We start from the raw sequence: 51,132 nt of genomic DNA, 5'->3' as shown, positions 1-51,132 counted from the left end.
TGAGCCAGGATCAAACTCTCCAATAAAGTATTGAAAAGAGCGATTAGCTCATTTTGAATCTGACGAGATTAAAAATCTCAATTTTGATCTTGCAAGCAAGATCGTTACTCACTCGTTGTTCAGTTTTCAAAGATCAAACTTCGTTTGCATCCGAGTGTTGTTCTCTTCAGCAACTTTTATATCTTATCACGTCCGAACCAATTTAGCAAGCACTTTTTTTAAGTTTCTTTCGAAGCTTATTTGGTTTGCTTACCGCACCGTGTTTCTCGTGTTTTCTTGGCCGGAATTAGAATATACCATGTACAGATTTTTTATGCAAGTCTTTTTTCGAAAAAGATTTTAATCCTTCAAACTTATAAACGCCTTGCCACATGAATATATGATCCCCCCTCTAGCTTCCTGCAATATCTCACATGCAGCTCATTAAAAAGAGCCATTCCCATCGGAATGACCCTACCTCTATAATAACTATTTGTTTAGTTAGCCTATAACTTCCTGAATATGAAGCTGCCGCTGCTGCATGAGATTAATTATCGTTCCTTCCACAGAAACCATTGGGCGTGTCGGGTGGTCCCGATCGGAGAAAATGATCTCCCCAATCTGGTTGTTGCTTAGTTTAACTCGAATTCCATTATGGATTTGTGTTGAACGCTGTATAAATACATTTACGATAGCAGGATCCAATTTGCCAAATGCCTCGCTTTTGATTTGCTCAAGAACCAGATATGGAGACTGTGCCTTCCGATAAATTTTCTTTAGGGTCATGGCATGGAAGATATCTGCAATTGCAACGATTTTGGCATAGATATGAATCTGTGTCCCGCTCAGCTGCAGTGGGTAACCTGAACCGTCGACTTTCTCATGATGCTGCAAAGCTGCAAGTCTTGCTCCTTCATTAATGGCCTTGGCCTGTTTCAGCACCTGATAGCCATACTTGGTATGCTGCCTAATCTCCTCTTGCTCAGATGGAGTCAATGTAGATGGTTTATGGAGAATCTGCGGGTCAACCTTGCTGTTGCCGATATCATGGAATAGTCCTGCAAAAGCCACCTGCATCCAGTCCTTGGAGGGTAAATCCATCCATTGAGCCAACTGATACGAGGTCATCGCACTAAGTACTGCATGGTGATAGACATAATCATGCTCCTGCATCACGCGCGGACTGAAAGTTAGCACATTATATTGTTTAAGATGTACAAATAAGGCTTCAAGCTGAGTACGAAGCTCATATACAGGCAATTCAGCTGCCAGAGAGGACAGAAAAGCACTTTTGGTTAATCCCACCATCTTCTCATACTCTTCATGGAGGGAAGGCACTGCAGGGGCTAAGACGGCACTACTGCCTTTACCCGTTCGATCCCCGTTCTTCTCACTACCTGATGCAGCTGCAGCCTTTGTGCCTGCCCCATTCGCTCCGATTCTTTCCTGTTCTATATCGACCTCATGAATCATAAAAGCTCTTAGGACTTCCACATCCTTGGGCAAAATGACTTTGCCTTTCTGAAATAACACGTTGCCGCGCAAAGTATGTACGTCATTCCCCAGTTTAAGGCCAGGTTTGACTTCAGACAGGGTAATTAATCCCATGTTTATTCTCCTCACTCTTCGTTCTTCTATAATGGTAAACAAGACCATAGTCCCGGTTTTCACGATATTTCCCATTATATTACTCATAAATCAGGCTGTACATCCTATATTCCTATATTTTTATATCAGAACGATACAATCGAAAAAAGGAGCTCCCAAATGGGAACCCCTTATTTCTATATACTCTTATATCAACCACTTCATACAATTGATAAAGCTATAAACCATTTTATGCTTCAGAATCAGAATCGTCGCCCTCGGTTTCTACATCCGTACCTGTATCTTCACTCGGGCTCACCAGGGAACCTTCCAAACCTTCCGCATCTCCTGCTTCCAGTCCTTCCAGCAATTCTTCATCTGGTTCATCTTCATTTTTGTCAATCCTGCTGACTGTGGCTACGGCATCCTCATCACGAATATGAATCAGTTTCACACCTTGTGTGTATCGACCCATAGTGGATATGCCTTCCATACTCATGCGGATCAATGTACCACTGGACGTGATAATCATCAGATCCTCTTCCGTTTTAACCATTTTGAGACTGACTACTGCACCATTCTTCTCCGTGACGTTAATGGTTTTAATCCCTTTACCACCACGAGTCTGCATGCGGTAATCGCTGACAGGGGTACGTTTACCATAACCTTTGGCCGTAACAATCAGAACATCAAGCTCTTGATCGACTACGTCCATGCCAATGACAACATCCCCTTCATCCAGTGTAATCCCCTTCACGCCGGTTGCACTCCGTCCCATGGAACGAACATTACCTTCCGAGAAGCGGATAGACATTCCGTGCGAAGTACCCATAATGATCTCTTGCTGGCCATCCGTCAGCTTAACCTCTATGAGAGCATCGTCATCACGCAAGGAGATCCCGATCAGACCGCCTTTGCGAATATTGGTGTAATCCTCAAGTGGTGTCTTCTTCACAACACCCTGGCGGGTAGCGAAGAACAGATACTTGTCACTCTCGAACTCCTGCACCGGAATTACGGCGTTAACCGACTCTCCCTGCTCAATCTGAATCAGGTTGATAATCGGTGTCCCCCGGGCTGTACGTCCAAGCTCTGGAATTTCGTAAGCTTTCAGACGATACACTTTACCCTTATCGGTAAAGAACATGAGGTAGTTGTGAGAGTTGGTTACGAATAGATGCTCGACAAAGTCGGTATCCTTCGTGTCCATGCCCACAACTCCACGTCCGCCCCGCTTCTGACTGCGATAGGTTGACACCGGGAGACGCTTCACGTAGCCCGTGTGCGTAATAGTGATAATCACCTCTTCACGCGGGATCAGATCCTCATCTAGAATGCTCTCTTCCCCAATGGTGATCTCTGTGCGGCGTTCGTCGCCGAAGCGCTCACGAACTTCTTGCAGTTCTTCACTGATAATATCGAGTACCAGATGCTCGTTGGCCAGAATTTCACGGTATTCCGCAATTTTGACCATGAGTTCGTTATATTCGTTCTCAATGCGTTCCCGTTCCAGACCTGTCAGGCGCTGCAAACGCATGTCCAAAATTGCTTGAGCTTGATCATGACTAAGTGAGAAACGCTCAATCAAACCTTCTCTAGCTGCGTCAGTATTGCTCGAGGAACGAATCAATGCAATAATCTCATCGATATGATCCAGGGCAATACGCAACCCTTCCAGAATGTGTGCACGGGCTTCTGCTTTTTTCAGCTCGAATTGTGTACGTCTGCGAATAACTTCAATCTGGTGCTGCAGGTAGTGATACAACACTTCGCGCAGGTTCAGAATTTTCGGTTCCTTATTCACAATTGCCAGCATATTGATACCAAACGTCGACTGCATTGACGTATGCTTGTACAAATTGTTCAGTACAACACCCGGGTTCACATCTCTGCGAAGCTCAATGACAATGCGCATCCCGTTACGGTCAGATTCATCGCGAAGGTCTGTAATACCATCAATTTTCTTGTCGCGAACCAGTTCGGCAATTTTCTCCACCAGTCTTGCCTTGTTGACCTGGTAAGGAATCTCGGTAACAACAATACGTGCCTTGTTGTTATTTTCCTCAATATTGGTTTTGGCCCGCATCGTAACTGAACCGCGGCCTGTCTGGTAAGCCTGGCGAATACCGGAGCGTCCCAGAATATAACCAGCCGTAGGGAAGTCTGGCCCATGAATATAATCCATCAATTCCATGGAGGTAATGTCCGGATTTTTGATCATGGCCTGAACGCCGTCAATCACCTCACCCAAATTATGAGGAGGGATATTCGTAGCCATACCTACTGCGATCCCGCCGACACCATTGACAAGCAAGTTAGGGAAACGAGCTGGCAGAACTACAGGCTCGCTCTCTTCACCGTCATAGTTAGGCTGGAAATCAATCGTATCTTTGTTGATATCTCTGAGCATTTCCATAGCAATCTTGGACAAACGTGCCTCCGTGTAACGCATCGCAGCTGCCATATCGCCATCCACGGATCCAAAGTTACCATGGCCATCAACGTGCATGTAACGCAGGGAGAAATCCTGAGCCATCCTTACCATCGTTTCGTATACGGCAGAGTCACCATGCGGGTGATACTTACCGATAACTTCGCCGACGATTCTGGCTGATTTTTTATGTGGTTTATCGGGTGTCATGCCTAGCTCAGACATTGCGTATAAAATACGCCGGTGAACCGGCTTCAATCCGTCACGCACGTCAGGCAGTGCACGGCTAACAATGATGCTCATCGCATAATCCATAAACGATTCACGCATCTCAACGCCTATATCCCGATCTTTAATCTGCGAGTTCATTTCTTCCGCCATGCTGGACCTCCTTCTTGTCCTTCAACAAACAGTTCCATCAGTCATTAAAAATAGTGTATGTGAAAAGCCTAACAAGGCTAAAACCGCGCAAGAACGTTACTCTTTATTATATTACTTTCACAAAAGTTACACAATTAAACGTCCGCTGGGCAATAGCCTTTCTTCCGGGAACTTTGGAGAGCCTGGGGATTAGCCCTGCCTTCCTCTCCGTTTATACATACAATGCTAGAAAAGCGGCACATGTACTGCGTGTATTAAGGCTGATGCCGTTCCCGTTCTACGATCAAACTACCATTTGTGCAGCAAAACGCACAAAACGTCATATTTCTCTATTATACCACTGATATCGTCTCTTGTCCTTTGATTTCTCCGTACTGCTGCTGTCCAGAAAACTCTCGAATAAAACATGAAAGGACTGGTGGCTTCTTGAGTATCCAGCGCGTCTCTAGCAAATGGACCAAAACGGTTGTGTTGCAGCGCAGCCGTACTGTGAACGAATATATACCTGTTACAAGGCAATATAATCGCCAAACCCTTGAACGGATGACCGAACTGTTCGAGCTCAATTATATTAAACCAGATCACGGAACCTACGGTAATGGGGTGATGCGAGTAAAAACAATTCACACCTTCAGTCCATCGTCCCCTGGTTCCGATACGGAGGAGAAGGGAACTGAGGATATAGACCATCTGCTCTCAGCCTCTTCCCTCCCCGAATCCAGCAATCAAGATAGTGGGATTTCTTCAATCGGAGTTACATCATATCAGCTCCAATATGGCACCAAACAGGAGCTGTATCCTTCTCTGGATGAACTGCATAAAGCCCTGGAAGGGCGTATTCAGGGACACACTTACCTTATTCAGCAAGGTATTCCTCTCCTCAAACATGAAGGACTGCCGTTCGACTTACGAGTGCTTACACAAAAGAATCTGAAGAACAATTGGGAAACGACGGGGATTCTGGGCAGAATCGCAGCACCGGGAAAAATTATAACCAATATTCATGGCGGAGGAAGGCTGGCCACATTCGAAGAGCTGGTAATGCCCCATCTCCACACATCCAGATTCCAGAAGCTTCGCAGCGAGCTATACCGGCTCGGTATTCATACCGCCGTTCAGTTGCAGAAGTCATTTCCAAGACTTAAAGAGATCGGTATCGATATTGCCCTGGATGAAACTGGCCGACCCTGGATTCTGGAGGTCAACACACTGCCTGGAATCTACGCCTTTGGCTTGTTGCCTGACAAAGAGGCTTATCGCAAGATTAAGCGGTATGCCATTGCTTACGGCAGATTACCCTCTAAAAAAAAGAAACCAGCACGCCATACCACCAAATCACAAGCATCCTCTTCCACAGCTAAAAGTCGAGCCCGATAACACCTATATAACTTGTTCCGTTCATCTCATGAAAGTAAAAAGGCGCCCAGCAGGCGCCTATTCTTATATCGTCAAATATCGAGGTTTTTCACATATTTAGCATTTTCCTGAATAAAGTCACGACGAGGTTCAACGTTATCCCCCATCAGGGTATCAAACATGGCATCCGCCAGCATGGCATCGCTGATGGATACTTGCAGCATCGTCCGGCTTTCAGGGTCCATTGTGGTTTCCCACAGCTGTCCGGCATTCATCTCGCCAAGACCTTTGTAACGCTGGACATTGAACTTCGCATTTTCGCCGAGACTCGCGATAATTTCATCGCGTTCCTTCTCGGAACCGGCATAACGAATAACTTTATTGCGCTCAATCTTGAACAGTGGCGGTTGGGCAATGTAAACATAACCTGCCTCAATGATTTTGCGCATATAACGATACAGGAATGTCAACAACAGAGTCCGGATATGGGCTCCATCGACATCGGCATCGGTCATCAAAATAATTTTGTGGTAACGCGCTTTGGAAATATCAAAGTCATCGCCAATCCCTGTACCCATTGCGGTGATGATTGCTCTAATCTCCGCATTGCCAAGAATCCGGTCAAGGCGAGCCTTTTCGACGTTCAGAATTTTACCGCGCAGCGGCAAAATCGCCTGGAAATGACGGTCCCGACCCTGTTTCGCAGAACCACCGGCAGAGTCACCTTCGACGATGTACAGTTCGCTGATCGAGGCATCCTTGGAGGAACAGTCGGCCAGTTTACCTGGCAAAGAGCTCACTTCAAGCGCACCCTTACGGCGAGTCAATTCCCGTGCCTTACGTGCAGCTTCACGCGCACGAGCCGCTTGCAGTCCTTTTTCCAGAATGCGGCGGGATACCGAAGGGTTTTCTTCCAGGAACTCCTGAAGCTTCTCGGCAAACAGGGATTCGACAATACCGCGCACTTCACTGTTACCCAGCTTCGTCTTGGTCTGTCCCTCAAACTGCGGCTCAGGAATTTTGACCGAGATAATGGCCGTCAAACCTTCACGCACATCATCCCCGGACAAATTGCCTGTACTGTCCTTGATTACACCCGCTTTGCGGGCATAGTCGTTAATGATCCGGGTCAGTGCACTCTTGAAGCCCGATTCATGCGTTCCGCCCTCGTGCGTATTGATGTTATTGGCAAAAGAATAAATATTCTCGGTGTAGTTGTCATTGTACTGCAGGGCAACTTCCACCTGGATATTATCTCTGGAGCCTTCAACGTAAATCGGATTCTCGTGCAGCACTTCACGCTTCTGATTCAGGAAGGAGACGTACTCGATAATCCCGCCTTCATACAGGAACGAGTTGGTGGCACCTGTGCGCTCATCCGTCAACGTAAGACCGATACCCTTGTTCAGGAACGCCAGCTCACGAATACGGGTAAGCAAAGTATCGTAGTCGTACACCAACGTCTCAGTGAAAATTTCCGGATCCGGATGGAACGTAACCGTTGTTCCCGTTTCGTCAGTTGTCCCGATTGTTTTCAAGTCATACTGCGGAGCACCACGACGGTATTCCTGTTGATAAACATGGCCGTCAACCTTAACGGTGACAACAACTTTTGCTGATAGAGCATTGACGACGGATACACCGACACCATGTAGTCCGCCGGATACTTTGTACCCACCGCCACCAAACTTACCTCCTGCATGGAGAACGGTCATAACGACCTCAAGTGCAGGACGTTTCATTTTGGCATGTTCGCCTACGGGAATTCCACGTCCATTATCGACTACAGTGATGCTGTTATCTTCATGGATAGTAACTTCGATATGATCGCAGTAACCTGCGAGTGCTTCATCGATACTGTTGTCCACTACTTCCCAGACCAGATGATGCAGACCTTTGGCACTGGTGGAACCAATATACATCCCTGGACGTTTACGAACGGCTTCCAGTCCTTCAAGAACCTGAATTTCATCTGCACCATATGACGGTTGATTCATAGACATGCTTCCACCTACTTCTATAGATTCAATATCGTAAATATGCGTTAACTAAGAATGCATGCTGAAAATGGACATCTGCCCTTAACTTCAACAAGCAGTTCAAATAAAGACAAGCAGCAGAAGGCATACTTATACCCTGACTTATAAAGATCTAAAGATCAGGGAAAATGTGGGCGCGCTTCTTAAGGGTGGCTGAGGAAATAGGTGAATAGTACACAATGTTCTTGGTCACAACAATAGACTTGGCTTCCTCTTCACCGATCCGTTCCACTGTTTTTTCCTGCTCGGCATGCGTGACATACTGCTTGGAGATTTTAGAGGATTTTTCAATCGATATATCAAAAATAGCGACCAATTCGGAAGAACGGATAATTTTCTCGCCGCCCAGATGAATGTACATGTCCCCTCACTCCTTAGCGTTCAACCTGTCCGGCATGAACGTGATAAATACTGGCATCTTTGAGCTTGTCAACGTTCAGGCTCTCGATTCCAGTAGCTGTAATAAAGGTTTGCACCTTGCTCTGGAACGTTTCGATCAGCTGCGTCTGACGGAAAGGATCCAGTTCAGACAATACATCGTCAAGCAGCAGGACCGGATATTCACCGATTTCTTCATGGATCAGTTCAATTTCCGCAAGTTTAAGGGACAACGCCGTTGTGCGCTGCTGCCCCTGCGAACCATACGTTTGTACTTCCCGGTCGTTAATGAAAAAGGACAGGTCATCCCGGTGCGGCCCACTAAGGGTTGTGCCCCGGCGAATCTCCTGCTCTTTCATTTGTGATAATTTTATCATAAATTGGTCCATTAAAACAGCTTCATCTTCCTCAGCGGCTTCGCTGAAGGACGGAAGGTAGGCCAGACGCAGTACTTCTCCACCTCCGGTAATCCCCTGATGAATCGTTTCGGCCCACTTTTGCAGTTTCTTTATGAATTGTTTCCTTTTTTTGACGATTTTAACACCGTGCTCAGCCAGCTGTTCATTCCAGATCTCAAGCATCGTCTGGGCAGACGCGTCCTTGCCCCATAACTGTTTGAGCAGATTGTTTCGCTGAACGAGCACTTTCTGGTACTGCTGAAGATGGTAAAGGTAACCCGGGGCTACCTGTCCGATCTCCATGTCAAGAAACCGGCGGCGAACCCCCGGTGTGCCTTTGACAATCTCCAGATCTTCCGGTGCAAACATGACCACATTGAGTGCGCCGACAAAATCGCTTAACTTTCGCTGCTCTAGCCCATTGATCTTGGCTTTCTTCCCTTGTTGCGACAAAGACAGCTCCAGATTGACGGTTCCATACTTTTTGTCGACTTCCGCCGCAAGCCTGGCACGTTCCTCACCGAAACGGATCAGCTCCTTGTCGCGGGATGTACGGTGGCTCTTGGTGAGTGCAAGCACGAAGATGGCCTCTGCAAGATTGGTCTTCCCCTGGGCATTCTGCCCGATTAGCAGATTCACTGGACCAAAAGACTCCAGTTTCAGATGTTCATAATTGCGGAATTGCTGCAGATCAATGCTATTGACAAACACGTGGTAACCTCCCTTTTATCCCGTCCGTCAGGAGGCAGCAGGATCGAACCAGTTTATTCTGCGGCAACTTCGAACGCGCCTTCTCCGTCCACCTCAACGATATCCCCAGGGTATAACTTGCGTCCCCGGCGTTCCTCTGGCTCTTTATTCACACGTACAAGTCCTTCTTGAAGCAGGGCTTTGGCCATGCCTCCGGTTGGAATGCAATCTGCCAGTTTCAAAAATTGGTCAAGCTTAATATATTCCGTTCGAATCGTTACTCGGTTCACTGGAATCTTCCTTTCGTTAGTTGGTCGTCCGGTAAGGCAAGATGACGTAAAGGCTGTGACTGTCGTCCAGCGGTTTCAAGATGATCGGACTCATGACGCCAGTAAAGGCAATCATCAGCTGTTCGCTTTCGACCACTTTCAGCACATCCAGCATATATTTGGAGTTGAACGAGATTTTTAGCGGATCGCCTGTAAACTCGGCAGGCTCAATTTCTTCTCTTACTTTTCCCAGCTCGGAGGAGCTTGATGAAATTTCGATCGTGCCGGATTCCATTGTTTGCATGCGCACAATGTTGGTCTTTTCTTCACGCGACAGCAAATAAGCCCGGTCAATCGACTCACTTAATTTTTTTGTATCCAAAACAAGTTCTGTTTTGTACGAAGTTGGAATAATTCTAGAAGTATCCGGATATGTTCCGTCCAAAATACGGGAATAGAACAGGACACGGTCAATTTTGAACAGGACCTGGTTGTCGGCTACAACGATATCCACAAGTGTATTTTGATCCGGCACAATTTTGCTGAGTTCGTTGAGCGTCTTACCCGAGATGACAACATTGTTGAAACGTACTCCCTCTGCATTATCCAGCATTGCAGAACGAGTAGCAAGACGGTGGCGGTCGGTTGCCACAAATTTCAACTCATTATCCCCAAGGCTCCAGAGTACACCCGTCAGGATTGGGGTCGTTTCGTGGGTAGAGATGGAGAATACCGTTTGCTTAACCATGTTCTTAAGCAGATCTCCAGGAATGGAGACCGTTTGGTTCTCTTCGATGCTTGGCAGTACCGGGAATTCTTCCGGATCCAGACCAACCAGTTGAATTTCGGTAGCACCTGCCGAGATGAAGGTGTTGAAATTGTCTTTGACCTCCATGTGGATTTCCTGAGACGGCAGTTTTTTGATGATTTCGACAAAGAACTTCGCTGGCAGTACAACGCTGCCGGGTTGTTCTACCTGAACTACGCTCTTATCTCCTTCTTCAAGCGGGATAAAGGATTGAATCGAGATATCCGTGTCGCTTGCTGTCAACGTAACCCCTTGATGATTCACGTCGAATTTGATCCCGCTCAAGATGGGGATGGTTGTGCGGCTAGAGATCGCTTTGGATACATGCTGGATGGATTCGTTCAGATAGCTTTTCATTATGCTGATTTTCATGGTTTCACTCCTAGCGGATTTTTTGGGTGTTTGGGTATTGAAAGGTGTTCATCAAAAGGCCGGAGGCCGAGCTTCAAACGGCGTATTTGGAGATGATATCTTTTAGATCTTTTTAGTAATAATAGTAATAGGGGCACTGAATATGTGGATAAGTGGGTATAAACCCATAAAATTAAGCCTATCCACATGTGTACACGTTGTGCATAGGCTTGGGACTTGTTCAGGTTGGATTCTTTATTTTTTCGGTTAAGTTGTTGATAACTTTATAGAGCTCCTGATCGACTTTGATCGATTGGGAGATTTTTTCGTGCGCATGAATGACTGTCGTATGATCTCGTCCTCCGAATGCTTCCCCAATTTTGGGCAGGGAAAAGTCAGTCAGTTCACGTGAAAGATACATGGCAATCTGTCTTGGAAAAGCAACGGCTTTGGTCCGCTTCCGGGCTTTGAAATCTTCAAGCTTGAGGCTATAATACTCGCCGACCTTTTGTTGGATGTCTTGAATAGTGATCATTTTAGGACGGCTGGAAGGAATGATATCCTTCAATGCTTCTGCAGCCAGATGAGTGGTTACATCTTGATTCGTCAGGGAAGAGTAGGCAACTACCCGGATAAGTGCGCCTTCCAGCTCGCGGATGTTGGTGTCAATCTGGTTGGCGATATACATCATGGCTTCGTTAGGAATATCCAGGTTTTCTGCACGGGCCTTCTTACGCAAAATGGCGATCCGTGTCTCCAGATCCGGAGGCTGGATGTCCGTGATTAATCCCCATTCGAAGCGGGAACGAAGCCGCTCTTCCAGAGTCGGAATTTCCTTCGGTGGTCTGTCGCTGGAGATGATAATCTGTTTCCGTTCCTCATGCAGCGCATTAAACGTATGGAAAAATTCCTCTTGTGTCGATTCTTTTCCCGCCAGGAACTGAATATCATCAATAAGCAGGATATCGACATTCCGATATTTATTGCGGAAACTTTCCCCGCGGTTGTCACGGATCGAGTTAATAAATTCGTTCGTGAATTTCTCAGATGACAAATAAACAACCTTGCTCCCCGGATCATGCTCCAAAACATAATGGCCGATTGCATGCATCAAGTGGGTTTTGCCGAGTCCAACGCCTCCGTACAGAAACAAAGGATTGTATGCTTTGGCGGGCGCTTCAGCGACCGCCAGCGATGCGGCATGGGCAAAACGGTTGCCTGGTCCAATGACAAATGTATCGAACGTATATTTTGGATTCAGCATGCTGAGCACCGCTTCTTCCTGAACCACCGTAGGCGTTGGCGCCGGCAGCTGCGGGTCCGGTTCAGCAGGCTTGTTCTCTTCGATGACAAATTTCACATCGACTTGTTTGCCTAACAGTTCATATACTGTCGAGCCAACCAATTTGGTGTAGCGGCTCTCCAGCCATTCGACGGCAAACGTAGTCGGCGCGGAAATGACAATTGAACTGTCATTCAGCTTCGTTGCTTTGGTTGCTTTGAACCAGGTATCGAAGCTGGGTTTGCTGAGCTTGTTTTGTATGATTGATAAAATTTGCTGCCATAAATCAGAAGTATGGCTGTCCACAGACTGTCACTCCTTTTACATGTTCCAAGTGTGGCTTAAGCCATGATGCAGTGTCGAAATACGAGATATATTGTTGAATTTATCCCCAAACCCCCGCAGGTCGAAAACAAAAAAAGAATGAACAACGGAAAATTGTTCACAACTTTATCCACAGGCTGTTGATAATATTATGGGTCAGATCACATATTCACATCCAAAAGTAATACAATCATAGCAAAAGAAGCCCCGCATTTCAACGTATGGCGAGATTTTATCCACAAATTCAATAACTTGTGTATAATTTTTAATCACAACACAATATATTGTTTATAAATTGTTTAATTTTCGACAGGATGAACCAAAAAGCCAAAATGTTTTATACACAGGTTATACGTCAAATATTGCTGAATTGTGTGTAAATTGATTCGAAAATTGTGAATAACCTATCTGTGGATAACCGCTAATTCAAAATTGAACCTGAGGAAGTGGATTGGTTTGATCTCTTTAACCTCATTCTTGGTTGTGGTGATAAAGGGCTATTCTGGAGGAGTAAAGAGATAGGAAGCAGGCAGCAGCTGCTTGGTCATTTTAGAGGCAGAATGGGAGGCATGGATGGACAAACGAAGACAGTGAATTTGGGCATGAGCGAGGTGAATCAGGACGATATACGGACGTAAAAAAGAGATTGCTCCCTTAAGACCAGTGTGTGGTCTAAGTGAACAACCTCTTTTTTTGTTTCTATAGAAGTAAACCGTTAATCGGTGCTCAAAGACAATTTGCGCTGAAATTCAGCAATGTCGGCATACTCCTCCTCGAGTTTGCGTGAGATGCGAATGAAAATGGGAAGCAGTTCCCGATAGATCGCTGCATTTTCTCTAATAGGGGTATGTCTGTGGGTTGTACCAACCATGGAAGAGACAGCATGAAGTGACTTGATTCGCCCTGTAGCGTACAGACCGAGTACAACAGCCCCCAGACAAGAGCTTTCGAAGCTCTCAGGAACAACAACCTCCTGGTTGAAAATATCGGACATCATCTGCCGCCAGAGAGGGGAACGTGCAAAACCGCCAGTAGCCTGAATGGAGGTCGGTTGCCCGATCTGTTCTTCCATCGCCAGCAAGACGGTGTACAGGTTAAAAATAACCCCTTCCAGGACAGCCCGGATCATGTGCTCTTTCTGATGATGGAGGGTCAAACCAAAGAAGGAACCACGGGCATCCGGATTCCATAAGGGGGCACGCTCTCCTGACAGGTAAGGGTGGAACAGAAGTCCTTCAGAGCCCGCACTAACACGTTCAGCAATTTTGGTTAGGACATCATACGAATTGATGCCAAGCCGTTTGGCCGTTTCCACTTCAGATGCAGCGAATTCGTCACGGACCCAGCGGAACAGCATACCACCGTTATTGACAGGTCCGCCGATGACCCACAGATCCTCTGTGAGGGCATAACAGAAGGTCCGTCCCTTCGGATCGGTAACCGGGCGATCAACAACAGTACGAATGGCACCGCTGGTGCCAATGGTGGCTGCAACTACTCCAGGTTCGATGGCGTTTACGCCGAGATTGGATAGAACCCCGTCACTTGCCCCGATAACAAAGGGAGTAGAGGGGGAAAGGCCCATTTTTTCTGCACACTCGCTGTCCATTCCTTCTATAGTATGTGTAGTTGGCACGAGCTCCGAGAGATGATTAGGTGTTATCCCTGCAACCTCTAGTGCTTCAGCATCCCAGTCCAATTGTTCCAGATTGAGCAGGCCGGTACAGGAGGCGATGGAATGATCGACTACATATTGTCCGAATAAGCGGAAGAACAAATATTCTTTAATCGAGATAAATTTGGCTGCACGCTGGAAAAGTTCAGGTTCGTCGTGACGCAGCCACATGAGTTTGGTTAGTGGAGACATGGGATGAATGGGGGTACCTGTGCGCAAATAAATGCGATGACCCTGTCCATTCTCCTGCAATTTGGCGGACCAGGCTGCACTTCGGTTATCGGCCCAAGTGATGCAGCGAGTGAGCGGTTTATGGTCTGATCCCATGGCGATTAAACTATGCATGGCGGAACTGCAGGACAAAAACATGATTTGTCCCGCAGTTACACCGCTCTGATCCATGACACCACGTACGGAGTTAATGGCTGCTTGTACAATTTCCTCCGGATCCTGCTCAGCTACATCGGGGGCAGGTGTATATAGAGGATATTCGTGAGTTGAAGTGCTGACAACCTCGCCTTGCTCCGTAAATAATACGGATTTGGTACTGGTTGTGCCGATATCCATACCAATCATATATTTTTTCATTGGGTGTAATCCTTCTTTCCATTGAAACGATAAAATTTTCTCTTCTCATTGATTCAATTTGTCTTATATCACAGCGCTCAGCAGCAAAATAAAGATCAGTCCGACCACGGATAATAGTGTTTCCATAACGGTCCACGTTTTGAGCGTCTGGGAGACACTCATATTAAAGAATTCTTTGATCATCCAGAAACCTGCGTCATTTACATGGGACAGGACAAGTGAGCCTGCACCTGTAGCAAGCACAACCAGTTCGATATTGGCCCCTGGCGTCAGTGCCAGAACCGGAGCAACAATACCCGCTGCTGTTGTCATGGCAACCGTTGCTGAGCCGGTGGCTACCCGAATCAGTGCAGCAACCAGCCATGCAAACAGAATGACATTGATATTGGCATGTGTAGCGACCTCTGCGATCGCATTTCCGACGCCACTATTGATCAACACCTGCTTAAACGCGCCGCCCCCACCAATAATGAGAATGATGGTCGCCGTAGGCGCCAGACATTCACTGGTAAACCGGGAAATATCGTGTTTCGTGAATCCGCGTGCGAAGCCAAGTGAAAAGAGGGCGAATACCACGGATATCAACAGCGCAATGATCTCATGCCCAATAAACTCACAGAAGACCGTGAATGCACTTGTGGCATTCGGGTCTACGATGTTGGCAATGGAGCCGATCAGCATGAGAATGACTGGCAGCAAGATCGTAAACAGGGTAATTCCGAACCCTGGAAGATTGGTACTTTTTTTCGTAGCGAATTGCTCGGCCAGCTCAGCTGGCGGTTCGGTGTGTATTCTTTTGCCGATAAACTTACCGAACAAGGGACCCGCAATAATAGCTGTTGGAATACCAACAATCAGAGAGTACAAAATGGTTTTCCCCAAATCCGCATTGAATGCATCAATGGCGATCATAGGAGCTGGATGGGGAGGAACAAGACCATGTACAGTCGACAGTCCCGCCAGAATCGGAATCCCGATCTGCAGCAGCGACATATTCGTTTTACGCGCAACGGTGAATATGATCGGAATCAGCAGAATGACACCAACTTCGAAGAAAACAGGAATACCGACAATAAAACCAACGATCATCATCGCCCAGTGCACACGTTTAACACCGAAGCGATCCACGAGTGTCGTCGCAATGCGTTCGGCACCGCCGGATTCTGCCATCATTTTACCGAGCATCGTACCAAGCCCGATAACAATCGCTATCGTTCCAAGCGTACCGCCAAGCCCGCCTGTTATGGAAGTAATCACATCGGCAGGTTTCATACCTGCAAGCAGACCAAGCATTAATGCGGATAACAAAAGGGTAATGAAGGGATTCCATTTATATTTGGAAATCAACACGATCAGAAATACGATCGCAATTAATGTCCACACCAATAATGTTGCATTATGGGACAGGCCAAAAAGAGTGCTCATGATGTATGCTCCTTTGTTTTGAATATAAACGCTTACAAGGGAAATCGTCGTCGGGGAAGGGTTACTCCCTTTAATATGCCCAAAAATTGAAACAAAATCGCATTTTGTATACTTGTCGACAAGTTGGACGGCAATCTATCCTTCTGGATATGATTGCGGGCGTCTGGCAGTATTTAAACCAACGCCATAAAAATTAAACTCCGTACATTGTTGGTCAGGAGTCAAAGCTTTCGTGCAATGTTTTACCGGAATCCTGAAAGTACGTACGTACTCCGGCCTGAATCGATGTTTTGTCACCTGACTCAAGTGCTTCGATTAACAGACGATGTTTATGAATTACAGCGCTTACTTTTGGGTCACCCTGAACAAACACCCTGCGGGTTGTAAGCAGCATGACTGTCATGACCACATAACGGATGCTTCTCCATAAATGTGAAATACGGGAGTGCTCCGCCGCTTCGATAATGGTCTCATGGAAGGTCAGATCTTGATAAGCAAATTCGACCGCATCCTGATGCCGCCCTGCCAGTTCCATCTTGTCCAGTATGTTGCGAAGCTGGGTAATCAATTGCGCAGGAACAGACCCGGCAAGCCGCTGCTGAACAAAGCTCTCAATCAGAAAGCGGACATCGTACAGCTCTTCAACATCCTTGATCTTTAATCCAAGGACAACCACACCCATCCGTTCAAGCCGAATCAGTCCTTCATTCGACAGTGTTCTCAAGGCTTCACGCACAGGTGAACGACTGCTGTCAAAATCAGCGGCAATTCGATTCTCAGATAAAATCTCTCCAGGACGCAGGGTTCCGCTGATGATGCGCAGCCTTAATTCGCAGGCGATTGCTTCCCCGCGGGAAGCTCCCTGCAGCCAGGAAGAAGGAAACAACATAATGGCTAACGCTCCTATTCAAGTAATCAGTTCATGAAGGTTCATATGGATGTATACCCGATCGATATCACACTTTAATAAACCTGCATACTGATCATAGCACAACTTTTTTACAGTTTGCATTTTGCTTGAACCGGAAGCGGAAGTTTGTATATTGAACATTCCTTCGAATCATTTTTCAAAGAGCCAATCTTCTACTTCTTTTGCAAGTAAAAGAAAGTGTAAGTGACTTTAGGATAGAACTGAAATGACCCATAAGTATACTTGTATACAAGATGTGATTTTTATCCTACACCTTTCTTGAAAACTTGTAAACCTTCAATTAAAGCGGATACATCAAATTTTAAACTTTGAATAAATGATATGAGAAAAATTCAACACGTAGTGATTTAACGATACTGTAGAAACGGTGAAATGGATTTATTAAGGACTAGCTAATATACAGATAAAAATAAATATTCGTTATCCACATGTGAATAACTTAAGGATTACAAAACAGGAGGGAATAGAGTGATTCCGGGGTGTGGGTAACCGTGAAATTGGGGGAGTGATCACGTTAAAAGCTTATTTGGGGATAACTTTTGCCACCACAAATCCTGACTCAAACAGAATAGATTCGGTGAGGATCGAATTGAGCTCTGAGGGGAGACTGGAAATGGCTATAAAAAGAGGGAGAAGCTACGTGGGTTAGAGTTGACTTTTCCAGGTGTACGTGGTTAAATATAAAAAGGTGTTTTCTGTGAAGATGAAAATGATTCATCACATAAGTATTTCCTTGTAAGGAGGTGCAATACATTGAGACCTACATTCAAACCGAACGTAAGCAAACGTAAAAAAGTTCATGGTTTCCGGAAAAGAATGAGCACGAGCAACGGCCGTAAAGTTTTGGCTGCACGTCGCCTGAAAGGCCGTAAAGTCCTGAGTGCTTAATGCATGAGAAGACCACCGAGGTGGTCTTTTTTTTCTTAAATAGGTCATTTCAGACTGGATGCTGGTACAGATCAGGTCTGAATTGGCTGTGAAAAAGTGTCCAAGCGACCACTCATGTTTTAATGAAGCACGATGAATAAGTCACGAAATTTTTAAAAAGTTTCCTTATATATAATGAAGTTGTCGTCAGAGCGGTTTACCGTTATTCAAGAAAGCCTATACTAAATCAGTAATGAGGCCTCCGTCAATATCGATGGTGGAGAACAGCAAGGAGAAGCGCCGTGTATAAAAGACTGCGTTTGCGAAACCGGGCGGACTTTAGCCGCGTATACCGGTATGGGAAATCTTTTGCCAATCATCAATTCGTGGTGTATGGCTGCCGCCGTAAAGATACGGAGCAATTCCGGGTTGGCGTATCATGCAGCAAGAAAATCGGAAACGCTGTCGTACGCAACCGGATGAGACGCATGATTAAGGAAATTATAAGGCACCGTGAGAAGGAGATTGTCACGCAAATGGACCTGATCTTCATCGTAAGAAAAGGTGCACTGGACATGACCTATCAGGAAATGGAGAAAAGTCTGCTGCACGTCATGCGCAAAGCGGCTCTTCTAAAGCCGAACAAACGGTAAGCTTCGGTTTATTTGTCCTCCTAATTATGGTATGATTTACGGTGGAATGGAATGGTTAAGAGAGGGGTTATGAAGTGTCGCGATTGAAGACATCAAAGGGGAAGTGGATTCTCCTCATTGCAGTCATTGCAATGGTCACCGTACTGGCCGGATGTACTCCGCAAGGATCCGGAGTTACGACGGAAGATCTGAGAACCAGTGACTCATTTTGGCAAAGCAATGTTATTTACTGGTTCTCACTGGCGCTCGATACATTTGCCAACTGGTTTAACGGTGAATATGGACTAGCTGTCCTAGTGATGGTGCTGATTGTGCGGACGTTGATTTTGCCTTTGACAATGAAGCAGGTCCGCAGCTCCAAAGCCATGCAGGCGATTCAGCCTCAGTTGAAGGAGATTCAAGCCAAGTATAAAGATACACCTGAGAAAGTTCAGCAAGAAACGATGAAGTTGTTTCAGGAGAACAAAGTTAATCCGATGGCGGGTTGTCTGCCACTTCTGATTCAGATGCCGATTTACATCGCACTTTATAACTCAATTTACGGTAACTCCAGTCTGAGAACACATGACTTCCTGTGGCTTCAACTTGGAGCGCCGGATCACCTGTTTATTTTGCCTGTGCTGGCGGCCATCACCACATTCGTACAAACGTGGATGATGATGCGCATGAATCCTGCACAGCAGGTTGGACCAATGCAGTTCATGCTATGGGTATATCCAATCTTGATCTTCGTCATGTCTTACCAGTTCCCTTCAGCGTTGCCGCTGTACTGGTTCTACAGTAACATTTACACGATCGTGCAAAACTATTTCCTTTACCGGAATAACGATAAAGTCGTGGCTGAGGTCAACGTGAAGCAGAATAGTTCCTCCAAAAACGGAGCTAAACGCAAAAACGGTGGCAAGGCAACCGTCTCTGGAAAAGGGTCGAAAGGGGCCAAAAAATCGAAATGACCAAAGTCATTGCGTCAGGAAAAACCGTTGAAGATGCTGTAAAACAAGGATTGGCTGAGCTTGGCGTAAGCCGGGACAAGGTCGAGATACAAGTGTTAGAGCAGCCGTCAAAAGGATTCCTGGGTTTGATCGGGGTAAAGGCGGCGAAAGTTGAACTGAAACTACTGCCTGTACCCGAAGCTGTTCCACAGCGGGTCGAGCCGGCCGCACATGTACCTCAGGTTGAAGTTAAACTTGAGGGTGTCGCAGCTAAAAATCCCTATGAGGAAGCGGCTGCTTTCCTAAAAGAAGTAGCAGCAGGTATGGGACTGGATGTTGAAGTGGACATCAAAAAACAGCGCGATGGGCATATTTTCAATATTGCCGGGGAAGACCTTGGCATGATTATTGGCAGACGTGGGCAGACGCTGGATGCACTGCAATATCTGACGAACATTGTAGCTAATCGTTATTCGGAAAGTTTCGTTCGAATTGTGCTTGATGCGGAGAATTTCCGGCAGCGCCGGCGGAAGACACTTGAAGATCTGGCTGAACGACTGGCTGGACAAGCGATCCGTTCCGGCAAGGAAGTTGTCCTGGAGCCGATGCCTCCACTCGAACGCAAAGTCATTCATGCGAAACTGCAAAATCACCCGCAGATTAAAACGTATAGTAAGGGCGAGGAGCCCAATCGGCGTGTGGTCATTATGACGAAATAACACGAAATTGAAGACGCAATGGCTTCCTGCCCGGTGCAGAAGCCATTGCTTTTTTCGTAAATAAGTATTTGTTGAGATACCTAAATAGTGAAATTCATATGTCGCTCCGGAAGGACGGCCATTTTAAAATAGAGCAAGGAGAGATAACGATGATCAGTGATACGATCACAGCGATATCAACGGCTGTTGGGGAAGCAGGGATCGCTGTTATCCGGGTCAGCGGCCCGGATGCTGTATCGGAGACGGAGAAGATATTCCGCAGCAAAACCCCTATAACTCAGGCAGCGTCTCACACGGTTCACTATGGTCATATTATTGAACCAGGCAGCGGTGAGAAAATTGAGGAAGTTTTGGTTACGGTCATGCGTGCCCCCCGGTCATTTACCACGGAAGATGTGGTTGAGATCAGTGCTCATGGCGGAGTTGTCTCTGTTAAAAGAGTCATGGATCTTCTGCTTCAGCTCGATATTCGTCTGGCGGAGCCGGGTGAGTTTACAAAGCGTGCTTTTCTCAATGGACGTATCGATCTGTCACAGGCGGAAGGGGTTATGGACCTTATTCGATCCAAATCGGATAGAGCTTTCTCCGTTGCACTCAAACAAGTGGAAGGGAAACTGTCGTCCAAATTGCGGGATCTGAGACACACCTTGGTGGAGACTCTCGCACATATCGAGGTGAATATCGACTATCCCGAGCATGATGTGGAGTCGTTAACCGCTGACTTTATCAAAGAAAAATCGAGTCTGGTCATGTCTGAAATCGATAAATTGCTCGTAACAGCAGAACAGGGCAAGATACTACGTGAAGGGATTACAACGGCTATTGTTGGACGACCGAACGTAGGCAAATCCTCACTGCTCAATGCACTCGCACAGGATAACCGGGCCATTGTAACGGACATTCCGGGGACGACACGTGATGTCATTGAGGAGTTTGTAACGATTAACAACATTCCACTTAAGCTGCTGGATACAGCCGGTATTCGGGAAACGATGGACGTCGTGGAGAGAATCGGAGTGGAACGTTCCCGCTCGGCGGTTGCAGAAGCAGATCTGTTGTTGATGGTGATTAATGCGGCAGAGCCACTGCACCAGGATGAGATCGAATTATTGGAACAAATCCGCGGTAGACAATCAATTATCATTATGAATAAAATGGACTTAGCTCCGCAGGCAGACCGTGAGATCCTGCTTCGCTATATTCCGGAAGAACGGCTTGTTCCCATGTCAGTAAAGGATGATCTGGGAGTCGATCGGTTGGAAGAAGCGATCTCGACGTTGTTCTTCAGCGGCAAGCTGGAATCGGCAGACTTGACCTATGTCAGCAATGTGCGTCATATTGCGTTGCTCAAAAAAGCAAAACAATCCCTTATCGACGCATATGAAGCAGCAGAACAGCTGATTCCGATTGACATGATTCAGATTGACGTACGGTTGGCGTGGGAGCACCTTGGGGAGATTGTGGGCGATACGGCACATGATGCGCTGATTGATCAGATTTTCTCCCAGTTCTGTCTAGGAAAGTAAAATAGAACAAACATACTTCCTGTGAAAAGTAGTATGATAATGAAGTCTATCCCCAGTTGGATGGTCAACATGGCAATGACGTCTGCAGGAATAGCAGACTTGATGGCTTGATATAGATCGGAATGACCCCGAGGAATAGAGGGGCGTATCGCTTTTAACAACAGACCGCATGCATAGAAAAAAGGTGCAGCGGCATAAGGAGGTAACAGAAATGGCTTTTGATGGCGGCAGTTATGATGTAATCGTCGTTGGTGCTGGGCATGCAGGTGTGGAATCAGCACTGGCCGCAGCCCGTATGGGATCCAAAACACTGATGATTACAATTAATCTGGATATGGTGGCCTTCATGCCTTGTAACCCATCCATTGGGGGACCGGCGAAGGGACATGTCGTACGTGAGATTGATGCACTTGGCGGTGAAATGGGACGGAACATCGATAAGACGTTTATTCAGATGAGAATGCTCAACACAGGGAAAGGTCCAGCCGTTCATGCGCTGCGTGCTCAGGCGGACAAGTTCTCCTATCAGCATACAATGAAGGAAACGATGGAAAACGAGCGTAATCTCACGATGCGTCAAGGTATGGTAGACCGCCTGATTGTTGAGGACGGACATTGTGTAGGTGTCGTGACCCAGACAGGTACAGAGTATCGCGCCAAAGCGGTTGTTCTCACTACAGGCACTTATCTGCGCGGTAAAGTGATCATGGGTGAGCTGATGTACGAAAGTGGACCAAACAATCAACAGCCTTCGCTTAAATTGTCGGAGCATTTGCGTGAGCTTGGCTTCGATCTGGTACGTTTCAAAACAGGTACACCACCTCGTGTGCATAAGGATACGATTGATTTTAGCAAAACGGAAATTCAACCGGGAGACGATGTACCGAAATTCTTTTCCTATGAGACCGAATCTTCGGACAACGAACAGCTGCCATGCTGGTTGACGTACACTTCGGTAGAAACACATCAGATCATTAATGATAACCTGCATCGTGCGCCGATGTTCTCGGGAGTTATTGAAGGCACTGGTCCACGTTACTGCCCATCCATTGAGGATAAAATCGTTCGTTTCAGCGACAAGCCGAAACATCAGATCTTCCTGGAGCCAGAAGGTAAAAATACATCCGAGTATTATGTACAAGGACTGTCTACCAGCCTGCCTGAGGATGTTCAGCTTGCCGTTCTGCGTTCGATTCCAGGAATGGAAAAAGTGGAAATGATGCGTAATGGTTATGCCATTGAATACGATGCGATGGTACCTACACAGCTCTGGCCTTCGCTTGAAACGAAACGTCTGCCGGGTCTGTTCACAGCGGGCCAAATCAACGGTACTTCCGGCTATGAAGAGGCAGCAGGACAAGGCATTATGGCGGGGATCAACGCAGCGCGCAAAGTACAAGGTAAAGAGCCTGTTATCCTCGATCGTTCCCAAGGTTATATTGGCGTGTTGATTGATGACCTGGTGACTAAAGGAACAAACGAACCTTATCGTCTGCTCACATCCCGTGCTGAATATCGTTTGCTGCTTCGTCATGATAATGCAGATATGCGTTTGACGGAAATTGGTCATGACATTGGTCTGGTATCGGAGGAGCGTTATGCGAAATTCCTCGACAAGAAGGCCAAAGTGGATGTGGAAGTTGAACGTCTGAAAGCTGCTAAGGCACGTCCCGCGGATGTAAATCCGAAGCTTGAAGAGTTTGGCTCCACACCTATTCAGGATGGAAGCACACTTCTTACCCTATTGCGTCGTCCGGAAATTACGTATGATTGGATTGAACAGGTCTCACCATCTGAGGTGGAACTGACGGCAGATATGAAGGAACAAGTGGAAATCCAAATTAAATATGCGGGTTATATTGAGAAGCAATTGATCCACGTGGAACGTTTGCAAAAGATGGAGAAGAAGAAAATTCCGGATACGATTGAATATAATGATGTTCATGGTCTGGCAATGGAAGCGAAGCAAAAGCTGTCCACCATTCGTCCAATTTCAATTGGTCAGGCTTCCCGGATCGCCGGGGTCACTCCTGCGGACATTTCCATTCTGCTGGTCTACCTGGAGCATTATAACCGTGTAACCGCAGCAAGGGGACAATAATGGACGATATTCAACAGCAATTGCAGCTTCGGCTGAAAGAGCACGGTTTGGAGCTGGATGAACGCCAGCTGGAACAGTTCGAATTGTATTTTCAGGAATTGGTATCCTGGAATGAAAAGATGAACCTGACAGGGATTACGGAACGGGAGCAGGTATATACCAAGCATTTCTATGATTCGGTATCTCTGGCTTTTTATACAGATATGACGAAAGTGGAGAACCTTGCTGATATTGGCTCTGGAGCAGGCTTCCCCGGCATACCACTTAAAATTTGCTTCCCGCACATCAAGCTGACAATCATTGATTCACTCAATAAGCGTATTGGATTTCTGCAGCATGTCGTGGATACACTCGGTCTAACGGGAGTGGAGTTAATTCATGGCCGTGCGGAGGAAGTGGGACGTAAAGAAGGGTATCGGGACAGCTACGATTTGGTTACTGCGCGTGCAGTAGCGAAGCTGGCGGTACTAAATGAATTTTGTTTGCCATTTGTTCGCAAAGGTGGGATGTTTGCCGCGATGAAGGGCGGAGATCCGCGTGAAGAAATGAAGGAAGCAGAATTCAGCTTCAATCAGCTGAGAGGACGGGTCAAAGCTGTCCATCCGTTCCAGCTGCCAGTAGAGGAGTCGGCGCGTCATATTATTTTGATTCAAAAGTTTGACAAAACGCCTCATAAATATCCTCGTAAACCGGGGACGCCGCTGAAGACTCCGTTGGTTTAGTAATTGAGTTTTAGAGTCTCGTGTGAAGCCATCAATAAAAGGGCTAATTCTGGCCAAAGATTGTTGCAGTTAACGATCCTAACCAAGGGCCAGTGCTGAAAGAGATTGAAAGGGATGTTTCACGTGAAACATCCCTTTTTTTTATTTTTAGATACATAGCAAAAGCAAGGAACGATTATACAACAAAAAACAGTGAAAAGAATGGAACAAATCAGGAGAAAACCGACAAGATGGGCAGAGAAAAAGCAGGAAAATTAGGTGAGTTTAAAGAATAGGTTAGAATAGGATTATGATAGAAAAGATGATAGAATAGAAGTAGCCGGTCTTGTGTATCAGAGATCATAGATTATATATAAATAGATTTTGTATGCAGCATAGACATTGGATCAGAACGTGGTGTAAAAAGGCAAAACTTATTCGAGAACGACAACATATGAGGGGTCGCATATAGAATAAGAAGCACCTGCATTGTTGCGGGAGCTATTACGAAACTAGGTGGTAATCTACGGAATGAAAGAACAATTTTCGAAGTTGTTTGGTTTGGCGGAGCGCAATAACGGAGATGAGATAAAACAAATTCCGGTCAATGAAATAGTAAGCAGCCCGTATCAACCCCGTACTATTTTTGATGATGATAAGATTGATGAGTTGTTGCAGACGATCAAAACCCATGGAGTCATTCAGCCTATTGTTGTCCGTGTACGAAATGGATCCTATGAGATTATTGCCGGAGAGCGTCGCTGGCGTGCAGTTCGAAAACTGGGCCTGGATCATATTCCAGCCATTGTGCGTGAATTTAATGATTCACAGGCTGCATCCATTGCATTGATTGAGAACCTCCAGCGTGAAGGGCTCACATCCATTGAAGAAGCGGTTGCTTATCAAAAGTTGATTGATCTTCATCAGCTTACGCAAGAAAGTCTTGCACAGCGTTTGGGCAAAAGCCAGTCAACCATCGCCAACAAAATTCGGTTGTTACAGCTCCCGGAAGGAATTAAGACTGCATTGATGGGACGTAAAGTTTCCGAACGTCATGCTAGAGCTTTGCTATCGCTGGATTCAGAAGAACTGCAAATGAAATTGCTTGGCGAAATTATTGAAAAAGAGTTGAATGTAAAACAAACCGAAGCAAGGGTTGCCTTTTATAAAGAAGCTTCCAAAATCAAAAAATCCAAACGCATCTCATTTACCAAAGATGTCAGACTGGCTCTGAACACAATTCGCCAATCGATTGATATGGTGTCTGGTTCAGGAATGGATATCAAAACCAAAGAAGCAGATCACGAGGATCATTACGAGATCGTCATTCATATTCCGAAACGCAAATAGTTGAAGCTTAAGGCGGCAATGGGGCCGCTTTTTCTGTCTATAGAGCTGGTTGAGGCTTGAATTGAAGAGAGTGTTTGAAGAACGAAACGGTAGTTGTTGTTTGTGTGGACGATAGCCACCTGCTTTTAGTTAACTGTATCTCACAACCTACAAGAAAAGACTCCTATTTTATTTGAGGTGAAGTAATTGTCTAAGATTATGGCCGTAGCAAATCAAAAGGGCGGTGTGGGGAAAACGACGACATCTGTTAACTTGGGTGCAGGTCTGGCTTCACTCGGGAAAAGAGTATTGCTTGTCGATATTGACCCTCAGGGGAATACGACCAGTGGAGTCGGAATCAATAAAGCAGATGTGGCCAATTGTATATATGATGTCATCATTAACGAAGTTCATCCTCAGGAAGCCATTGTGGAAACTCAGATTGAAGGTCTTCATATCATACCTGCAACGATTCAACTTGCCGGAGCCGAGATTGAGTTGGTATCCACGATATCACGGGAAGTTCGTTTGAAAAAGTCACTCGCCATGGTGAAAAAAAACTATGATTACATACTGATCGATTGCCCACCATCCCTTGGCATGTTAACGATCAATTCGTTAACCGCTTCCGATTCGGTGATCATTCCGATCCAGTGTGAGTATTACGCACTTGAAGGGTTAAGCCAGCTGCTCAACACGGTTCGTCTGGTGCAGAAACATTTGAATACCTCTTTGCAAATAGAGGGTGTACTGCTCACCATGTTTGATGCCCGCACCAACTTGGGGATTCAGGTGATTGAAGAAGTGAAAAAGTATTTCCAACAAAAAGTGTATCAAACTATTATTCCGCGTAATGTGCGACTTAGTGAAGCTCCATCACATGGACAGTCCATTATTACGTATGATCCCCGTTCGCGAGGAGCAGAAGTGTATTTAGAGCTCGCAAAGGAAGTGATATCGTATGAGTAAGCGGCTCGGAAAAGGTCTGGATGCCCTCATTCCATCGCTTTCAATAAATGACGATGACAAGGTCGTAGAAATCCCGATTAGTCAATTGCGGGCAAACCCTTATCAGCCTCGGAAAGTATTTGATGAGGATGCTATACATGAACTGGCGGAATCCATTCGTCAACACGGTGTCATACAACCTATTATTGTACGTACGGTACTTAGAGGTTACGAGATTATTGCCGGGGAACGCCGTTTTAGAGCATCCCAGTACTGTGGTAATGCAACAGTCCCTGCAGTAGTCCGTAATTTCAGTGATCAGCAGGTAATGGAAATTGCCTTGATTGAGAACCTTCAACGGGAGAATCTGAATGCGATGGAAGTCGCTGTCGCCTATCAGGGTCTGATGGATCAATTCTCTCTGACACAGGAAGAGTTGTCTGTCAAAGTGGGGAAATCACGTTCTCATATCGCTAACTTTCTGCGTCTATTATCGTTGCCGGATGAAGTGAAAGATCATGTTTCACGTGGAACATTATCCATGGGTCATGCACGCGCCATTGTCGGTGTGAAAGACGAGGACATGGTGAAACAGCTGGCTAAACAAACCATTGATCAACAATGGAGTGTACGTGAACTGGAAGAAGCGGTACAGCAACTGGATCGTTCCAAATCTGGAGAAGCCAAAACCAGATCCAAACTCAAGAAAAAAGATCCGTTTATTGATACAGTGGAAGAGTCATTGCGTGAACGTTTCAAAACAACAGTAAAAATCAAGCACAACAAGGATAAAGGCAAAATCGAGCTCAACTACTACAGCAAACAGGATCTGGAACGATTGTTGGAATTACTGCAATAGACAATCGTTATGATCAACTTACAACACGCGGGGCTTTTTCATCTGATGACATATCGCCTCTGTACGATGGAGAAACGATATGTCATTGTTTGTTTTAGGGACAGATAGGTTTCCTCATCAAACAGGACAGAGGTGGTTGAGAGTTGAAAGAAGTGATATATCTGGATCATGCTGCAACATCATGGCCTAAACCACCTGCTGTTGGTGAAGCAATGATGAACGCCCTCGATGTTGCCGGAGCAAACCCAGGCAGAGGCAGCCATAGAATGGCTGTTCAAGCAAGCCGTGTACTCTTTGACACGAGAAAGGTTCTATCCAGTCTTTTCGGCATAAGTAATGCCAATGATATTGCACTTGGCTCCAACACGACAGAAGCGTTGAATCTTGCAATCCAAGGCTGGCTGCGAGAAGGGGATCATGTCATTGCTACAATGGCTGAACATAACTCGGTCAGGCGGCCTCTGGAATATTTGCGAAGGGTTCGGAAGGTAGAAGTGGATTATGTACCTCTCAATGCATCAGGTTCTATAGATTTGGTTCAAATGGAAGGACTATTCCGTCCAAATACTAGACTGGTAGTCTGCACTCATAGTTCCAATCTGCTGGGCAGCATTTTACCAATTGGCGAAATATCGCTTATATGCCATAAACATCAGGCGACATTGCTTGTAGATGCCGCTCAAAGTGCTGGCATTATGCCAGTGAATGTGCAGCAATTAGGTATTGATATGTTAGCCTTTCCAGGACACAAAGGCTTGCTCGGTCCGCAGGGCACAGGGGGACTTTATATCGCTCCTGAGCTTGATGTCGAGCCGCTTCTCCATGGAGGTACAGGCAGCCAGTCTGAAGCCGTTCGGCAGCCGCTTGTTCGTCCGGACCGGTATGAGGCGGGGACATCGAATACAGTAGGCATGGCAGGTCTAGCAGCTGGTGTAAGGCATGTGATGGAATTGACCCCGGAATCAATCTATAAGCATGAATGGGAATTGACACAATACATGATGCACGGGTTATCATCCGTACAGGGAATTCGAATGCTGGGCCCAGGACTTGAACAACCACGTACTGGGTTGGTATCCTTTACGATAGAGGGATATGACTCTGCTCAGATTGCTTTTCAGCTGGATCGTCATTATGACATTGCTGTTCGCTCCGGTTTTCACTGTACACCTCTTGCTCATGAATCTGCCGGAACAACGTTGAGCGGGGCTGTCAGGGCCAGCGTGGGGTACACAACGACTAGCCAAGATATAGATGCACTGATTGCAGCAGTACATGAATTGACGAAACCAAGGTGAATCAAAATCATGTCTGAATCAGAGTTTAAAAATTAGAGATACATCACAAAAAAATGGCAAATTAATGATTAGTCATTAGTAATAAAGGGTTTATTTATAAGGGGAAGGTCTTACGAATCTATAGTGGTTCGTTGGCTAAATGAACGGATGGTTACTGAACAAACAAACAGAGGGGTAGTTGCACTACATGGCTGAATTAAACGAGCTGATTCTGGAACAGCTGCTATGGATTATTGGCGGAATGGCATTATTATTGGTGATCTTACTGATTGTGAGTATTGCCCAAGGCGCGAAGTTGCGCAAGTTCAAACGGAAATACGAAGCGATGATGGCTGGCAGCGGGGTAGAGGATCTGGAATCGTTGTTGATCAATCTGAAAATTCAGATGGACAGTATTGAGGATGAGCATAAGCTGCAAACCAGTCAACTACAGACTGTCATGCAAAAACTGACTCGTATCCAGGGGAAAGTTGGTGTGAAACGCTATAATGCCTATGGAGAAAGAGGCAGTGACTTAAGCTTCTCGATGGCCATGCTTAATGATAATCAAGATGGTATGATCCTCACAGGGATCTACAATCGTGATGGTTCTTATGTGTATGCCAAGCCTCTTAAAGGGGGAGAGTCAACGTATACACTATCCCCTGAAGAGAAAGAGGCAATTACTCTGGCACAGCAAGCAGAGTAGAGCGTGTATGCCATTCGCGAATGGCTGAGTAAAGACTGCTCGCTATAATTTCAGACATGCGCATGACAAGACTGAGCCGTGTGTTTTGCAGAACAAAGTATTCCATAAAGCCGCCGACGTTAACGATACCAGTAAGATGGATATCGCCGACCGGCGGTAATTCTTTATTTACGCCCGCTCCAGGTTTAAGAGGTCCATTGACGACCTGGATACAACCGACACTGGAAGACTGACCGAGACAAGCATCAATCCCAATGACATACGGGTTATGGTGTGTATTCTGTATCGTATTAAGGGTGTCTTGCAGGTTCATTGCATGTACAGGTTCGTCCAATGTGCCATACAGATGGAATAAAGGGCTGTCCCACTTGGCAAGTGAAGAACCGACCAGAGGACCGAGGCAGTCTCCAGTGGAGCGATCTGTGCCGATGCAGACAATGACAACATTTTGAAGAGAATGAGCCTTATAGAGATGGAACATTAAACGATGTATAATGGCGGAGTGGATGCCTGGATCGGTATGTGGAATTTTCAAACTGGTCATATCTTGGGATGAATAAGAACGCGAAATGGGATTCATAGGATCTATCCTTTCCCCTTGAGAATGGTAGTAACAGTATATGGAAGGATAGAAGGTTTTATACGTCGTAAGGACAAGCTTTTTCTAAAGGGTCGGGTGTTGGGACTCTGACCTTGGAGGAGGCAGGAAAAGCAGAAAGGAGCCGGTTATGGACGAGTGGATGGATGATTGGATGCTGATTGCGTTTGATTCTACCCAGCAGGCTTTGCGAGCGGAGATGCTGCTTGAGTTTGCCGAGATTGAAATTGATCTGTTTCCTACCCCGAAAGAGATCACGGCTGGCTGTGCGCTTTGTATACAGTTTCCAAAAGAAGATCTGGCGAGAGTGCAGCAGATCATTCGGAACGAGTTTGTGGAGATCCGCGGCCTCTATTTTAAAACCGAAGACAGCTATGATAACATACCCATGTAGAGGAGGTTGGATTGATGTTGCCTTTTAAATTTTTTGCTGCAGCTTCAGCTGGCCCGGGGGATGAGTCTAACACAATAGAAGAAACAGTAAAAAGTGCTGTCAGCTGGACAGACAAATTGTGGAACAAAGTTACCGATGCTGATATGTGGTTAAATATTTTATTCAGCTCGATTCGTATTGTTATTATTTTTATTATCACCCGCATTGTGATCAAGATCGTGTACCGCATCATCGATCGCAGCCTGGAACGAAAGCAGGAAGGCAAAGTTCGGGTAAACCCACGCAGATTTGTGACGGTAGGTGAATTGCTGAAAAATGCGACTTCCATAACGTGTAATTTCATAATGATTCTGTTACTGTTATCTGAGATCAATATACAAGTCGGTCCACTCTTGGCCAGTGCCGGTGTTCTTGGACTTGCAATAGGTTTCGGTGCACAGGGATTGGTCAAAGATGTTATTACCGGTTTCTTCATTATATTAGAGGACCAATTCGCTGTAGGGGACGTCATTCAGACAGGTACCTATAAAGGTACGGTCGAAGTAATTGGACTGAGAACGACCAAATTGGTGAGTTGGCAAGGTGAAGTCCATATCATCCCGAACGGAACAATTGCGAGTGTAACGAACTTTTCCATGTCTAATTCCCTTGCAGTTGTAGATATCCCGATGAAGGGAGACCAGACATTGGACGAATCCGTTCACTTGGTTAAGCAGGCTTTGATTGGGATTGAGGAGCGTGACCTTAACATTGTGAAGGTTCCAGACGTGCTCGGCATTCAGTCCATGTCCACTTCGGAATATGTCGTTCGGATTGTCTCTGAGTGCATGCCAAATTCAAGAGCCTCTGTAGAGCGTCAGATCCAAAGTGATGTGAAGAAAACAATGGAGTATCATGAGATGGGCAAGCTCGCTGCATTGGAGCAGGCAGCGGGGCAGGAGAAGGACGAAGGGAATGGTACTGGTGGAGCGTAAAAGTTTCCAGCTCGGAGACGTTGTACAGATGAAAAAGCAGCATCCCTGTGGAAGCAATGAGATGGAGATCATTCGAATGGGCATGGACATCCGGATCAAATGCGTTGGCTGTAAACACAGTGTACTTATTCCAAGAGCTAAATTCGAAAAAAACATGAAAAAGGTACTTCGCTCGGCTGAAGATGCTGCGGAATCCTAAAGAGAAGTTCTGCAGCAAACCTCGCCCAAAATAACGTTTTCATCCAAGCAAAGCTAGGTGTTGCGTTCTGTAATTGATCATGCTATAATCAGTATTGCTGCGGAAAGGTACCCAAGAGGCCCAAGGGGGCTGACTCGAAATCAGCTAGGCGTGTCACAGCGTGCGTGGGTTCGAATCCCACCCTTTCCGCCACTTCCCGTAAACTGCGCCACTACGGCGTTTACAGTACGGAATGTGTACGCAAGCTATCCGATTTATCGAGTACATTGCGGTAGATGATTCCGATATACCTAAATGATTCCGTTAACCTCTTACGTTAAACATGCGTAGGGGGTTTTTTGATATGGATAAACGTGAGGGACGCAAGACCGTTCAGACGCGCCGTCCGATGGCTGACGTAGGGTTACCGTCATATACGCTTGAGGAAGCGGTAGAGTTCGTTGTTAAAGTGAAGCGCGCCAACAATCTAAAGGACAAGACAATCAACGGATACATACAGAACATGGGTTACTTCATTGAGTGGGTAACGGAGAGATATGGCCGGGACATTTCCGCGAACGACATTACGATAGCGATACTCCGCGAATATGTATTGTGGTGCTCGCAGGAAAAAGTATATTACGAGGGGCATCCGTTCAAATCGGAATATGAAAAGGATCGAAAGGGCCTGGCGCCTTCCTCCGTGAACGTTCGTATTCGCGTTTTAAGGACGTTCTTTACGACTCTCTTTAAAGAGGACGTTATTAACCGGAATCCAGCCGCAAACCTATCTCTAATGCGCCAGGAAGAGGATACGGTGGTTCCGCTGACCGAGGATGAGCTGCGCAGGTTTATGAAGGCGCCCGATCAGCGTCAATGGGCGCAGTGGAGAGACTACGTAATTATCGTAACGATACTAGATTCCGGGATGCGTCTCGGAGAGATATGCGATTTGGAAAAGTCGGACCTGGATCTTCCACGCAAACAAATTACCTTGCCGGCGTCCAAAACAAAGAGTAGGAAATCCCGCGTACTGCCACTGTCTACAGAGACTGCGCGGTTGATTAAGCAGCTCGTTACGGAGACAGAGCGCGAATTTAATACAACGTTTGTGTTTACAACGAATTATGGCGAGCAGCTCAGTGAGAAGACCGTACAGAAGGCATTTGATAAATACGCGGAAAGGGCGAAGATAGGCCGATCAGTGTCACCACACGTACTGCGACATAACTTTGCAACAATGGCCGCAGAGAATGGGATGCCGTTATTCCATCTACAGAAATTGATGGGCCACGCGGATATCAAGACGACGCGCAAATATGTCCAGCTGAGTGAGGAGAGTATAATAGAGGAGCACCGGAAGTATTCACCGCTGAGTAGGGTATTGAGGAGACGATAATAAAAATTGGGCCAATAGCTGATAACTAGCTTTAGAGGTGATATAATAGGAATATCAAGGTAAGGGCAGGAGGGGAGGTAATCTTCCTGACAATGTCCGAAGTGTTAATGCTAGTATTTGTTGCTATGGGATTTGTAGTTAATTTAATAAATGTTTGCATTAATCTGATAACGAAAAAGTAGTCGCCCCGGCCAAGGAAACGACTACTAAAGTTAAGACGTGTATTTTCAAACTAATAACCTTACTGAGATCGACAGAGCCGTTAACGTTACGTTTTCGGCTTTTTGTCGTTGTATCTACACCTATATTGTACACCACTGGTTAACATGATTCAAACTATTTCTGATGCAGTAAACAAATGATGCACTTCCAGTGCAATTTTTTTGCATCAATTAGCTAGGACCTTTAAACTCCTTTTTAGGTAATAAATTAGGAGGAGCTTATAAGTGAAAAAGGATAGCCGTTTAGGAAAGAAATATAAATTTGTGAGAGGTGTTAGAGGAGCTGACAAGCAACTCGACGATCTTTTTGAAATTTACCGCAACGCAAAAGCAGCTGAGGGGCGTTCACCGCGCACGTTGGAACAATATGACGAGTATTACCGCCACTTTTGCGATTACTTGGCTATGAACGACTTAGAGCGGTCATTTACCGCGGTCACTACCGATGTCTTGCGTTCATACATGCATTGGATGCTTCATAGTAAACCGCGATTCGAGGGCCACGCGCATAAGTCAGACGCGGAAAAGACGATCGGTCTGTCCCCGGTCACAGTTAATACAAAGATGAAGATGCTCAAAACCATGTTTACGTTTCTGCTTAGGGAGGGAGTGATTGACTTTGATCCTACCGCGAGAATAGGTAAAATATCTGAACCAAAAAAGAAAGTGAGAATACTTACGATTGAGGAAATGCAATTACTACTGGATGCACCCAATGTAAAGACTTATGCGGGCCTCCGAGATCTCGTAGCTATGTACATACTAATTGATACATTTGGACGTGTTGGCGAATTACTATCGATAAGGGAAACGGATATCGATTTTAAACTCGGAATGATCTACTTTGATGAGAACGTTGTTAAGACGAGGCGTGGACGCTATGTGCCGGTATCAAAGCGTACCCTACGCCTAATTAAAGAGCTAATAAAAGAGAACGCGGATTTTGATAACGAATATCTAATTCTTAATAATTATGGCGCCAGATTAAACCCAACGAGACTGCGCGACCGTATCAAACAACACGCGAAGAAAGCAGGCCTTAACATCCGAATTACTCCCCACCTGTTCCGCTATTCCGGGGCGACATTATTTATTGAAAATGGAGGAGATCTGCGCCATCTAGCTGGCATTTTAGGCCACGCAGACATGCGGATGGTTATGAAATATACAAACCCGTCTGATAAGGCGTTGAAGGCGCAACATGAACGTTACGCACCGATTAACGATATAATTAAGCCATTGAACAAGCCGCGTAAAACTATCCGGAAGAAATAGAAGATCGGACGCAGTTCTCATGGATTTATTTCCGTTGGGGACTGCGTTTTTTGTTTATTTCCTCAGGGAAAAACTGTATATTTGATTAAAGGAGGGACGCGACAATGCAGGGGGACAAGAAGGATAATGAAACAGCGGAGTATAGGAAGTTTAAGGGTAGTAGCGCGTCATGGGTTTTAACTATCGTAGGAGTATTGTTAATCGGACTAATCGTGTTATTTACGAACGTATCTACGGATGACTCAGCCGATGAAGCGGTAGTGATCTCTCAAACGCCCGAAGTAAAAACTGTTTCCTCAGAATATACCACGCCTGAAAAGGAGAAAGCGGATGAGGCAGTGGTGATCCACGATATCAAAGATGTGGTAACATTCGGAGATTACGAAATTAACGTTAAGGACGTCAGCATTGCGAAAGGTAACGAGGAAGGTTCGAAGGTTATTGAAGTACGCGTAGCGGTCAAGAACACCGGTAAAGAACCGATTAGCGTTGACAGCAGCTATTTTCAACTATATGACCAAGATGAGCGGAAGTTTGACTCGGATGACACCGTAAGTTTCGAAGGTGATCCGATATTCATGGTCGACGATATCAACCCCGGCCTCAGTTTAACGCGTAAAGTAATTTTTGAGGTGCCGGACGATGTAGAGACCGTTAACCTCGCGATGAGAAATAATATGTTCGATATACTTGACTCAGCAGACTACGTATACATAGGCCTTGGAAAAGTTAAATAAACGGAGGATCACGAATGAATAAAATTCATGTTATTATCGCCCAAACGATTGAAACAACAACCGGATTATCTACGCAAGTTGTACGCACTTATATAACCGGAATGATGCCTCAGGTCGGCCACAAAATCCGCGAGCGATCATTTGGAATCGGCATAGACCATGTTATCGAAGAGGTTGTAATCGACTACGATGCGGATGAATGCTGCGCTTACCTACAGACTATAACGTTAGACGGCGCGGAGTTAGAAGACCTACGCGGGTATGTGAACGAATACGTGCAGGACGGATGGGAATGGCCGCGCCCGTTGTGAGCTTGCAGTGGCGCCCTCATGTTCTTTCTTCCCCTTTCTCCTTCTCAGTAATTTATGAAATAAACCTATTAATAGGCAAACTGTACACATCAGCTCTCTGCGGGCCACAAATCAGTTCGAGGAGCTCGTTGGCAGCGGTGTGATCGAGGTTGCGGTGAAGGGCGAACGTTATATGCGCGGAGTCTGTACGTTTAAATATGCGGGATAAATAAAGGAGTGTGGTTTAAATAGTTACACAGATTAAACGGGGAGAGATATACCTGACAAAGCATCTTGATCCTCAAAATGAAGCGGCTTATCCAGATGATAAGTTGAGTTTAGTAATTCAAAATGATATTTCAAATCATTCATCGTACTCTATTACTACTGCTCCTATAATATACAATTTTCCTGCAGTATTTGCACTTCCAACTAGAGTTTTAGTTTCCGTTGATGGGTACTCTGGTTGTGTTGTTTTATTGGATAATATCCAAACTATTCATAGAAGTCAGCTTATACAAAAAGTCGGCGAATTGAACTTAGAAGAGATAAAACGTGTTGAACATGCAACTAATGTTGCGCTAGGATCAGTCGAGTTTAATTACTTTGAGGAAAAACAACTTGACGATTTTTATAAATATAAACTAGGGAGTGAACTTCCATTCGGGGAGGACCACTTCAATGAGTTCAAAGAAATTATAGGTAGAAATCCTAGAAGAAGTATCCTCGAAAAGGTAGATGAATACGTAGCTGCTTTTCTGAATAGCGCTGGCGGCAGAATACTATACGGTATCTCAAATGATAGAATTGTTAGAGGTGTAGAGCTTGGTTATGAAGCGAGAGACACCTTGGTTATTGATATAAACAATAAAATATCTAACTTGAACCCGGCTATTGGTCCTGAACAATTCGATATTGCCTTTAAGCAAGTTTTTGACGAGTTGGGACAGGAAGAAATAAAGGATCGATATATTGTTGAAATTAATGTTCCTCGCTCACCGTTTAACGATGTGCATTTTATAAATAATACCGAATTGTATGTAAGGGCTAATGCCTCCAATAAGAAACTCGTAGGTTCCGAAATAGTAACACACATCAGAAAGAGGTTTTGTGACAGCTAAAATATAACTTAGAATGCGTGGATTTAAAATATGACCGCAGCCCACACGCAGGGTTAGCGGTTCTTTCGCGTTCTCTCCGTCAAATCTCCGTACATATAGCGCGATAAGCCCTTCCTGGTACGTTCCCCTTACCGAAGCCCTAACGCGTTGATTCCACGGTAAATCCACGCAAAAAGAAAGAGCCCTATGTTAGCGGCCCTATTCGTTGTCTTCCGGTATGTATTCAATTAACGCCTCTATGCCATATTGACGCGTGCTCCCGTTTTCTTTGGCGATGCGGTTGATTGCGTTCAATATTTCTACCATTGTCTCAAGCTTGATAGTACGCGTATCTCCGCTTGCGAGATCCAGTATTGTGGCCGGACGTGTTTTTGACTCGACAGCTATTTTATTCCGCTTAGCCCCGATCTCATCGAGAACCTTGTTCAAGTTAAATTTGATTTGATTTACAGACACCTGATACGCCTCCTCGGAGTAGTCACAACACAATTATAATAGAACATCCTCCGCGCGTAAAACTTTTTTCGGATAAACGCTTGACGTACTACTCCCCGAGTAGTATTATTGCATCAGAGAGTATTACTTACCGAGTAATACGAACGAAGTAAACAACGGTTTCAACTTTCGCAACAATGTACTCGAACGAATTTTACTAACGTAAACCAATCGCCAAGGAGGCGCACTATATGAAAACAATCGTTCCGACTTACGAACTTACGTACACTCGCGATCGCATCGCCGCAAGCTTCATCGTTACTCTTAACGGTATTGAACGCAACATTCCGCATAACCTGTTTCTCTCATTATTCCCGCGCATCGATCGTCGTAACCGGATTGCCAGCGTGGAGGCGTCGGCCGCCGAACTGGAAGCGCTAAGCGTTATCGCAGACATCTCCGATCCGTTATCTTCGCGGATTACATACGAATTGAGCGAACGGCACGGAGGAAACTTCGTCGTAACGCACATGTCATCCGGACAGCAGCTCGTGTGTCTTCCCGGAGCATTCCGTAAGATCGCGGGAGTAAGTCACCGCGCAGTATCCGGAACAGCCTCGTTGTCAGCCGCCAAACTCGCCGACATTGGATTTATTATTGAAGGAGGTAACACAAATGATCGCAACTACCAATATGCCAACTACGCGTAACAACGAAGATACGAACACATCGTACAACCGCAATTTTATCCGCATGTTGAAGTTCGTATATGCAATCGTAATGATCGTAAAGGAAGTGGTCGCCTAATGATCGCGAATATTGAACTCGAACTTGCTTCAATGGTTCTTGGTCCGTGGGATAATCCACATCAGTACGCTTTGTATGAGGGTTATGTATTGAACGAGCGACACATTTTCATTATGGATGAAGGCTCTCTCTGGCTGCGCCATGTTCTTAAGGCTCCGCACATGGACCATCTTTATATTGACGGAGGTTCCGGCGGGATGATTATCGCCAACGAAGTCGAGGGCATGGATACTCTCGCTTTAATAAAAACAATTATCACGGAGTTAAAGCAGGTAAACGGTCTGCAGTTCTTGCTTGATATCCTCCTTTGGACCAAGGACCGCGGGGATCTGAACCTCAAACTCGAAACTCTTCGATGAACCTAACGGCGCGGGAACGCCTAATGGGGAGAAGATGTTCCGACGTCGGAACGTGCTGTACCGAGTTTGCGGCGCCAAACGTTAACTTGGATCGCTATGCAGTGCGGTAACTTATCCGGCCTTTCAGCGCCAACTGTCTGGTCGGAGTTCTTATAACGCGGTGGGAAGCGGCAACTTCCTCAGGCACATCGCTTAACATAGATTCGGGAGTGTAGCGGCAACTGCCTTCCACCTAGTGAGGCGGCCGGTTTTATCCGGTTCAGGCACCGTCTTGCTTGTGTTATAATAGGTAATACGGAACACTTGTTCGTAAGTTTCAAAATTAATTAAAATATTTTTCATTAAAGGGAGATGTCGATATATGTTGAATATTAAACAACGTAAGGACGGAAAAGTCACAGTATACGTAACAGATGCAACGGTGAAGGAGTTGGTCGTTTCCGACATTTTAACAGACCATCCGCACGCCGGCGCAGCATTTAGGGTGTTACCTTCCGGTAGATTAGCGGTAACAGTGAAACGGGACGAATCCGGTATCGAAATGGTTAACGCATTGCTTGAGAAAACGGAGGGGTATCGTATGGAAGCGCGTCGAGCTTACGAGATTGATTCGGCCGCGATGACAAAACGTTTGCAGCTCGTTTAATAGGATATCGGAGTGCGGCGGCTATCATTCAGTAGCTGTCGCTTCCTATTATAAAGGAGGACGTTACATATGCAGCCTGGAGAAGGCGCAATCGAATACGCAGCAGAGATCACCGCAGGGCTTCCGCGATCAGCGGCAGCCATCGTAATCCGGAGAGCCATGACAGAGCCGAGCGCCGATCCACGTATTAAGGACTGCGAGGTATGCCGTTATCCATTCCGTGACAAAACGAAGAACAGAAGCGCTACGGTCTGCGGACCTTGGTGCAAGACAACGAAGAAATCCGCGCAGAGGAAGCAACAACGGAAGAAAGTTAAGCGCGTTCATAATGTCACCGTTAAGCCATCGAAGCCGATTCGTTACCTTTTCTGGCTGGAATATCCGTTCTGGCTCAAAGAGAAGTGGATGATTGGGTACGCGGGGAGCTATGAGCGGCCTCGTGATCCGGATAAGCTTGCGCAGATAACGGCGGCGAAGCAACGGACGGAGTTAATGGGGGGCAAGCGGAGGCGGAAAACGGAAATCATCGAATATTGATGAAGATTGCGTGAATAATGGCGCGAGAGGGGTGTATTTTATGCCCTCAGTTACCTACGTATATGAGAAAAGTTTTCGGGATGGTTGTAAAAAGCCCCTCGTCAAACCAATACATTATGAAGGGAAATCTGCGAGCACCTTACATTTTGTTCATTCTCCGGACCTAGAGTATAGAGAGTAAATTATTTTCTAGCAAGGTTGTTTTTTGTGCAGTTTCATGACTATATACATCGAGGAAGTGAAAACACGATAATTCACCTGAGTTCGCGGGCAATAAGGGGAAAGTATTTATGCGGACTACCTTGTATTTTGAGTCGTTTGGCGGTTATACGTTACAAGGGAAGAAAATAATTCAATAGAAAACGTAACAAAAGACGCTACTTTACGGGCAATAAGGGGAGAGAGAGAAATATTTTCTTGGAAGGTTGCATTTTACCTATTCTCCGGACTTAGAAATTAGGTGGCGACATTCTCCTATATATGAGAGAGTCCAAATTCAATCATCAGCTACTCGGCAACGGGTGGCTATTTTTTATATGCCATTTACTCAATTTAATTGACTAAACAGGGAGGATATCACATGAAAACTCGCAAGATAAACGTTCCAAAGGGTTACGTACCCGCTACTTACGAAGAGCTGGCTGTAATAGCTGGCATTCCTACTCGTGAGGCTCGGCGCGGTGTTGACGAGATGGAAAAGGCCGGCATCGTCAAAATTATTAAATTCGGAGACGTTCTATTCTACAAACTAAATCTTTGAGAGGAGGCGCGCCAATGCCAGACGTAATTGACCGTTTGTTTGACCTCTATATCATCCAGAACAACCATTACCTCATCCAATTCGCAGGAGGAGCTTACCGGACATTTACAGAAAAGGACGGCCCCTTACGCCGCCACCAACTCGACGCGCATCTCAAAGGAAAGAAGACGGTCGGAACCTTCGGCGGAAAGTTCTTTACGAAGTTTATGACGTTCGACGTTGACTTCAAGGACCAGGCGACAGCGAAGTGGGTAACGTACAAACTCGCCGAGGCCCTGAATACAGCCGGAGTCAAAAGTTACGCTATCTCATTCAGCGGCAACAAAGGCTACCACGTCGATATCTTTTTCAACAAAGCGGTATCCATCGCTTCCACACGCAAGTTCTTCGACTTCATTATAGAGTCCGCGGAGCTTCGTTCGGTCCAAGGCGGCGAAATCGAGTATCGCCCGTCCGGCAGCCAAGGCGTCAAACTTCCGATCGGAACGCACCAAAAGACCGGCAACTACTGCGGCTTCTGTCTCGTAGAGGATGGATTGCGCGTCATGTCTCCGGAAGAGTCAACCGATTATCTCCACGCAATCAAAAAGACGGACTCCGCGCTAATCCTTGATATCATCAACGGAAGTGACGAAGCGGTTTACGATCTGGACGACGCGGCCGAGATGGAAACGGTAATCAGCCGACATAAGATGCTTGAAACGTACGATCAGACGGAGAGCTACACGTTGAGCCGCTCGGCAGAACGGTACAACAACGGACTCACCGGACCAGGACAACGCCATAAATCGTTCCTGATGCTGGCGCGCCTTTTCAACCACAACGGAGTTGAGCGGGACGAAGCGGTATGTGCCATTGCGGAATGGTTCTCGTGGCAGGATACAGCATTCTACGAATCTGATGCGGAGTTCTGCGCAAAGGATCTCCGAGAATGTGTCGATTACATCTTCACCAACAACCTTACGTTGACCGTTGAGCAGCGAGACATCACTGTAAAGTTTAACGAAATAGATGGGATCGTGCGTGGATGTTCCTCCCTGGTACACAAGGCTCTAGTGTATGCGATGCTTATTCACTCGAAGCGTTGGGCGGGAGAGTCAGGGGCGTTCTATATGACGTACGACCAAATGGCGCAGGCGGCGGGCATCGATCGATCTACAGCAGCGAGAAACATACCGAAACTTGAAGCTGCGGGAATTATCCAAATTGTTCAGCGCGATCAGAAAGTTCGAGGAACTCACATTAAAAAGCCGAACGTATACCGGATGAATCTACAAAGTTCAGATGAGGGCGCGGCAGAGTTTAACGTAACTGCAGGAACCGGCTTGACGGAATGCCTGCTTTACTTCTACGACGAAGCCCAACTCAGGAAGCTACTGCCCCGGAGACAATACGCACAACTCGCCAGTTAAATAAAATACCAAACAGACACGCGGACAGCTAAGTGCTATCGGCTTATTTGTCATGCCCAAAAGGAGGAAAACAGATGATTACTGCTGACAATCTTTCGACGGTAAGGAGGTATGCCGGGGTCACTGCTCGCAGGTTGGCGGACATGATCAACGTTACGCCATCGTTTATCTGCAAGATTGAGTCAGGAGAGTGCCCGTTACCGTCCGACCGCGCGATACAAATTCAGACAGCTCTCGGCTTGAATGCTGAGAAGCTACTTCTAATAGAAGAAACATGTAAGAAGCTCAAAGAAAGGGGTGATTAAATGAACCGGACAGATACGAAGCAATGCGAATTTATAAATTCAGATAAAACGTGCGTTCTTATGCAAGGACTGGCGGACGAAACTGATCCACGTTGTAAGCTATGGCGCGATGATCCGAAGGACTGCACTTACCTACGTTTATACGTCCTCAAGGGACGCGGACTTCACCGCGGAGGATGGGCGCGACGCAAACGGAAAGGAGCTGAGGCGCAATGAATGACCGCACGATAAAGGTTTCATATTCTGACGGGATAACTATTACGTTTGGTGACTCCGTTTCCCGCGCTCACATCCGATTCATGGCACCTATTATTCATGCGGAAGAAGTTAAGCGCCGGCGGAAGGGGCAGAAGAAATGATAACGGAGGCATTTACGGTTGACTACGGTGCTAAGGTACCACTCAAGTTCGAGCCGTATGTAATCGACAGTTATGTGCGCGAGGATTTTCTATCGGTGATTTACGATCACGCCAGCCGGAACATCATCATGAGTACCGCAGTGAAGATGGATGACGCGCGGCTATATCGTTTGATAGAGAAGACTGCGATATCAATTTGTAAATCGTATAGTCCGACCACAAATTACGGAATTAAGAAAGCTGAGATAAGGGCGGCAATCTTGGCGCTCATTACACACTACAAAGGAGAGATTACGAATGAGTAACGTATGGAATGGATTGCAGAACAGTGATATGGAACAGATCAACGAGCTAATCGGGGTGAGCCTGGGCAAATCGACTACAAAAGCGCCTAAGCAACCGAAAGCTAAGCGCAGTTCCGGCGTCGTAACTCACTTTAATGATGAACGCGGATTTGAATTCATCCGCTCCGGATCATCGCGCATCTTCTTCCACGTTAGCAACCTTCATGACGATATGGATACGGCAATTATCCCAGCCGGTACTCGCGTTACTTTCGAAGAGAGCACGGACAAAGCCGGTAGGCCTTGCGCTGTTAACATTAAATCAAACTAAACCAAAGGAGGAAAACAAATGACAGACATTAACACACACATTCAGCACGCAACAACAATGATTCACGGAGACGTGACGGTGAGCGTAGCAAAAGAAATTTTTGAGTCAGTTAAAGAGGAGCTCAAAGAGATTCAACGTATGGAGGATTCAGGATTGCTCGGTTATCGCGGTCGCTTTGAGAAAGAGGACGAGGTTCGGAAAAAGGGCGCGCTCCAGCTCGCGCAAGCCCTCAAAACCAATCAAGAAATGGTCAATGAAGCACTTGATATAGCCGAGAAACAAGCGCACGAAGTCCTCGGTCAAGCTGCGGCACCTCCACCTGAGTATCAACTTCGCGAGTTTAACGAAAGGTACACAGAGTTGAAAGCAAACCTCCAAGTTAATGCAAACCAGCAATCGGCGCGGCAGCTACTTGAATTTATGCGCGGGGTCAACGATCCGTATCTCGCTCATATTCTGACGCAAGATTATGCGGAGCTCGGCGGCGCACTTATCAAGCACTCGGGTGATCCGATCAGTGTCAATACGCTCTACGGAACCTTACGGAGTGCCAGAGATTCCGCCGAACAGACGCAGGCCCGTGTAGCGCTTCAAGAGATCGCGCAACTACGCCAGACAAGATCGTATAACCAGATGCTTGAGCTTGGCGCAGATAAGACGCTCGGTCCGATCGGAAGATCCGCGATGAATGATCCGGCCGGCTTCGTTCAGGCCAGCGAGGGAGGCGCGTCATAATTGAAGTACCAACTCTATATTGCGGCTGCCGCTGATGATAAGCGCGCGGCCTATTCGTACGTTCTCGCAAACTACGCCGGCATCGTTGCGCGGGGAACGTTCCTGACGGTTGGCGAGCGTAAGTTTGACGATTCCTTCTGCGGCCACGTAGCTATCCAACGCGCTATGAGATCCGCAACAAACAAGGCGGAGGGCGTTGCGGACATTACCGTTGTGCTTGACGAGAATATCGCGAATGACGTCGGCTTTGAATTGCTCGGCGTCAATCCTCCGCTTTATCCGACGTTGTGCCGGACTACTCAGCGCGTCATGAAGCGATTCAATTCGTGCGAGCTGGCTGCGATGAAGAAAGGCGATGATTTAAGTCCGGAAGAGGCCAGCGTTTTCGACATGTGTCTTGAGGCGCTTGACGATGCGATGACGCCACGAGGTCAATTTAGGCTCGCGTGGGATACAGTGACGGGCTCAAACAAAATTATCCGATAAGGGGAAATGAACAATGAAAATGCCACAAAACCTACTCACAGCAATCCAAGCTTATCAAGCGGAGAACGAGAAAGTAGTAAAAGCAACTGAGCTGCACAGGGAGCAAACAGAGAAGCTACAGGCAGAACTCGACGAGACTCATGCGCTGCTTGCCGCTGCAGTAGACAAAACACTCGACGAGCCGATTGAGGAAAACGTAGTCCGCGAAGCAGAATTACAGCGTAGGATCGCGGAGCTAGAGATGGAGAATATGGCCGCAAGAAGCCGTTCCGATATGATGTTCTCTCGTTCTTACGCCAAGCTAAACGAACTGGCTGACGCAGCTATCGAAATCGGCCGCACGGAATCGTTGAAGCATTTTAATGACGGATTCGATGCGAAAGTAAAGGCGGTTGAAGAGGCAAAGTATGCGTATTTAACTGCGCTGGTTGATTTGAACAGGTTACGTACTGACGCATGGGATATCTGGATGGCCGCCAGCGATGGGACGAACCGCAACCGCGCGAAGAATGCACAGCGTCCAAGCTTCCGAGAAATCACGCCGTTCTACCGCGGGGATCGTCAAGTCCTCGGAGTAACTGAACAGGAGATCAGCCGGGCCTATAAAGACGGGAAAATACAATGGACTAGCGTTGCAGCAGGGAGGGAGATTGTATGAAGACTGTAGCACACAGCCCATTCAGATTCTCCGGTAATTTCGAGGAAAGCATAACGTTCAAGTTTCCAAGAGTAGCCACATCGCTTTTCATAGAGAACAACGGAGATGCGCGCATTCGGTTCAGAACGAGCGTGGACGGCAAGCATTTTAACGAGTTCACATTGCCGATCGGACGGAGCTTTGACGAGATCCTGGCGCCTTTTACCGAGCTGACCGTTGAGATCGACCGGGACTGGGATGTCGAACAACATATCACGTTCTACGGATTCGTACGTAGCTAAGCGGAGGCCTTCGGGCTTCCTCTTTTTAATTTAAAGGAGGAGTTTAAATGAACGAGTATCAAGAAGACTTTGATACAGCGGTAGAGACGTTGCAATTAATCACGCAGGTTATAACGTACACCTTTCCGCAGGATTGGAAGTTTGCCGAACGGTTCCCGGATAAGTTTCGTGAGTTCCGGAGGGCAGCCGGTAGGTTAACGCACTCGAAGGATAAGCGCATTAAAGCGTGCGGCCGCGCCCTTAAGGAACTAGACCGCTGCTTGTCCGATATCGATCGCGGCTTTACGCCGGCGAGAGCTCAACGTGCTGCAGACGCAGGTAATCGCGTTGTCGAAACGATGGAGGTGGCGATGCATGGCGTTTGATCTGGTTGCACGACTAAAGGTCAAAGACGAGATGTCCGGCAAACTCCGGAAGGTACAAACGCAGTTAGACGCAACAAAACGGAGCTCCGATGCGTTTAGCGATCGACTGCGCATGTTGGGTAGGCGAAACGATATTTTTACATCTGGCGCAGAGAGAGCGAGCCGAATGCTTTCCTCGATGACAAAAGGGTTTTCATCCGCCAGGGACGGAGCTTCTAGACTAAGTAGCAGCGTGGGATTATTGGCGGCCGGCTACTTAACCGCACAGACTGCTGCGTCAGCGTTTAACAAAACTATCGGCGCGGCTGCTCAATATGAGATGCGCTCGGTTACGGTAGAAGCTATGTTCGGTAAGGATTCAAAGCAAAACGTCGATAAGTTCATGAATTTCGTTAGCTCGCGGGCAGACGTTAGTCAGTTTACGCTTGACGAGTTTCTTGACGCGGGTAAATCGTTCATACCCACAACGAAGGATAACAAACAGTTGGAGAAAATGGTTAACCTTGCCGAGCGGCTTGGAGCACTGGACCCTGAACAAGGTATTACGGGAGCCTCCTACGCCCTAAAAGAGCTCTTTTCCGGCGATGGATTGTCTCTTGTGGAGCGGTTCGAACTGCCTAGGTCAGCTATTAACCAGATTAAGAAACTTCCGATAAAGGACCAGCTCGTTCAACTCGATAAATTCCTTAATAAGATCGGAGCTACAAACGAATTGATCGACGCGCAATCTAAGACCGCGATGGGTCAATGGCGTACAGCAATCGGCGGCGTTAACCGCGCATTCCGTGAGATGGGTACGGACGCGTTAACGAGCATAAAACCGATGCTGGCCGAGTTTAACAACTGGATTAAAGGGCCGCAGTTTACCGCGCTTAAAACATGGGGCGTGGATGCGTTTAGTGGTCTTGTCGAGGGCGCGGTTAAATCAGTTAGAGAGGCGACGTCCTATATTCAGTCACACTTTATAAACAATCCGAAATTTCAGAAGTTACCTGACATTAGTAGCAAGATTAAGTTCGTGTTTGATGACCTGATGCAAAACTTTCGTGATTGGTATAGTGGCGGTGGAGCTAACAAGATTAAGACAATGGCAAGCAACATAGTGGACACACTCGGCATGGCTCTCAAAGCATCCAGACCACTACTAGAAGCAGCCACGGAAATAGGCCGTAAAGTAGGGGCGTCCATCCTGGAAGGTATTTGGAGTAATAGTGGTATCGAGGAATTTTTCTCTATAGATATGAAGAGCGTTGCCAATCGCAAGCTGACCGGTACGGATATGATGCAGATCGCAGCAGAGTATGGGGGCGATAAGACTCCAGGAGGAGTAAAAGCGGGAATGGTAGCGATGGGGGTAACTCCAAAAGGCCATTCCGGCGGACTCGACCGTGTTCCATACAGTGGTTACACCGCCCGACTTCACCAAGACGAAATGGTCCTCACGTCTCAGGAAGCGCGTGACTACCGTGAGAGCAGTAACGGGAAGTCCGCTCCGACTATTATGATCACTGGTAACACGTTTAACGTACGTAAGGACAGCGATATTGAAGCCATTGCCGGTGTATTGGCCGCGAGATTAGCGATGTAACGGAGGGAAACAATGCAATTAATAGAAGGCGGAGGAGTAAGCCAACTGCGCGGTATCGTCAAACAACTCGGCTACAATAAAGACGTTGATATCGAGATGGGTACTATTACCGCGCCACTTCCGAATATCAGCGTTAAGTTGGACGAAGCTAACTTCGACTTAGATGCGGAGGATTGCGACGTTTGCGAACATCTCCGCGAACATGAACGCGAGGTTTCAATAAACGGCCAGGACACGACGATCACGTTTAAGGATGCGCTTAAGGTTGGCGATCGAGTTGCGGTCGTTATGTTCGGCGCAGGACAGCGGTATTTAATACTTGACCGGATATGAATAACGGGACGGGCTTCGGCTTGTCTTTTTGATGTGTACAGTTTGCCTATTAATAGGTTTAATTCATCATTTACTGAGAGGGAGAAAGGGGAAGAAAGAACATGAGAGCACTCACAGCAGGCCAAATAACGGCCATTCAACACTTATCACTTCCGAAAGCGGAGCGCCCTTCCGTCGACAAAATTGCCGCAGAGGTGGGCGTAAGTCGGTCAACTATCTACGCGTGGCAGAAAGATCTGGAGTTCATCGCTGAGCTCAAGGCCCAGATCGTCCGTAACAATGTCGGAGACTTACCGGAGCTCGTTGGCGCGCTAACCCGAATGGCGATCGATGAGAAGTCCGCTGCCATGGCGAAGCTAGCACTGCAGGTACACGGGATGTTAACGGATAAGGTTGAAGTACAAACGCAGACAAGTCCGCAGACAACAGATATCGCCGCGTTGAGATCACGTATCGAAGCGGTCAAAGGGCGTCAACATGAGCAGGCGTAAGCGGCGCGGGCGGCCCGTTGCTATACTTGATGCGCGTCATCATCAGGCAATAACGTTGCTTGCGGAAGGGCGATTAAGTTACGGTGAGATTGCGGATAACATCGGGATAGATCGCCGCACTCTTCATCGTTGGCGTATGCGTAAGGACTTCGATAGGGAACTACGGAAGGTACTTGCGCGCAACGAACGGGAGTGGAGACGTACAATGCAAAGTAGATTACGTTTGAGGACAGCGCATGACATGACGTGGTTCTTTGACGCTGTTGGAACGGTGTAAACTTACGTATAAATAACGAATTGGCCGTGTCATCGTGGTATAACGCTACGGTGGCGCGGCCTTTTTTGCGTTTATGGCCGGGCAATTAACGTCCCATTATTGGACAAATAGCGCGATTTCCTGCACGCGGGGTCTGGCGGACACCCTCTCCGAAAACTCACGGGGTCGGCGGAATAAGCACGGCTTTATACCGTAAATATGCGGAATAGTGCAAACGGGTGGGATAACGGAGAGGTGCCGAATGGGATAAACGTTGATATGGCGCGGGTTTGCGGTCGTATCTGTTGACCTACATGATTATCAATCAGCTAGGTATCTCAGCAGTTTGTACGGTTCAATGCGAGTCCGATCGCGTGACCCCCAAGGCCCCCTGCGCAAATGCCCGAATCAGGTGCCAGTACAATCCACGCGGCAAAAATAACTCAGGGAGTAGTTAGGTTCAAGTCCTTTTTGCGGAGAGACATAGGCACCGTCGGGTCCACGTATTGATCCGTATTCAATCCGAGATACTTACGCATTAACACGCCAGCCTCCGCCGTCATCATCGACCACCGTATCCGCATCTCAGCTTGGTAGCCGCGACATTTATAACGCGCAGTTACGCCGTCGCCATCCGTCACCTCTTCGTATACTTTGATGCCGCGTGTCCGGAATCCCTTGCGTACCTCGTAGATGTCTGCGGTGAGTTTGCGCTGAGCTTCCGCAATTGCGTCGACATACGGGCCCGGCGTCTTGAGCGTTGCGTTGATGAGCGCGATATCCCGTTCGAATGCGGATAATACGCGCGGGAGGATGATATGCGATTTGATTAGCGCTTGGTCAGCGAGAGTGATGTCGATCATAATCCGTTTCAACTCCGTTGTAGAACGTTTGTTCTTAGTATAGCGCGGGAGCTGCGGATTATACAAGCGGGAGAAATGTTCCGACGTCGGAACATACTGACGTATACAGACGCAACATTTCTGCGCGGAGAGTAGCGTTACATATAATAGGAAGAAACACGTCAAAGCGTGATTCAGATCGGATGGACAACGTCCTAATCGCATGGTATTATAACAGGAGAAACGTAGGGTTAACGGAATCAGTCCGCTATGTGTCCGCAAGCTAAACGGCTACATAACGGGGGATTATCGGATATAACCGTCAACTGCGTGACTCGAAATCAGCTAGGCGTGTCACAGCGTGCGTGGGTTCGAATCCCACCCTTTCCGCCACTTACAGCTTTTGACCCATGGATTTGTAATACACTCGGATATATTGAGTTTGTATAAAGAAAGTAATTAGACCTTCCTATATGGAAGGTTTTTTGTTTTGTTCCGTAGGAAACGGTTTGTAAAAGCTGCAAAGCACAAAAAACAAAGAGCCCCGAAGGGCTCCTTGTCGGCGGTACATCGGTTAGTTAGGAAACAATCGGTCGTAAGATCAGAAACCTGGCGTACTGCGAATGCAGTACTCGTGCTCAGACGAAGGGCCTTACACACAACCACTTGCTTCTTAGATTACGTGATGAATCTCCAACATTACACGATCGGCTGCGTTGTCCAACGGAACCACACCTCTCTCGTGTACCGCCTGATTGTATTATGTGCATTATCACGTTTTATATACATGCATTATAAAAAAAGTTTCTTTTAATGAACGCGAGCCTTTGTCAGTCTCTTCCACTTCCGGTTCTGGTTGCTCGTTTCAGGGAAGGACTCCCCTTTTTTGAGGGTTATCCGTCTAGGATTTTGAATTTCAGTGTGGAAGCTTTTTTCTCCGACTTCCGTATACTCTCCATCATTCGGTGCTTTGTCACCTTTTTCAAATTCAGTTTGTTCACCCATGGTAAGACCTCCTTAGATATTTTCTTATTACTGCCTCCATAGTGTGCTCCATAAATGGAACGAACATGTGCGAATAAGAACAGGGAACGTTTGCTTGCATTGGAGCTTTGTTTTTGTTATATTAATATAGTTCGAGTTTGTGCTCGTTCCTTGCTCTCAACCTGGATTGAGGGCCAGAGTCCATAAGGAGGTGAAAATTATGCGCAAATATGAAGTGATGTACATTATTCGTCCTGACGTTGAGCAAGAAGTTGTTCAAGCTACAGTCGATAAATTCCAAGGCATCATCTCCAACGGCGGTGGTGAAGTTACAGCTCACGACGTTATGGGTAAACGCCGTCTTGCGTATGAGATCAAGAAATTCCGTGATGGTGTTTATGTTCTGGTACACTTCACTGCTGAACCAGCAGTAGTTACTGAGCTTGAGCGTCTCATGAAGATTTCTGACGAAGTAATTCGTTATCTCATTACGAACGATGTTAAGTCTGCCTAAGACAACTCGTGATTAACGCACCAATACGCTCTGAAGGAGGGGATTACATTGTTGAACCGTGTCATTCTGATCGGCCGGTTAACCCGGGATCCTGAGTTGCGTTATACTCCAGCAGGAGTAGCAGTAACGCAATTTACTTTGGCAGTGGACAGACCGTTTACAAGCCAAGGGGGAGAGCGGGAAGCGGATTTCATTCCGGTCGTAACCTGGAGACAGCTTGCTGAGACTTGTGCAAACTATTTGCGCAAAGGACGCCTAGCTGCAGTCGAAGGACGCATTCAAGTACGGAACTACGAGAATAACGAAGGAAAACGTGTATACGTGACCGAAGTCATTGCCGATAACGTCCGTTTCTTGGAGTCAGCTAACCGTGATAACAACGGTGGCGGCGGTGGGCAACCGATGCGTGAAGAGCCTTCTTACGGAGGCGGCGGGCGCGCGAACAATAACAATAATTCGCGTAGCAACAATCAGGATCCTTTTTCCGATGACGGAAAACCGATTGATATATCGGATGATGATTTGCCATTTTAGAGAGCGTAACATCTGAGATCAGAAAATGCTTTAAGACCTCAGTAAAATCAAGGGGTTTTAAAGCATTTTAACTGTGTAATGGTAATCTTCATTTACGACCAGCATCCACGGTTTATTAAGATCGCGCGAT

57 protein-coding genes and 1 tRNA gene are annotated in these 51,132 nt (G+C 46.6%); 43 read left to right on the top strand and 15 right to left on the bottom strand.

Features of this window, described 5'->3' with window-relative positions; translation table 11 throughout:
* Positions 1 to 480: 480 nt before the first annotated feature.
* Both HP552_RS03260 and gyrA read right to left on the bottom strand, forming a co-directional pair.
* Entirely contained in the window at positions 481 to 1,587 is a 1,107-nt protein-coding gene (locus HP552_RS03260; protein ID WP_175394216.1) for an HD-GYP domain-containing protein, read from the bottom strand.
* A gap of 229 nt (positions 1,588 to 1,816) precedes the next feature.
* Positions 1,817 to 4,378: a DNA gyrase subunit A gene (gene gyrA, locus HP552_RS03255; RefSeq protein ID WP_175394215.1), complete on the bottom strand. Its 2,562-nt coding sequence runs from the start codon at positions 4,376 to 4,378 to the stop codon at positions 1,817 to 1,819.
* Positions 4,379 to 4,804: 426 nt separating this feature from the next.
* Between gyrA and HP552_RS03250 the strand changes: the two genes are divergently transcribed.
* On the top strand, positions 4,805 to 5,755 hold the full coding sequence (locus HP552_RS03250) for a YheC/YheD family protein (protein ID WP_175394214.1): 951 nt from the start codon (positions 4,805 to 4,807) through the stop codon (positions 5,753 to 5,755).
* Positions 5,756 to 5,826: 71 nt separating this feature from the next.
* Here HP552_RS03250 and gyrB read toward each other — a convergent pair whose 3' ends face one another.
* The 9 genes from gyrB to HP552_RS03205 all read right to left on the bottom strand — a co-directional run bounded on the left by gyrB (position 5,827) and on the right by HP552_RS03205 (position 16,850).
* Complete coding sequence (gene gyrB / locus HP552_RS03245) at positions 5,827 to 7,737, bottom strand: DNA topoisomerase (ATP-hydrolyzing) subunit B (RefSeq protein WP_175394213.1); 1,911 nt, start codon at positions 7,735 to 7,737, stop codon at positions 5,827 to 5,829.
* A gap of 148 nt (positions 7,738 to 7,885) precedes the next feature.
* A complete protein-coding gene (gene remB, locus HP552_RS03240; protein WP_095293520.1) occupies positions 7,886 to 8,134 on the bottom strand; it encodes an extracellular matrix regulator RemB in 249 nt (82 codons plus the stop codon).
* Positions 8,135 to 8,147: 13 nt separating this feature from the next.
* Positions 8,148 to 9,260, bottom strand: a complete 1,113-nt coding sequence (recF, locus tag HP552_RS03235; protein WP_095293519.1) for a DNA replication/repair protein RecF — start codon at positions 9,258 to 9,260, stop codon at positions 8,148 to 8,150.
* Between the two features lie 53 nt (positions 9,261 to 9,313).
* Complete coding sequence (gene yaaA, locus HP552_RS03230) at positions 9,314 to 9,529, bottom strand: S4 domain-containing protein YaaA (protein WP_056697580.1); 216 nt, start codon at positions 9,527 to 9,529, stop codon at positions 9,314 to 9,316.
* A 16-nt stretch (positions 9,530 to 9,545) separates the two neighbouring features.
* Positions 9,546 to 10,688 carry a DNA polymerase III subunit beta gene (dnaN, locus tag HP552_RS03225; protein ID WP_095362172.1) on the bottom strand — a complete coding sequence of 381 codons (1,143 nt, stop codon included), beginning with the start codon at positions 10,686 to 10,688 and terminating at the stop codon, positions 9,546 to 9,548.
* Between the two features lie 220 nt (positions 10,689 to 10,908).
* Positions 10,909 to 12,255 (bottom strand): chromosomal replication initiator protein DnaA, encoded by a 1,347-nt coding sequence (gene dnaA / locus HP552_RS03220; RefSeq protein WP_175394212.1) that lies wholly within the window; start codon positions 12,253 to 12,255, stop codon positions 10,909 to 10,911.
* Between the two features lie 733 nt (positions 12,256 to 12,988).
* Positions 12,989 to 14,536 carry a gluconokinase gene (gene gntK, locus HP552_RS03215; RefSeq protein WP_175394211.1) on the bottom strand — a complete coding sequence of 516 codons (1,548 nt, stop codon included), beginning with the start codon at positions 14,534 to 14,536 and terminating at the stop codon, positions 12,989 to 12,991.
* A 63-nt stretch (positions 14,537 to 14,599) separates the two neighbouring features.
* Complete coding sequence (locus HP552_RS03210; protein ID WP_175394210.1) at positions 14,600 to 15,961, bottom strand: GntP family permease; 1,362 nt, start codon at positions 15,959 to 15,961, stop codon at positions 14,600 to 14,602.
* Between the two features lie 214 nt (positions 15,962 to 16,175).
* A complete protein-coding gene (locus HP552_RS03205) occupies positions 16,176 to 16,850 on the bottom strand; it encodes a GntR family transcriptional regulator (RefSeq protein ID WP_175394209.1) in 675 nt (224 codons plus the stop codon).
* 795 nt (positions 16,851 to 17,645) lie between these two features.
* Here HP552_RS03205 and rpmH point away from each other — a divergent pair.
* The 12 genes from rpmH to HP552_RS03145 all read left to right on the top strand — a co-directional run bounded on the left by rpmH (position 17,646) and on the right by HP552_RS03145 (position 29,513).
* A complete protein-coding gene (gene rpmH / locus HP552_RS03200; protein ID WP_024629517.1) occupies positions 17,646 to 17,780 on the top strand; it encodes a 50S ribosomal protein L34 in 135 nt (44 codons plus the stop codon).
* A gap of 281 nt (positions 17,781 to 18,061) precedes the next feature.
* Positions 18,062 to 18,412 carry a ribonuclease P protein component gene (rnpA, locus tag HP552_RS03195; RefSeq protein WP_175394208.1) on the top strand — a complete coding sequence of 117 codons (351 nt, stop codon included), beginning with the start codon at positions 18,062 to 18,064 and terminating at the stop codon, positions 18,410 to 18,412.
* A gap of 74 nt (positions 18,413 to 18,486) precedes the next feature.
* Positions 18,487 to 19,365: a YidC/Oxa1 family membrane protein insertase gene (locus HP552_RS03190; RefSeq protein WP_175394207.1), complete on the top strand. Its 879-nt coding sequence runs from the start codon at positions 18,487 to 18,489 to the stop codon at positions 19,363 to 19,365.
* A complete protein-coding gene (gene jag, locus HP552_RS03185; RefSeq protein WP_175394206.1) occupies positions 19,362 to 20,063 on the top strand; it encodes an RNA-binding cell elongation regulator Jag/EloR in 702 nt (233 codons plus the stop codon). Before HP552_RS03190 ends, jag begins: the two co-directional genes overlap by 4 nt.
* 149 nt (positions 20,064 to 20,212) lie before the next feature.
* Positions 20,213 to 21,589 (top strand): tRNA uridine-5-carboxymethylaminomethyl(34) synthesis GTPase MnmE, encoded by a 1,377-nt coding sequence (gene mnmE / locus HP552_RS03180; RefSeq protein ID WP_175394205.1) that lies wholly within the window; start codon positions 20,213 to 20,215, stop codon positions 21,587 to 21,589.
* A 211-nt stretch (positions 21,590 to 21,800) separates the two neighbouring features.
* Positions 21,801 to 23,690 (top strand): tRNA uridine-5-carboxymethylaminomethyl(34) synthesis enzyme MnmG, encoded by a 1,890-nt coding sequence (gene mnmG / locus HP552_RS03175; RefSeq protein WP_175394204.1) that lies wholly within the window; start codon positions 21,801 to 21,803, stop codon positions 23,688 to 23,690.
* The gene (gene rsmG / locus HP552_RS03170) at positions 23,690 to 24,412 is read left to right on the top strand and encodes a 16S rRNA (guanine(527)-N(7))-methyltransferase RsmG (RefSeq protein ID WP_175394203.1); all 723 of its coding nucleotides are present in this window, start codon (positions 23,690 to 23,692) and stop codon (positions 24,410 to 24,412) included. The genes mnmG and rsmG overlap by 1 nt, the downstream gene beginning before the upstream one ends.
* 510 nt (positions 24,413 to 24,922) lie before the next feature.
* Complete coding sequence (gene noc / locus HP552_RS03165) at positions 24,923 to 25,741, top strand: nucleoid occlusion protein (RefSeq protein WP_175394202.1); 819 nt, start codon at positions 24,923 to 24,925, stop codon at positions 25,739 to 25,741.
* Positions 25,742 to 25,927: 186 nt separating this feature from the next.
* Positions 25,928 to 26,689, top strand: coding sequence for a ParA family protein (locus tag HP552_RS03160; RefSeq protein ID WP_095293506.1), 762 nt, complete (start codon positions 25,928 to 25,930; stop codon positions 26,687 to 26,689).
* Entirely contained in the window at positions 26,682 to 27,527 is an 846-nt protein-coding gene (locus HP552_RS03155) for a ParB/RepB/Spo0J family partition protein (RefSeq protein WP_175394201.1), read from the top strand. The genes HP552_RS03160 and HP552_RS03155 overlap by 8 nt, the downstream gene beginning before the upstream one ends.
* A gap of 143 nt (positions 27,528 to 27,670) precedes the next feature.
* Positions 27,671 to 28,825, top strand: a complete 1,155-nt coding sequence (locus HP552_RS03150; protein ID WP_175394200.1) for an aminotransferase class V-fold PLP-dependent enzyme — start codon at positions 27,671 to 27,673, stop codon at positions 28,823 to 28,825.
* A gap of 187 nt (positions 28,826 to 29,012) precedes the next feature.
* On the top strand, positions 29,013 to 29,513 hold the full coding sequence (locus HP552_RS03145; protein ID WP_175394199.1) for a DUF4446 family protein: 501 nt from the start codon (positions 29,013 to 29,015) through the stop codon (positions 29,511 to 29,513).
* On the opposite strand, the gene yyaC is transcribed toward HP552_RS03145, so the two are convergent.
* Positions 29,488 to 30,093: a spore protease YyaC gene (gene yyaC / locus HP552_RS03140; protein WP_175394198.1), complete on the bottom strand. Its 606-nt coding sequence runs from the start codon at positions 30,091 to 30,093 to the stop codon at positions 29,488 to 29,490. The two genes, HP552_RS03145 and yyaC, sit on opposite strands and share 26 nt — an antisense overlap.
* A 160-nt stretch (positions 30,094 to 30,253) precedes the next feature.
* Between yyaC and HP552_RS03135 the strand changes: the two genes are divergently transcribed.
* From HP552_RS03135 to HP552_RS03095, 9 genes are all read left to right on the top strand, one after another.
* Positions 30,254 to 30,505 (top strand): putative Se/S carrier protein, encoded by a 252-nt coding sequence (locus HP552_RS03135; RefSeq protein WP_095293526.1) that lies wholly within the window; start codon positions 30,254 to 30,256, stop codon positions 30,503 to 30,505.
* Positions 30,506 to 30,519: 14 nt separating this feature from the next.
* The gene (locus HP552_RS03130) at positions 30,520 to 31,479 is read left to right on the top strand and encodes a mechanosensitive ion channel family protein (RefSeq protein ID WP_246310735.1); all 960 of its coding nucleotides are present in this window, start codon (positions 30,520 to 30,522) and stop codon (positions 31,477 to 31,479) included.
* Positions 31,469 to 31,678 carry a DUF951 domain-containing protein gene (locus HP552_RS03125; protein ID WP_175394218.1) on the top strand — a complete coding sequence of 70 codons (210 nt, stop codon included), beginning with the start codon at positions 31,469 to 31,471 and terminating at the stop codon, positions 31,676 to 31,678. The genes HP552_RS03130 and HP552_RS03125 overlap by 11 nt, the downstream gene beginning before the upstream one ends.
* A gap of 101 nt (positions 31,679 to 31,779) precedes the next feature.
* Positions 31,780 to 31,870, top strand: a tRNA-Ser gene (locus HP552_RS03120).
* Positions 31,871 to 32,021: 151 nt separating this feature from the next.
* A complete protein-coding gene (locus tag HP552_RS03115; RefSeq protein WP_175394197.1) occupies positions 32,022 to 33,056 on the top strand; it encodes a tyrosine-type recombinase/integrase in 1,035 nt (344 codons plus the stop codon).
* A gap of 446 nt (positions 33,057 to 33,502) precedes the next feature.
* Positions 33,503 to 34,552: a tyrosine-type recombinase/integrase gene (locus HP552_RS35550; protein ID WP_312884192.1), complete on the top strand. Its 1,050-nt coding sequence runs from the start codon at positions 33,503 to 33,505 to the stop codon at positions 34,550 to 34,552.
* Between the two features lie 104 nt (positions 34,553 to 34,656).
* Positions 34,657 to 35,289: a DUF4352 domain-containing protein gene (locus HP552_RS03105; protein WP_175394196.1), complete on the top strand. Its 633-nt coding sequence runs from the start codon at positions 34,657 to 34,659 to the stop codon at positions 35,287 to 35,289.
* A gap of 14 nt (positions 35,290 to 35,303) precedes the next feature.
* Complete coding sequence (locus HP552_RS03100; protein WP_175394195.1) at positions 35,304 to 35,600, top strand: hypothetical protein; 297 nt, start codon at positions 35,304 to 35,306, stop codon at positions 35,598 to 35,600.
* A gap of 227 nt (positions 35,601 to 35,827) precedes the next feature.
* Entirely contained in the window at positions 35,828 to 36,700 is an 873-nt protein-coding gene (locus tag HP552_RS03095) for an RNA-binding domain-containing protein (protein ID WP_312884194.1), read from the top strand.
* A gap of 198 nt (positions 36,701 to 36,898) precedes the next feature.
* Here the strand turns inward: HP552_RS03095 and HP552_RS03090 are convergent, their stop codons facing one another.
* The gene (locus HP552_RS03090; RefSeq protein WP_175394193.1) at positions 36,899 to 37,156 is read right to left on the bottom strand and encodes an XRE family transcriptional regulator; all 258 of its coding nucleotides are present in this window, start codon (positions 37,154 to 37,156) and stop codon (positions 36,899 to 36,901) included.
* A 230-nt stretch (positions 37,157 to 37,386) separates the two neighbouring features.
* Between HP552_RS03090 and HP552_RS03085 the strand changes: the two genes are divergently transcribed.
* The 19 genes from HP552_RS03085 to HP552_RS03000 all read left to right on the top strand — a co-directional run bounded on the left by HP552_RS03085 (position 37,387) and on the right by HP552_RS03000 (position 48,149).
* Positions 37,387 to 37,845 carry a hypothetical protein gene (locus HP552_RS03085; protein WP_175394192.1) on the top strand — a complete coding sequence of 153 codons (459 nt, stop codon included), beginning with the start codon at positions 37,387 to 37,389 and terminating at the stop codon, positions 37,843 to 37,845.
* A complete protein-coding gene (locus tag HP552_RS35315; protein WP_281365997.1) occupies positions 37,811 to 37,942 on the top strand; it encodes a hypothetical protein in 132 nt (43 codons plus the stop codon). The genes HP552_RS03085 and HP552_RS35315 overlap by 35 nt, the downstream gene beginning before the upstream one ends.
* A complete protein-coding gene (locus HP552_RS03080; RefSeq protein WP_175394191.1) occupies positions 37,942 to 38,301 on the top strand; it encodes a hypothetical protein in 360 nt (119 codons plus the stop codon). The genes HP552_RS35315 and HP552_RS03080 overlap by 1 nt, the downstream gene beginning before the upstream one ends.
* 361 nt (positions 38,302 to 38,662) lie before the next feature.
* Positions 38,663 to 38,947: a hypothetical protein gene (locus HP552_RS03075; protein WP_175394190.1), complete on the top strand. Its 285-nt coding sequence runs from the start codon at positions 38,663 to 38,665 to the stop codon at positions 38,945 to 38,947.
* A gap of 69 nt (positions 38,948 to 39,016) precedes the next feature.
* A complete protein-coding gene (locus HP552_RS03070) occupies positions 39,017 to 39,484 on the top strand; it encodes a hypothetical protein (protein ID WP_175394189.1) in 468 nt (155 codons plus the stop codon).
* A 580-nt stretch (positions 39,485 to 40,064) separates the two neighbouring features.
* Positions 40,065 to 40,244, top strand: coding sequence for a hypothetical protein (locus HP552_RS03065; RefSeq protein ID WP_175394188.1), 180 nt, complete (start codon positions 40,065 to 40,067; stop codon positions 40,242 to 40,244).
* The gene (locus tag HP552_RS03060) at positions 40,241 to 41,656 is read left to right on the top strand and encodes a TOTE conflict system archaeo-eukaryotic primase domain-containing protein (protein WP_175394187.1); all 1,416 of its coding nucleotides are present in this window, start codon (positions 40,241 to 40,243) and stop codon (positions 41,654 to 41,656) included. The genes HP552_RS03065 and HP552_RS03060 overlap by 4 nt, the downstream gene beginning before the upstream one ends.
* 74 nt (positions 41,657 to 41,730) lie before the next feature.
* Complete coding sequence (locus HP552_RS03055) at positions 41,731 to 41,961, top strand: helix-turn-helix domain-containing protein (protein WP_175394186.1); 231 nt, start codon at positions 41,731 to 41,733, stop codon at positions 41,959 to 41,961.
* A 355-nt stretch (positions 41,962 to 42,316) separates the two neighbouring features.
* Positions 42,317 to 42,625 carry a hypothetical protein gene (locus HP552_RS03050; protein WP_175394185.1) on the top strand — a complete coding sequence of 103 codons (309 nt, stop codon included), beginning with the start codon at positions 42,317 to 42,319 and terminating at the stop codon, positions 42,623 to 42,625.
* The gene (locus HP552_RS03045; protein WP_175394184.1) at positions 42,618 to 42,935 is read left to right on the top strand and encodes a cold-shock protein; all 318 of its coding nucleotides are present in this window, start codon (positions 42,618 to 42,620) and stop codon (positions 42,933 to 42,935) included. The genes HP552_RS03050 and HP552_RS03045 overlap by 8 nt, the downstream gene beginning before the upstream one ends.
* An 18-nt stretch (positions 42,936 to 42,953) precedes the next feature.
* Positions 42,954 to 43,670, top strand: a complete 717-nt coding sequence (locus HP552_RS03040) for a hypothetical protein (protein ID WP_175394183.1) — start codon at positions 42,954 to 42,956, stop codon at positions 43,668 to 43,670.
* Positions 43,671 to 44,156, top strand: a complete 486-nt coding sequence (locus tag HP552_RS03035; protein WP_175394182.1) for a hypothetical protein — start codon at positions 43,671 to 43,673, stop codon at positions 44,154 to 44,156. It abuts the gene before it with no gap.
* A gap of 13 nt (positions 44,157 to 44,169) precedes the next feature.
* Positions 44,170 to 44,814: a hypothetical protein gene (locus tag HP552_RS03030; protein ID WP_175394181.1), complete on the top strand. Its 645-nt coding sequence runs from the start codon at positions 44,170 to 44,172 to the stop codon at positions 44,812 to 44,814.
* Positions 44,811 to 45,095 carry a hypothetical protein gene (locus HP552_RS03025; RefSeq protein WP_175394180.1) on the top strand — a complete coding sequence of 95 codons (285 nt, stop codon included), beginning with the start codon at positions 44,811 to 44,813 and terminating at the stop codon, positions 45,093 to 45,095. Before HP552_RS03030 ends, HP552_RS03025 begins: the two co-directional genes overlap by 4 nt.
* Before the next feature lie 47 nt (positions 45,096 to 45,142).
* Positions 45,143 to 45,460, top strand: a complete 318-nt coding sequence (locus HP552_RS03020; protein WP_175394179.1) for a hypothetical protein — start codon at positions 45,143 to 45,145, stop codon at positions 45,458 to 45,460.
* Positions 45,461 to 45,842: 382 nt separating this feature from the next.
* Positions 45,843 to 47,048, top strand: coding sequence for a phage tail tape measure protein (locus tag HP552_RS03015; protein ID WP_175394178.1), 1,206 nt, complete (start codon positions 45,843 to 45,845; stop codon positions 47,046 to 47,048).
* 12 nt (positions 47,049 to 47,060) lie between these two features.
* Positions 47,061 to 47,381 (top strand): DUF2577 family protein, encoded by a 321-nt coding sequence (locus HP552_RS03010; RefSeq protein ID WP_175394177.1) that lies wholly within the window; start codon positions 47,061 to 47,063, stop codon positions 47,379 to 47,381.
* Positions 47,382 to 47,482: 101 nt separating this feature from the next.
* A complete protein-coding gene (locus tag HP552_RS03005; RefSeq protein WP_175394176.1) occupies positions 47,483 to 47,872 on the top strand; it encodes a phBC6A51 family helix-turn-helix protein in 390 nt (129 codons plus the stop codon).
* Complete coding sequence (locus HP552_RS03000; protein ID WP_175394175.1) at positions 47,859 to 48,149, top strand: phBC6A51 family helix-turn-helix protein; 291 nt, start codon at positions 47,859 to 47,861, stop codon at positions 48,147 to 48,149. The genes HP552_RS03005 and HP552_RS03000 overlap by 14 nt, the downstream gene beginning before the upstream one ends.
* 422 nt (positions 48,150 to 48,571) lie before the next feature.
* On the opposite strand, the gene HP552_RS02995 is transcribed toward HP552_RS03000, so the two are convergent.
* Together HP552_RS02995 and HP552_RS02990 are read right to left on the bottom strand one after the other, a co-directional pair.
* Complete coding sequence (locus HP552_RS02995; protein WP_175394174.1) at positions 48,572 to 49,252, bottom strand: YhjD family protein; 681 nt, start codon at positions 49,250 to 49,252, stop codon at positions 48,572 to 48,574.
* Between the two features lie 528 nt (positions 49,253 to 49,780).
* The gene (locus tag HP552_RS02990; RefSeq protein WP_095293500.1) at positions 49,781 to 49,975 is read right to left on the bottom strand and encodes a YjzC family protein; all 195 of its coding nucleotides are present in this window, start codon (positions 49,973 to 49,975) and stop codon (positions 49,781 to 49,783) included.
* A gap of 199 nt (positions 49,976 to 50,174) precedes the next feature.
* Here HP552_RS02990 and rpsF point away from each other — a divergent pair, with 199 nt between their 5' ends.
* Entirely contained in the window at positions 50,175 to 50,468 is a 294-nt protein-coding gene (rpsF, locus tag HP552_RS02985) for a 30S ribosomal protein S6 (protein WP_024629534.1), read from the top strand.
* A 48-nt stretch (positions 50,469 to 50,516) separates the two neighbouring features.
* Complete coding sequence (gene ssb, locus HP552_RS02980) at positions 50,517 to 51,002, top strand: single-stranded DNA-binding protein (protein ID WP_024629535.1); 486 nt, start codon at positions 50,517 to 50,519, stop codon at positions 51,000 to 51,002.
* The last annotated feature ends 130 nt before the right edge of the window (positions 51,003 to 51,132 follow it).

The sequence above is a fragment of the Paenibacillus xylanilyticus genome, from assembly GCF_013359935.1.
In the GTDB taxonomy this organism is placed as follows: Bacteria; Bacillota; Bacilli; order Paenibacillales; family Paenibacillaceae; genus Paenibacillus; species Paenibacillus xylanilyticus.
The sequence above is the reverse complement of the archived record's forward strand: the minus strand, read 5'-3'. Positions and strand labels throughout refer to the sequence as shown.

Excerpts from the sequence above, each read along its gene's own strand:
- HP552_RS03015 (WP_175394178.1), top strand. The coding sequence starts at position 45,843 with ATGAATTTCGTTAGCTCGCGGGCAGACGTTAGTCAGTTTACGCTTGAC.
- HP552_RS03000 (WP_175394175.1), top strand. The coding sequence starts at position 47,859 with ATGAGCAGGCGTAAGCGGCGCGGGCGGCCCGTTGCTATACTTGATGCG.
- gyrB (WP_175394213.1), bottom strand. The coding sequence starts at position 7,737 with ATGTCTATGAATCAACCGTCATATGGTGCAGATGAAATTCAGGTTCTT.
- HP552_RS03080 (WP_175394191.1), top strand. The coding sequence starts at position 37,942 with ATGATCGCGAATATTGAACTCGAACTTGCTTCAATGGTTCTTGGTCCG.
- jag (WP_175394206.1), top strand. The coding sequence starts at position 19,362 with ATGACCAAAGTCATTGCGTCAGGAAAAACCGTTGAAGATGCTGTAAAA.
- HP552_RS03055 (WP_175394186.1), top strand. The coding sequence starts at position 41,731 with ATGATTACTGCTGACAATCTTTCGACGGTAAGGAGGTATGCCGGGGTC.
- mnmE (WP_175394205.1), top strand. The coding sequence starts at position 20,213 with ATGATCAGTGATACGATCACAGCGATATCAACGGCTGTTGGGGAAGCA.
- HP552_RS03010 (WP_175394177.1), top strand. The coding sequence starts at position 47,061 with ATGCAATTAATAGAAGGCGGAGGAGTAAGCCAACTGCGCGGTATCGTC.
- HP552_RS03075 (WP_175394190.1), top strand. The coding sequence starts at position 38,663 with ATGTTGAATATTAAACAACGTAAGGACGGAAAAGTCACAGTATACGTA.
- HP552_RS03005 (WP_175394176.1), top strand. The coding sequence starts at position 47,483 with ATGAGAGCACTCACAGCAGGCCAAATAACGGCCATTCAACACTTATCA.
- HP552_RS03045 (WP_175394184.1), top strand. The coding sequence starts at position 42,618 with ATGAGTAACGTATGGAATGGATTGCAGAACAGTGATATGGAACAGATC.
- HP552_RS03020 (WP_175394179.1), top strand. The coding sequence starts at position 45,143 with ATGAACGAGTATCAAGAAGACTTTGATACAGCGGTAGAGACGTTGCAA.
- HP552_RS02990 (WP_095293500.1), bottom strand. The coding sequence starts at position 49,975 with ATGGGTGAACAAACTGAATTTGAAAAAGGTGACAAAGCACCGAATGAT.
- HP552_RS03025 (WP_175394180.1), top strand. The coding sequence starts at position 44,811 with ATGAAGACTGTAGCACACAGCCCATTCAGATTCTCCGGTAATTTCGAG.
- gyrA (WP_175394215.1), bottom strand. The coding sequence starts at position 4,378 with ATGGCGGAAGAAATGAACTCGCAGATTAAAGATCGGGATATAGGCGTT.
- HP552_RS03260 (WP_175394216.1), bottom strand. The coding sequence starts at position 1,587 with ATGGGATTAATTACCCTGTCTGAAGTCAAACCTGGCCTTAAACTGGGG.
- dnaN (WP_095362172.1), bottom strand. The coding sequence starts at position 10,688 with ATGAAAATCAGCATAATGAAAAGCTATCTGAACGAATCCATCCAGCAT.
- remB (WP_095293520.1), bottom strand. The coding sequence starts at position 8,134 with ATGTACATTCATCTGGGCGGCGAGAAAATTATCCGTTCTTCCGAATTG.
- gntK (WP_175394211.1), bottom strand. The coding sequence starts at position 14,536 with ATGAAAAAATATATGATTGGTATGGATATCGGCACAACCAGTACCAAA.
- HP552_RS03105 (WP_175394196.1), top strand. The coding sequence starts at position 34,657 with ATGCAGGGGGACAAGAAGGATAATGAAACAGCGGAGTATAGGAAGTTT.
- HP552_RS03210 (WP_175394210.1), bottom strand. The coding sequence starts at position 15,961 with ATGAGCACTCTTTTTGGCCTGTCCCATAATGCAACATTATTGGTGTGG.
- HP552_RS03030 (WP_175394181.1), top strand. The coding sequence starts at position 44,170 with ATGAAAATGCCACAAAACCTACTCACAGCAATCCAAGCTTATCAAGCG.
- HP552_RS03205 (WP_175394209.1), bottom strand. The coding sequence starts at position 16,850 with ATGTTGTTTCCTTCTTCCTGGCTGCAGGGAGCTTCCCGCGGGGAAGCA.
- mnmG (WP_175394204.1), top strand. The coding sequence starts at position 21,801 with ATGGCTTTTGATGGCGGCAGTTATGATGTAATCGTCGTTGGTGCTGGG.
- HP552_RS03135 (WP_095293526.1), top strand. The coding sequence starts at position 30,254 with ATGGATGATTGGATGCTGATTGCGTTTGATTCTACCCAGCAGGCTTTG.
- HP552_RS03050 (WP_175394185.1), top strand. The coding sequence starts at position 42,317 with ATGATAACGGAGGCATTTACGGTTGACTACGGTGCTAAGGTACCACTC.
- noc (WP_175394202.1), top strand. The coding sequence starts at position 24,923 with ATGAAAGAACAATTTTCGAAGTTGTTTGGTTTGGCGGAGCGCAATAAC.
- HP552_RS03115 (WP_175394197.1), top strand. The coding sequence starts at position 32,022 with ATGGATAAACGTGAGGGACGCAAGACCGTTCAGACGCGCCGTCCGATG.
- HP552_RS03145 (WP_175394199.1), top strand. The coding sequence starts at position 29,013 with ATGGCTGAATTAAACGAGCTGATTCTGGAACAGCTGCTATGGATTATT.
- HP552_RS03130 (WP_246310735.1), top strand. The coding sequence starts at position 30,520 with ATGTTGCCTTTTAAATTTTTTGCTGCAGCTTCAGCTGGCCCGGGGGAT.
- rpsF (WP_024629534.1), top strand. The coding sequence starts at position 50,175 with ATGCGCAAATATGAAGTGATGTACATTATTCGTCCTGACGTTGAGCAA.
- HP552_RS03065 (WP_175394188.1), top strand. The coding sequence starts at position 40,065 with ATGAAAACTCGCAAGATAAACGTTCCAAAGGGTTACGTACCCGCTACT.
- HP552_RS03040 (WP_175394183.1), top strand. The coding sequence starts at position 42,954 with ATGACAGACATTAACACACACATTCAGCACGCAACAACAATGATTCAC.
- rsmG (WP_175394203.1), top strand. The coding sequence starts at position 23,690 with ATGGACGATATTCAACAGCAATTGCAGCTTCGGCTGAAAGAGCACGGT.
- HP552_RS03070 (WP_175394189.1), top strand. The coding sequence starts at position 39,017 with ATGCAGCCTGGAGAAGGCGCAATCGAATACGCAGCAGAGATCACCGCA.
- HP552_RS03100 (WP_175394195.1), top strand. The coding sequence starts at position 35,304 with ATGAATAAAATTCATGTTATTATCGCCCAAACGATTGAAACAACAACC.
- HP552_RS03155 (WP_175394201.1), top strand. The coding sequence starts at position 26,682 with ATGAGTAAGCGGCTCGGAAAAGGTCTGGATGCCCTCATTCCATCGCTT.
- HP552_RS35315 (WP_281365997.1), top strand. The coding sequence starts at position 37,811 with ATGATCGCAACTACCAATATGCCAACTACGCGTAACAACGAAGATACG.
- yyaC (WP_175394198.1), bottom strand. The coding sequence starts at position 30,093 with ATGAATCCCATTTCGCGTTCTTATTCATCCCAAGATATGACCAGTTTG.
- HP552_RS03085 (WP_175394192.1), top strand. The coding sequence starts at position 37,387 with ATGAAAACAATCGTTCCGACTTACGAACTTACGTACACTCGCGATCGC.